General features: G+C 55.2%; 48 protein-coding genes, 1 tRNA gene and 3 pseudogenes (1 of these 52 running past the window's edge). 30 read left to right on the top strand and 22 right to left on the bottom strand.

Annotation, left to right across the window (positions count from 1 at the left end; all coding sequences use genetic code 11):
- The 8 genes from gabP to NNO04_RS01675 all read right to left on the bottom strand — a co-directional run.
- Positions 1-44, bottom strand: partial view of a GABA permease gene (gene gabP / locus NNO04_RS01710; RefSeq protein WP_271443201.1) — the start only. 1,357 nt of this gene lie to the left of the window's left edge; the window shows 44 of its 1,401 coding nt (coding positions 1-44); the start codon lies at positions 42-44; its stop codon lies off the left edge, out of view.
- Between the two features lie 121 nt (positions 45-165).
- Complete coding sequence (gabT, locus tag NNO04_RS01705; protein ID WP_271443200.1) at positions 166-1,449, bottom strand: 4-aminobutyrate--2-oxoglutarate transaminase; 1,284 nt, start codon at positions 1,447-1,449, stop codon at positions 166-168.
- A 35-nt stretch (positions 1,450-1,484) separates the two neighbouring features.
- On the bottom strand, positions 1,485-2,933 hold the full coding sequence (gene gabD, locus NNO04_RS01700) for an NADP-dependent succinate-semialdehyde dehydrogenase (protein ID WP_271443199.1): 1,449 nt from the start codon (positions 2,931-2,933) through the stop codon (positions 1,485-1,487).
- 23 nt (positions 2,934-2,956) lie between these two features.
- A complete protein-coding gene (lhgO, locus tag NNO04_RS01695; protein WP_271443198.1) occupies positions 2,957-4,225 on the bottom strand; it encodes an L-2-hydroxyglutarate oxidase in 1,269 nt (422 codons plus the stop codon).
- A 23-nt stretch (positions 4,226-4,248) separates the two neighbouring features.
- A complete protein-coding gene (gene glaH, locus NNO04_RS01690) occupies positions 4,249-5,226 on the bottom strand; it encodes a glutarate dioxygenase GlaH (RefSeq protein WP_271443197.1) in 978 nt (325 codons plus the stop codon).
- 288 nt (positions 5,227-5,514) lie between these two features.
- A complete protein-coding gene (locus tag NNO04_RS01685) occupies positions 5,515-6,945 on the bottom strand; it encodes a DUF2272 domain-containing protein (protein WP_271443196.1) in 1,431 nt (476 codons plus the stop codon).
- 41 nt (positions 6,946-6,986) lie between these two features.
- Complete coding sequence (locus NNO04_RS01680; RefSeq protein ID WP_271443195.1) at positions 6,987-7,934, bottom strand: hypothetical protein; 948 nt, start codon at positions 7,932-7,934, stop codon at positions 6,987-6,989.
- A 356-nt stretch (positions 7,935-8,290) separates the two neighbouring features.
- Positions 8,291-9,202 (bottom strand): LysR family transcriptional regulator, encoded by a 912-nt coding sequence (locus tag NNO04_RS01675; RefSeq protein WP_271443194.1) that lies wholly within the window; start codon positions 9,200-9,202, stop codon positions 8,291-8,293.
- A gap of 153 nt (positions 9,203-9,355) precedes the next feature.
- Here NNO04_RS01675 and speB point away from each other — a divergent pair, with 153 nt between their 5' ends.
- The 4 genes from speB (at position 9,356) to betA (ending at position 15,310) form a co-directional block, all read left to right on the top strand.
- Positions 9,356-10,333 (top strand): agmatinase, encoded by a 978-nt coding sequence (speB, locus tag NNO04_RS01670; RefSeq protein WP_271443193.1) that lies wholly within the window; start codon positions 9,356-9,358, stop codon positions 10,331-10,333.
- An 87-nt stretch (positions 10,334-10,420) separates the two neighbouring features.
- Positions 10,421-11,932 (top strand): aldehyde dehydrogenase family protein, encoded by a 1,512-nt coding sequence (locus tag NNO04_RS01665; RefSeq protein WP_271443192.1) that lies wholly within the window; start codon positions 10,421-10,423, stop codon positions 11,930-11,932.
- Between the two features lie 142 nt (positions 11,933-12,074).
- Complete coding sequence (locus NNO04_RS01660) at positions 12,075-13,619, top strand: purine-cytosine permease family protein (RefSeq protein WP_271443191.1); 1,545 nt, start codon at positions 12,075-12,077, stop codon at positions 13,617-13,619.
- On the top strand, positions 13,619-15,310 hold the full coding sequence (betA, locus tag NNO04_RS01655) for a choline dehydrogenase (protein WP_271443190.1): 1,692 nt from the start codon (positions 13,619-13,621) through the stop codon (positions 15,308-15,310). Before NNO04_RS01660 ends, betA begins: the two co-directional genes overlap by 1 nt.
- 100 nt (positions 15,311-15,410) lie before the next feature.
- Here the strand turns inward: betA and NNO04_RS01650 are convergent, their stop codons facing one another.
- A complete protein-coding gene (locus NNO04_RS01650; protein ID WP_271443189.1) occupies positions 15,411-16,244 on the bottom strand; it encodes a MurR/RpiR family transcriptional regulator in 834 nt (277 codons plus the stop codon).
- 215 nt (positions 16,245-16,459) lie between these two features.
- On the opposite strand from NNO04_RS01650, the gene NNO04_RS01645 reads away from it, so the two are divergent.
- From NNO04_RS01645 to iolB, 10 genes are all read left to right on the top strand, one after another.
- Positions 16,460-17,965 (top strand): CoA-acylating methylmalonate-semialdehyde dehydrogenase, encoded by a 1,506-nt coding sequence (locus NNO04_RS01645; RefSeq protein WP_271443188.1) that lies wholly within the window; start codon positions 16,460-16,462, stop codon positions 17,963-17,965.
- Between the two features lie 11 nt (positions 17,966-17,976).
- Positions 17,977-19,902 (top strand): 3D-(3,5/4)-trihydroxycyclohexane-1,2-dione acylhydrolase (decyclizing), encoded by a 1,926-nt coding sequence (gene iolD, locus NNO04_RS01640; protein ID WP_271443187.1) that lies wholly within the window; start codon positions 17,977-17,979, stop codon positions 19,900-19,902.
- 260 nt (positions 19,903-20,162) lie between these two features.
- On the top strand, positions 20,163-21,149 hold the full coding sequence (iolG, locus tag NNO04_RS01635; RefSeq protein ID WP_271443186.1) for an inositol 2-dehydrogenase: 987 nt from the start codon (positions 20,163-20,165) through the stop codon (positions 21,147-21,149).
- Positions 21,150-21,190: 41 nt separating this feature from the next.
- On the top strand, positions 21,191-22,123 hold the full coding sequence (locus NNO04_RS01630) for a substrate-binding domain-containing protein (protein ID WP_271443185.1): 933 nt from the start codon (positions 21,191-21,193) through the stop codon (positions 22,121-22,123).
- A gap of 54 nt (positions 22,124-22,177) precedes the next feature.
- Positions 22,178-23,725, top strand: coding sequence for a sugar ABC transporter ATP-binding protein (locus NNO04_RS01625; RefSeq protein ID WP_271443184.1), 1,548 nt, complete (start codon positions 22,178-22,180; stop codon positions 23,723-23,725).
- 11 nt (positions 23,726-23,736) lie between these two features.
- Positions 23,737-24,765 (top strand): ABC transporter permease, encoded by a 1,029-nt coding sequence (locus NNO04_RS01620; RefSeq protein ID WP_192613163.1) that lies wholly within the window; start codon positions 23,737-23,739, stop codon positions 24,763-24,765.
- Between the two features lie 10 nt (positions 24,766-24,775).
- Positions 24,776-25,909: a Gfo/Idh/MocA family protein gene (locus tag NNO04_RS01615; protein WP_271443183.1), complete on the top strand. Its 1,134-nt coding sequence runs from the start codon at positions 24,776-24,778 to the stop codon at positions 25,907-25,909.
- A gap of 12 nt (positions 25,910-25,921) precedes the next feature.
- Positions 25,922-27,826: a bifunctional 5-dehydro-2-deoxygluconokinase/5-dehydro-2-deoxyphosphogluconate aldolase gene (locus NNO04_RS01610; RefSeq protein WP_271443182.1), complete on the top strand. Its 1,905-nt coding sequence runs from the start codon at positions 25,922-25,924 to the stop codon at positions 27,824-27,826.
- A 15-nt stretch (positions 27,827-27,841) separates the two neighbouring features.
- Positions 27,842-28,732, top strand: coding sequence for a myo-inosose-2 dehydratase (gene iolE, locus NNO04_RS01605; protein WP_271443181.1), 891 nt, complete (start codon positions 27,842-27,844; stop codon positions 28,730-28,732).
- A gap of 9 nt (positions 28,733-28,741) precedes the next feature.
- Positions 28,742-29,557, top strand: a complete 816-nt coding sequence (gene iolB, locus NNO04_RS01600) for a 5-deoxy-glucuronate isomerase (protein ID WP_271443180.1) — start codon at positions 28,742-28,744, stop codon at positions 29,555-29,557.
- A gap of 134 nt (positions 29,558-29,691) precedes the next feature.
- Here the strand turns inward: iolB and NNO04_RS01595 are convergent, their stop codons facing one another.
- The gene (locus NNO04_RS01595) at positions 29,692-30,048 is read right to left on the bottom strand and encodes a lipoprotein (protein WP_271443179.1); all 357 of its coding nucleotides are present in this window, start codon (positions 30,046-30,048) and stop codon (positions 29,692-29,694) included.
- A 181-nt stretch (positions 30,049-30,229) separates the two neighbouring features.
- Between NNO04_RS01595 and NNO04_RS01590 the strand changes: the two genes are divergently transcribed.
- On the top strand, positions 30,230-30,586 hold the full coding sequence (locus tag NNO04_RS01590) for a DUF1294 domain-containing protein (RefSeq protein WP_271443178.1): 357 nt from the start codon (positions 30,230-30,232) through the stop codon (positions 30,584-30,586).
- Positions 30,587-30,622: 36 nt separating this feature from the next.
- On the opposite strand, the gene NNO04_RS01585 is transcribed toward NNO04_RS01590, so the two are convergent.
- The 3 genes from NNO04_RS01585 to NNO04_RS01575 all read right to left on the bottom strand — a co-directional run bounded on the left by NNO04_RS01585 (position 30,623) and on the right by NNO04_RS01575 (position 32,591).
- A complete protein-coding gene (locus tag NNO04_RS01585) occupies positions 30,623-31,321 on the bottom strand; it encodes an RluA family pseudouridine synthase (RefSeq protein WP_271443177.1) in 699 nt (232 codons plus the stop codon).
- A gap of 87 nt (positions 31,322-31,408) precedes the next feature.
- Positions 31,409-31,795, bottom strand: coding sequence for a DUF7079 family protein (locus tag NNO04_RS01580; RefSeq protein WP_271443281.1), 387 nt, complete (start codon positions 31,793-31,795; stop codon positions 31,409-31,411).
- A 289-nt stretch (positions 31,796-32,084) separates the two neighbouring features.
- Complete coding sequence (locus NNO04_RS01575) at positions 32,085-32,591, bottom strand: hypothetical protein (RefSeq protein ID WP_271443176.1); 507 nt, start codon at positions 32,589-32,591, stop codon at positions 32,085-32,087.
- Positions 32,592-33,285: 694 nt separating this feature from the next.
- On the opposite strand from NNO04_RS01575, the gene NNO04_RS01570 reads away from it, so the two are divergent.
- A tRNA-OTHER gene (locus NNO04_RS01570) sits at positions 33,286-33,362 on the top strand.
- 431 nt (positions 33,363-33,793) lie between these two features.
- Here NNO04_RS01570 and nhaC read toward each other — a convergent pair.
- The 3 genes from nhaC to NNO04_RS01555 all read right to left on the bottom strand — a co-directional run bounded on the left by nhaC (position 33,794) and on the right by NNO04_RS01555 (position 36,713).
- Positions 33,794-35,233 carry a Na+/H+ antiporter NhaC gene (nhaC, locus tag NNO04_RS01565; protein WP_271443175.1) on the bottom strand — a complete coding sequence of 480 codons (1,440 nt, stop codon included), beginning with the start codon at positions 35,231-35,233 and terminating at the stop codon, positions 33,794-33,796.
- Entirely contained in the window at positions 35,230-36,456 is a 1,227-nt protein-coding gene (locus NNO04_RS01560) for a trans-sulfuration enzyme family protein (RefSeq protein ID WP_271443174.1), read from the bottom strand. Before NNO04_RS01560 ends, nhaC begins: the two co-directional genes overlap by 4 nt.
- Before the next feature lie 116 nt (positions 36,457-36,572).
- Positions 36,573-36,713 (bottom strand): hypothetical protein, encoded by a 141-nt coding sequence (locus NNO04_RS01555; RefSeq protein ID WP_271443173.1) that lies wholly within the window; start codon positions 36,711-36,713, stop codon positions 36,573-36,575.
- Between the two features lie 238 nt (positions 36,714-36,951).
- Between NNO04_RS01555 and NNO04_RS01550 the strand changes: the two genes are divergently transcribed.
- Positions 36,952-37,221, top strand: coding sequence for a helix-turn-helix domain-containing protein (locus tag NNO04_RS01550; RefSeq protein WP_271443172.1), 270 nt, complete (start codon positions 36,952-36,954; stop codon positions 37,219-37,221).
- A 226-nt stretch (positions 37,222-37,447) separates the two neighbouring features.
- On the opposite strand, the gene NNO04_RS01545 is transcribed toward NNO04_RS01550, so the two are convergent.
- The 4 genes from NNO04_RS01545 to NNO04_RS01530 all read right to left on the bottom strand — a co-directional run bounded on the left by NNO04_RS01545 (position 37,448) and on the right by NNO04_RS01530 (position 42,358).
- Positions 37,448-39,130: a DUF1302 domain-containing protein gene (locus NNO04_RS01545; protein ID WP_271443171.1), complete on the bottom strand. Its 1,683-nt coding sequence runs from the start codon at positions 39,128-39,130 to the stop codon at positions 37,448-37,450.
- Positions 39,131-39,463: 333 nt separating this feature from the next.
- Positions 39,464-39,757, bottom strand: a complete 294-nt coding sequence (locus NNO04_RS22845; protein ID WP_442870721.1) for a hypothetical protein — start codon at positions 39,755-39,757, stop codon at positions 39,464-39,466.
- 483 nt (positions 39,758-40,240) lie between these two features.
- Positions 40,241-41,131 carry a siderophore-interacting protein gene (locus NNO04_RS01535; protein WP_271443170.1) on the bottom strand — a complete coding sequence of 297 codons (891 nt, stop codon included), beginning with the start codon at positions 41,129-41,131 and terminating at the stop codon, positions 40,241-40,243.
- Positions 41,132-41,146: 15 nt separating this feature from the next.
- Positions 41,147-42,358: an MFS transporter gene (locus NNO04_RS01530; protein ID WP_271443169.1), complete on the bottom strand. Its 1,212-nt coding sequence runs from the start codon at positions 42,356-42,358 to the stop codon at positions 41,147-41,149.
- A 132-nt stretch (positions 42,359-42,490) separates the two neighbouring features.
- Between NNO04_RS01530 and iucA the strand changes: the two genes are divergently transcribed.
- The 6 genes from iucA (at position 42,491) to NNO04_RS01500 (ending at position 50,795) form a co-directional block, all read left to right on the top strand.
- Positions 42,491-44,215: an aerobactin synthase IucA gene (gene iucA, locus NNO04_RS01525; RefSeq protein WP_271443168.1), complete on the top strand. Its 1,725-nt coding sequence runs from the start codon at positions 42,491-42,493 to the stop codon at positions 44,213-44,215.
- Positions 44,216-45,082: a GNAT family N-acetyltransferase gene (locus NNO04_RS01520; RefSeq protein ID WP_271443167.1), complete on the top strand. Its 867-nt coding sequence runs from the start codon at positions 44,216-44,218 to the stop codon at positions 45,080-45,082.
- The gene (gene iucC, locus NNO04_RS01515) at positions 45,082-46,815 is read left to right on the top strand and encodes an aerobactin synthase IucC (protein WP_271443280.1); all 1,734 of its coding nucleotides are present in this window, start codon (positions 45,082-45,084) and stop codon (positions 46,813-46,815) included. Before NNO04_RS01520 ends, iucC begins: the two co-directional genes overlap by 1 nt.
- A 3-nt stretch (positions 46,816-46,818) precedes the next feature.
- Entirely contained in the window at positions 46,819-48,153 is a 1,335-nt protein-coding gene (gene iucD / locus NNO04_RS01510) for an NADPH-dependent L-lysine N(6)-monooxygenase (protein WP_271443166.1), read from the top strand.
- Positions 48,154-48,181: 28 nt separating this feature from the next.
- The gene (gene iutA / locus NNO04_RS01505; protein ID WP_442870720.1) at positions 48,182-50,380 is read left to right on the top strand and encodes a ferric aerobactin receptor IutA; all 2,199 of its coding nucleotides are present in this window, start codon (positions 48,182-48,184) and stop codon (positions 50,378-50,380) included.
- Between the two features lie 115 nt (positions 50,381-50,495).
- Positions 50,496-50,795 (top strand): putative quinol monooxygenase, encoded by a 300-nt coding sequence (locus NNO04_RS01500; RefSeq protein ID WP_271443165.1) that lies wholly within the window; start codon positions 50,496-50,498, stop codon positions 50,793-50,795.
- 879 nt (positions 50,796-51,674) lie between these two features.
- Here NNO04_RS01500 and NNO04_RS01495 read toward each other — a convergent pair.
- Positions 51,675-52,310 (bottom strand): hypothetical protein, encoded by a 636-nt coding sequence (locus tag NNO04_RS01495; protein ID WP_271443164.1) that lies wholly within the window; start codon positions 52,308-52,310, stop codon positions 51,675-51,677.
- Between the two features lies 1 nt (position 52,311).
- A pseudogene (locus NNO04_RS01490) lies at positions 52,312-53,535 on the bottom strand (integrase domain-containing protein).
- A gap of 172 nt (positions 53,536-53,707) precedes the next feature.
- Between NNO04_RS01490 and NNO04_RS01480 the strand changes: the two are divergent.
- From NNO04_RS01480 to NNO04_RS01450, 7 genes and pseudogenes are all read left to right on the top strand, one after another.
- Positions 53,708-53,800, top strand: a pseudogene (locus tag NNO04_RS01480) (baseplate assembly protein); the annotation flags it as partial.
- The gene (locus NNO04_RS01475; RefSeq protein WP_271443161.1) at positions 53,793-54,398 is read left to right on the top strand and encodes a phage tail protein I; all 606 of its coding nucleotides are present in this window, start codon (positions 53,793-53,795) and stop codon (positions 54,396-54,398) included. The pseudogene NNO04_RS01480 and the gene NNO04_RS01475, both read left to right, overlap by 8 nt.
- A complete protein-coding gene (locus tag NNO04_RS01470) occupies positions 54,395-55,726 on the top strand; it encodes a phage tail protein (protein WP_271443160.1) in 1,332 nt (443 codons plus the stop codon). Before NNO04_RS01475 ends, NNO04_RS01470 begins: the two co-directional genes overlap by 4 nt.
- Entirely contained in the window at positions 55,723-56,139 is a 417-nt protein-coding gene (locus tag NNO04_RS01465; protein ID WP_271443159.1) for a tail fiber assembly protein, read from the top strand. Before NNO04_RS01470 ends, NNO04_RS01465 begins: the two co-directional genes overlap by 4 nt.
- 106 nt (positions 56,140-56,245) lie before the next feature.
- Positions 56,246-57,295 (top strand): acyltransferase, encoded by a 1,050-nt coding sequence (locus NNO04_RS01460; RefSeq protein ID WP_271443158.1) that lies wholly within the window; start codon positions 56,246-56,248, stop codon positions 57,293-57,295.
- 106 nt (positions 57,296-57,401) lie between these two features.
- Positions 57,402-57,494: pseudogene (locus tag NNO04_RS01455) on the top strand (phage tail protein); the annotation flags it as partial.
- A gap of 70 nt (positions 57,495-57,564) precedes the next feature.
- The coding region (locus NNO04_RS01450; RefSeq protein WP_271443278.1) for a transposase at positions 57,565-57,671 on the top strand (107 nt) is incomplete at its 3' end.

The following is a 57,671-nucleotide window of genomic DNA, read 5'->3' as shown; positions in this document are numbered from 1 at the left end:
TTCAGCCCGCCCCCTAAAGCATGTGATTCTGACGCTTGCCCCATCTTCTATCCTCTCGAAAGTGTGTCACTTGGGAGAGCACCCCGACATTTCCCGCGTCGGGGCACGCGTATTATTGTTGTGTTTACTGCATCGTCATCATTCCGTTAGCAACGAGGTATAGCCTTAGCGTTGTTTAGCCTCATCAAAACACTGGGCGATGATCTCCAGCCCCTGGCGGATCTGCGCATCTTCAATGGTCAGCGGTACCAGAATACGCAGCACGTTGTAGTAAGGGCCGCAGGAGAGCAGGATCAAGCCTTTGTCACGCGCGCGGGCGACGATTTCCGCCGTCAGCTTCGCATCGGGTTTACTGTGATCGCCATTTTCAAACAGTTCGATGGCAATCATGGCGCCCAGTCCGCGAACATCACCGATTTCCGGGTGTGTTTCGGCAATGGACAGCAGTCCTTCACGCAGGGTTTTGCCCAATGAGTTGGCTTTTTGCAGCAGATTTTCCTGCTCGAAGATTTTCAGAACCGCCAGCGCGGCGGCGCAGGCAATCGGGTTACCGGCATACGTGCCGCCCAGACCACCCGGAGCAACGGCGTCCATCACTTCGGCACGACCGGTCACGCCCGCCAGCGGGAAACCCCCGGCAATGGATTTGGCAAAGGTCGTAATATCCGGGGCGACGCCCATTTGTTCCATAGCGAACAGTGTGCCGGTACGGCCTGCGCCGCTCTGCACTTCATCGGCAATCAGCATGATGCCGTGCTCGTCGCAAATCGCGCGCAGGCGTTTCATAAAGGCCGGGGAGGCGGCATAAAAACCGCCTTCTCCCTGAACAGGTTCGATGACGATAGCGGCAATGTCTTCCGGCGCGGCATCGTTTTTGAAGATACGCTGAATGCTGGCAATCGCATCGTCATCGCTGATACCGTGCAGCGCGCAAGGGTACAGCGCACGATAAACGTGGCCAGGCATCAGGCCCATCCCGGCGGAGTACGGATTCACTTTCCCGGTCAGCGAGAGCGTGTAGTGGGTACGGCCGTGGTAAGCACCGCTAAACGCAATGGTGCCGCTGCGTTTGGTGGCGGCGCGGGCGATTTTCACCGCATTCTCAACCGCTTCTGAACCGGTGGTCACCAGCAGGGTTTTCTTGGCAAAATCCCCCGGTACTTTCTGGTTCATGATTTCACACAGTTCCAGGTACGGTTCATAGGCCAGCACCTGAAAACAGGTGTGCGACAATTTCTTCAGCTGTTCTTCTACTGCTGAGACGATCCCCGGATGCAGGTGTCCGGTATTCAGCACCGCAATGCCGCCCGCAAAATCAAGAAACTCACGGCCTTCAACATCCCAGACGCGGCAGTTTTCTGCGCGATCGGCAAAGATGGGGTGAATCTGCCCAACGCCGCGAGGAACGGCGTTGCTGCGGCGCTGCATTAATTCTTTATTGGTGCTCATTCATTTTCTCCAGTCTTCAATCAGGTAAGGTTTACTTAAAGGCCGATACACATGTATTTGATTTCTAAATAATCTTCGATACCGTATTTGGAACCTTCACGGCCAAGGCCGGAGGCTTTGATCCCCCCAAAGGGAGCGACTTCGTTAGAGATAATGCCGGTGTTGATCCCCACAATGCCGTACTCCAGCGCTTCGCCGACGCGGAATACGCGGCTCAGATCGCGGGCATAGAAATAGGCGGCCAGACCGAACTCGGTGTCGTTGGCCTGATGAATCACGTCGGCTTCATCTTTAAAGCGGAACAGCGGCGCGAGCGGGCCGAACGTCTCTTCTTTGGCCACTTTCGCATCACGCGGGACATCCGCCAGAATAGTGGGCTGGAAGAAGTTGCCGCCCAGCGCATGCGCCTGACCGCCAGTGATCACGCGCGCGCCTTTTTCGACGGCATCCGCGATGTGTTCTTTCACTTTGGCGACGGCTTTCTCATCGATCAGCGGTCCGGTGGTGACGCCTGCCTGTAAGCCATCGCCGAGATGCAGTTTGTTCACTGCCTGCTGCAGTTTTTCGGCAAATCGCTCGTAGACGCCGTCCTGCACATACAGGCGGTTGGCGCAGACGCAGGTCTGCCCGGCATTACGGAATTTTGAGGCCAGTGCGCCTTCTACCGCTTTATCCAGATCGGCATCGTCAAAAACGATAAACGGCGCGTTGCCGCCAAGTTCCAGAGAGACTTTTTTGATGTCTTTGGCGCACTGTTCCATTAACTGACGGCCAATTTCTGTGGAGCCCGTAAAGGAGAGTTTGCGCACCAGTGGGTTGCCGGTCAGTTCATTGCCGACAGCGCTTGCTGATCCGGTGACGACGTTGAAAACTCCGGCGGGAACTCCGGCGCGATGTGCCAGTTCCGCCAGCGCCAGCGCGGAAAACGGTGTCTGGCTGGCGGGTTTGAGCACCATAGTGCAGCCTGCGGCCAGCGCCGGACCCGCCTTACGGGTGATCATGGCCGATGGGAAGTTCCACGGCGTAATGGCTGCAGTGACGCCAATCGGTTGTTTGATGACGATCAGACGTTTGTCTGCCTGATGGCCCGGAATGGTGTCGCCATAAATACGTTTGCCCTCTTCGGCAAACCATTCAATAAAGGAAGCGGCATAGACTATCTCACCTTTCGCTTCAGCCAGCGGCTTGCCCTGTTCCAGGGTCATCAGACGCGCCAGGTCGTCCTGGTGTTCCATCATCAGATTGAACCAGCGACGCAGTATATTGGCCCGCTCTTTGGCGGTCAGCGCACGCCAGGCGGGAAGGGCGCGGTTCGCGGCTTCAATGGCCTCGCGGGTTTCACTGGCCCCCATTTTGGGGACGCTGCCCAGTTGTTGACCGTTTGCAGGATTGTTCACTGCGATCACATCGCCGCTGTGGGCATCGCGCCACTGGCCGTCAATAAAAGCCTGTTGGCGGAACAAGGTTGGATCGTTAAGTTGCATGATTGCTTCCTGTCTCAAGGTGTTTAACGGGTAAATGCGGCGTGTAAGGTGTCCACGCTACGTGCCGCACGCAGCGTGCGTCCGGAATTGTGTTGGCTCTCCAGTAGCGTCTGTACTTTGCTGACGATATGGGCGCCGATCGGAATCGCCGATGTCGCCGCAGGAGAAGGGGCGTTACAGGTATGGATAGAACGCGGCGTGGTCACAAACAGAAAGTCGTCGATAAGCTTTCCGTCAGGCGAAACCGCCTGCGCCCGTACGCCCGCAGGCCACGGCTGGAGATCTTTTAATGTCAGGCTCGGGCAGTATTTTTGTACCAATCGTAGGTAGCCGCTTTTGCACAGCGAGTTTTTCATTTCACCGAGGCCTGAACGCAGATTGTTTTGCAGCACACGACGGATCCCGGATGACCCGAGGATCTCCAGCGTGTCGCTGAAGGAGAAGTCGCGTTTGCGATAACCTTCGCGTTTAAAAGCGAGTACGGCGTTGGGGCCGACCGTGACGCTGCCGTCGATCATGCGGGTGAGATGTACGCCAAGAAACGGCATCGCCGGATCGGGGATCGGGTAGATCAAATGGTTGACGATGTGATTATGCTCAGGCGCCAGGCGGAAATACTCGCCACGGAACGGGCAGATAATAAAACCGGGATTGACTCCCAGCATTTTGACCAGCCGGTCGGCCATCAGTCCGGAGCAGCTAATCAGCGTCGAGGCTTCAAATTCATGCCCCTGCCGGGTGTGGACAACCACGCCGGTCGCGTGCTCTTTCAGGGCGCTCACCTCGGCGTGATAAACAATCTCGCCGCCTTTTGCCTGGAAGATTTTCGCCATTGCGGCGGTGACTTCGCGATAGCTGACGATCCCGCTGGAAGGCACAAAAATGCCGCCCAGTCCGCTAATGTTCGGCTCGCGTTCGCGCAGCGCTTCGGCACTGAGCCACTCGCGTTCCAGCCCGTTGGCTGCCGTACGATCCCATAACGCCCGCATCCGTTCCATTTCCAGTTCGGAGGTGGCGACCAGCATTTTTCCGCATTCGTCGTAGCGAATGCCGTTTTGATCGCAGAAGGCTTTGGTGGCCTTGTTTCCCGCCAGGCAAAACTGCGCTTTCAGGCTGCCGGGGGTGTAGTAAACCCCGGCATGAATGACACCGCTGTTGTGGCCCGTCTGATGACAGGCCGGTGCGGACTCTTTTTCCAGCACCACAATTTTGGCGTCCGGGTAGACATCAATCAGCTGCATGGCGGTCGACATACCGATGATGCCGCCGCCAATAATCACAAAATCATACATCCGCTCTGTTCCTCGGGTGGCGCTTATTGGTGCGTCTGGTAGCCGTGAGCGGCGTAGGCGAAATAACCGCGCTGGCGCATCAGTTCACGACGTAAATCAGGATGCGCGGTAAAACGATCGCGTCCGTGCAGCCAGAACAGGTTGTTAATCAGCAAGAATTTGCCGACCGGAACCGGAACGGAAAGGATGTTTGTACTGGTTTCCAGCGCGTCGGAAAGATCGCTAAGCCAGGTGCCTTCTTCAAAATCTTTCGGCTGGACGAACTGGTCGATGTAGCGCATGACCGGACGGCCCTGCTGGTCGACGTCGAACACCGGGTGAAAGACATCGTGACTGACGTTTTTGCTCGGCGGCGCTGCCCAGCGCATCGCCCGGCGCGCCAGAGGATGCGAGAAGTACTCTTCCAGATGCTCCCAGTCATCAAGATGCAGCAGCAGCGAATTACCGCCTTCCATGTTCTGCTCATCGATTTTCATCATCAGCACGTAATCGGTTACCTCTTCGACGTAGGTTCCGTCATTGTGCAATTCCAGTACGCGGTGAGGCTGGCGCAGGTAGCTGTCTGAACTGTCAACATTTTTCACCACAAACCGCGCATAGTATTGACCGCTCATCGCGTCAAAATTGGAACGCCCAATCAGATGCGCTACGGCAGTCGCCAGCTTGACCATGTCGTCAGCCTGCGCCACGTTATCGATCCCTTCAGCGCCGATCAGCAGCGCGCCTTCGCCTCGTTCCAGCAACGTTTTGATCAGCAGCGGTTGCAGTTGGTTGTCGCAGAGATCATCGAGGATCTTGCCCACCTTAAAACGTAAAAATGATTTGTATTCCAGCGCCTGCACCGGCCACTGCGCAACCTGCTGTAAGAATTGTTGAGTTGTGTCGGAGGTGAACGTCAGTTCCAGCAGTCGCGGTGATTGTGCAGACGGGGCGACGGTGAAACCGGTGTAGTTCCGGTCTAAATCTCCAGCGTTGGGTTTTACGGCAGTCAGTGCATTCATCGGAATCGATCCTCTCGGTAGATTGTCGTGGGAGACATGGCGATGCTCATTTCGTAGCCATAAATTAAAAATATCTACATTTTCAATAAACGCATATAAAACGGCCAAATTGTTTAATTTTTGTGATCGGTGGCAACAAATATTTAACAATATGAATTGTGTGGATAATGGCGGGAGAGGGACGGTTTTTATATAAATGTCATTTAAAACAGTGTGTTAATGAAAAATGACCGCTGGAGGAACGCTCCAGCGGTGTACTCATAGATACGTCACAGGAAAGGAGGACTCTCAGCCAGCGCGATAACCCATAATGGCGAACAGCGTTTCGCCGCCTTGTGCGCCACTGGCCAGAAAACCTTCGGCAGTGAGCGCTAACGGGCGTCGTGTCACCGAATTACCGACATTGCCGCCGATAATTTCAATTTCATCAGTACCGACGGAAACCACTAAATCTGTATGACTGCTGTAATTGCCCAGATGCTGGTGATCGTAGTCGACGACTTTATCGGGGTCCCGATCCCAGCACACCAAATCGCCCACCTGGGGTTTTCGCTCATTCAGCCTGTAGCCCCAATACAACGCATTGGCGTTACCCTGATTTCTGTCGCGGATAGATTTACTGATGTAGGTAGCATGCGAAGCAGAGTAGGCAAACCGATTCCCGGCTCCCGCCTGGCGCATCACCCATGAGATAAACGCCGCTGACCACGGCCAGTCATGATCCCGCCCGTCTAGATCGTCGCGTCCGATCTTCTCCCAATACAGGCCGACGCGCTGCCACCAGCCATCTTCACCCTCTTTACGCCCGGTATGGATAATGCCGCCGTTGCGGTTGTAACGTTGATCGCCAAAAAATCGCCATTCTTCGGTCGCGATTGACGCCGCACTGGCGCTAAAACCGGTAGCTGAAGGAACCGCTGGTTGGGTGTCCGACGTGGAGGGGATAGTGCCGTTTCCACTAGTCGCTTCACCAAGAAACGGCACTGTGCCTTGCTCCATGAGCGGAATTGCGATCGGAGCTGCCGGTATGTCGGGTGCTGGTCCTACGGGGATACCGTTGGCATTAATCGGCACCTGCGAAAGATCCCAGTTATTGCGTTCAATTTCGCGGCGCAAACATTGGGTGCGGTAAACCGTCGGATGAAGAACCGAATTGCTATGGTTGGCAAGCCATGAATTGCGTACCCGGACATACTCGGAAATCCACGTGCGCTCATTGCCTCCGCTGGCCGGAGGAACCTCACGAAAACGGGAGCGCAGGAATGGCAGGATGCTGCCGCTATGGATAAAAGAGTCATAGATGACCAGCATGGAAAGCGCTTCTTTAAATCCAAACGTTTGTGCCCATTTCAGTGCCGGAGCGAAATAGCGCTCATCAAAAAACTGGTCCTGAACGCGCTTCATTATCGGATCGTCGCTGCCTGCGCGCCGCAACAAGCTTTTGAACTGCTCATGATCCACCAGCGGTGTATTTCCGATCATGGGCACGAAGGGGGCAAGTTCGGCGCTGAATCGCCCGTTTGCATTGACGTATCGGGCAATAAGATCCTTCAGTTTGCCGTATTCGGTGGTTTGCGAACGGCCAAAAGTCACTTGCCGAATCTGATGGGGGCCATCAGGGAATATGGCAATGACGGAATAATTTCCTTCGGCTGAACCGGTTTCAAAAGCATTCAGGACACGTTCACAAAGACTTTTTTGCACGGGTGTGAGTAGCATAAAAACCCTCCTGTTATCGAGAGTGAGTGAATGCACATTGCTTACTTTTTCTTACGCGCGGGCTGGGCTGGATCGGGAGGTTTTGGGCCGGTAGAGCGTAGCTGCATGACGCGCTGAAGCGTGTCGAACCAGAATTGACCGCCGAGAGAAACGGCGAAAATGGTGACCAGCAATCCCGCCACTTTTGCAAGGTATCCAAAAACGTCTTTCGGTAAACCGTGCCATCCGAATGGGAGGCCGGACGTTTCCAGAGCGGATACCGCCTCTGTATATTTTGTTGTGGCTATTTCGACTTGAGCGTTTGCTTTTTCAACGGTGAGATCTGTCGTTTTGTTCTTCGCTTTTTCAGCCTGATTTTCCGCGCTGGTCAGAGCCTGCTGCGCAGTGCTCACTATTTTTTCGCGGGCCGCAGGATTGGTGGACAGTACTGTCGCAATATGGATGGAGTCGACGTTTCCGCTGAGCACCAAAATCGCGGCGACGATAAGCGTAATGGCCTGCGTTTTGCGTTTGTACCAACCGGAGGCGCGATCCATCACGGCATCAAACTGTTTTGCGACCGCTTTGCGAAACTGGCGTGCGTCGTTTTCGGTCTGCATCACGACAGTTTCAAGGATCCCTTTTATGCGGTTACTTTCCGCTGTTCCCGGCAGCGAATTCACCCCTGCGGACAGCGTCGCCATGACGCTTTTTCCCACCACTAACGATTCCACGACCTGTCCGACAATTTCCGGGGGAATATAAGAGGGGAGACCATTTTTGCCTTTGCTGAGGGATTGAATCAAAGGATGCGCATAAAATTGGCTAACAAACTGTTCCTTCGGCGCCAGTTCTCCTGAAAATAACTCTTTCAGCGCCAGGTCAAGATTTTTGCTGCGGATATTGGCCCAGGAAGAAATGGCCTCAACGATCGCGGTACAGGCAATGCCAAACGAAAAGTACACGGTCATAAGCCCAATCAGTACATCGAGCGTCTCGAGTCCAAACATGTTGTTTTCCTCACCATCAGGCGTGTTCGGTCAACCGCTGCCGGAAATCGTGTAGATTTCTCCCTGAAATATGAATCAGATACCCTAAACAATCGTTAATATTTTTGTCGTAATTTGTCGTGCGATATCAATCATTCGTCGCATCCAGTTTGCTTTCCCATTTGGAAAACAAGGATGTTGGTAATACGTCAGTGAAACCGAATAATTTCCGATGGGTGAGAATGATTAGGCGCGCTGAAGGAGGAGAGGCGTGGCCGTGCGCAGTATGATGAACAGAATCCGGACAGCCGCGATAATTATCCGATCTGCCCGGTATTCTGTTATTTCCGGTGGTTCTTTTTACTCAACGTAATCAATCAGGCTGACGCGGAATAAGAATGGCTCATCAGCTCCTCCATAAACAGGCGAAGGATTGCCGGTTGCGTGGCTCCCCGTTTTGTTATCGAAGCAAACGGCCATTTTGAACCAAATTGCTCAGGTGCCAGTTGGCGCATTTGACCAGAGTTGACCCACTGGCGGGCGTAATGACGGGGGAGAAAACCGAGGTACGCGCCGGTCAGAATGAGAATGGCCTGGGCTTCGACATTGTCGACGGTGGCCGCGGCATAGCTTGATTTGAGCAATTGCAGATCGTGTTGTTGCAGAAAGCCGCGCGCGACAATCTGACTCTCACGGATCGCCTCGATGAGGGCATCGCCGCCCGGCGGATTATCGAAAAGCGGGTGATAGCGGCTGCAATACAGACCATCAGGTTCATCGTATAACTGCGTATAACAGAGCCCTGCCACTTCAAACGGGAAATGACCAATGGCGACGTGCAGTCGCCCGTCGAGGACGCGTCCTTCCAGCTCAGCGGGCGTACCAATGTAGATATCCAGTTGCACATCGTGACCGTGGGAGACGAACTTGCGCAACGCACGCGACAAGACGCTGTCGCTGTCGGTGGCGGTATTGTCAATGATGCCCAGATAGAGCTTGCCGGAAATGTGTCGTTTGAGGGCGGAGGTATCCATACAAAACGTATCCACCGCCAGAAATAACCGTTGTGCCGCCTCGTAGGTGGCGGTGCCGTATTCGGTCAGTCGAAACCCACAGCGCCCGCGCTCGCACAATTTGACGCCGAGTCGTGTCTCCAGGCTGGTCATATGTTCGCTAATCGTGGACTGGCTCACATTCAACGCCGCCTGAGCTGCAGAAAAACCGTTACATTTCACTATGGTCATGAAAATTCTGAGTAGCTTTAGGTCAATATTCTGCAGTTGATTCACGTCTCTATCCCCTCATGTGTTACTTCGGAAAAGCCGATATGAATATCTGATGTTTTCTATTTTTAACATGCAAATTGTTGTCCATAGTCATTGTTATGGCAAGTCAACCTGTGCCAGGGCATTTCAGAAAATTCACTGACTGGGGGAGAAAGTATGGGGAACAATAATTACGAGTCCGGACGATTGAATCTACCGTTTGTCGGCCATTGTACTTTTGCGAAAGCGCCGGTATGCCTCAACTGGGAAGAGATTGATGCCGATGTCGCGATCCTTGGCGCGCCCAACGATATGGGGACGCAATGGCGTTCAGGCGCCCGCTTCGGACCCCGCGGCATCCGTGAGGCGTCTACGTTATTTTCGTTTGGTCATGCCGGTGCCTATGATCATGAAGATGATGTGCTGTACCTGACGCAAGATCAGGTACGGATGGTCGATGTGGGCGATGCTGACATCGTACATACCGATATGAACAGCAGTAACGCGAACATTGAACTGGCGGTGCGTAAAATCCTGGCTTCCGGCGCGATGCCGGTGGTGCTGGGCGGCGACCATTCCATTCATGCCCCGGTCATTAAAGCCTATGAAGGGCGCGGGCCGATTCACATCGTCCATTTCGATGCCCACCTCGACTTCGTCGATGAACGCCACGGTGTGCGCTACGGTCATGGCAGCCCGCTGCGCCGCGCGTCAGAAATGAATCACATCGCGGGCATGACGCAACTCGGTATCCGCAACGTCTCCTCATCCAACCGCAGCGACTACGACGCGGCGCGTGCGGCGGGTTCCAATATTCTGTCGGTACGCGATGTGCGCCGTTTAGGCGTTGAAGGCGTGCTGGAGCAGATCCCGCAGGGCTGCAACTACTATCTCACCATTGATATTGACGGTTTTGACCCCTCGATTGCGCCGGGCACCGGTACGCCGAGTCACGGTGGTTTCCAGTACTACGAGGTGCTGGAGATTATTCAGGCGCTGGCGAAACGCAGTGGCGGCAACATTATCGGTATGGATTTGGTCGAAGTGGCACCCGCTTACGATCCCACCGGCGTGACCTCGATTCTGGCGGCCCAACTGCTGATGAACAGCATTGGTTTTATTTTCTACGAGCGTAAGCAATCCCAGAATCGCTAAGCAACATGTGGTGGTATAGCCACCCTCTGAACCCTACCTGCAAAACCCGTGAGTCAAAAATCGGGTGTAAAAAAAGAGGAACATCAAATGGATGCAGCAGTAACGCACTATCTCAATCGTTACGGTATTTTAGACGCGACACGACGCTTTCTGAGCAAACCGCAGAAGATGTTTATCGGCGGAGAGTGGGTTGACGGTAGCGAAGGGGAGGTCAGCGCCGTTATCGAGCCTTCCACCCAGGGCGTGTTGACCACGATCCCGCTGGCAACCGCGTCTGACCTTGATCGCGCCGTGGCGGCGGCTCGCCAACAGTTCGACCACGGTGAGTGGCGTCGTCTGAAACCGCTGGAACGCGAGCGTATGCTGCATCGCCTCGCCGATCTGATTGAAGCCAATGCCGAAGAACTTGCCCAGATCGAATCCATCGATATGGGGAAATCGGTGACGCAGGCGCGCGACGTTGATATCCAGGGCACCATCGACACGTTCCGCTACTTCGCGGGCTGGGCCTCAAAGCTGCATGGCCGCACGGTAGAACCTTCGCTGCCGGGCAATTATCTGGCGTATACCCGCAAGGAGCCGATCGGCGTGGTAGCCGCGATTGTGCCGTGGAACTTCCCTCTGCAAACCATGGCGTGGAAACTGGCGGCGGCGCTGGCGGTGGGCTGTACTGCGGTGATTAAACCCGCAGAACTGACGTCATTGTCGACCCTGCGTTTTGCTGAACTGGTCCAGGAAGCGGGCATTCCGGACGGCGTGGTGAATATCGTCACCGGGTACGGCAGTGTGATTGGCGCGGCGATGACCACCCATCCGGGGATCGACAAAGTGACCTTTACCGGCTCGACGCCTGTCGGACGTGCCGTTGGACAGACTGCCGTTGAAAACATCAAACGCGTGACCCTGGAGTTAGGCGGGAAATCCCCGGTTCTGGTGCTGGAAGATGCAGATATCCCTGCCGCCGCCCAGGCGGTGGCCAACGGGGTGTTTTTTAACTCCGGGCAGGTCTGCGACGCGGGGACCCGCGCCTATATTCACCGCAGTATTTACGACCGTTTCCTGGCGGCGCTCGCCGACTATACCGCCACGCTGAAAATGGCTCCTGGCCTCGATCCGGAATGCTTTATTAGCCCGCTGGTCTCCGCCAAACAGAAGGACACGGTGCTGTCATACATTGACGCTGGCGTGCGCGAAGGGGCGACCGTTTACTATGGCGGACGTTCCCAGGATCGGGAAGGGTTCTTCGTCGAACCGACCATTTTTGCTCACTGTCGCAATGATATGCGCATTGTGCGCGAAGAGATCTTTGGCCCGGTGCTGGTCACCGCGCCATTCGATACCGTTGAAGAAGCGGTGGAACTTGCCAACGACTCGCCGTTTGGGCTGGCGGCCGCGATCTATTCGAACGATTTGGCCCGCGTGCATACCCTCATTCCTCAGCTTCATGCCGGTTCGGTGTACGTGAATGCGCACAGCACTATTGATCCGGCGTTACCGTTCGGCGGTTTCAAGGACTCTGGCTTTGGTAAAGATCTGGGTCCAGAGCAGCTTGACTACCTGATGGAAACCAAAACGGTGTGGATAACCCTGCCTTCATAGTCCGACTTATCGGCCCTTCCGGCGCAGCATCATGCTGCCCGGATGCGGCCCGGTATGGCACAACGCACTGAGCTAACGAGCCGGCAGTCGCCTGGCTTAATGAATTCTTATTGCTTCACCCTTATCTCCCCAGGGGGACCTTATGCAACCAGAATCAACCGCAGTGAAAGGGACAAGCAGTGAACAACAAAGTCCAATAGAAGGACGCTCGATCGACTTTGTGCCAGAACAGGAACGCACCGATAAACTCTCCAGTCAGGGACCCTTCTGGTTTGTCGGCAATTTTACTTTTTTTACCATGACCATCGGCTTTGTTGGGCCAAGCGTCGGACTTGATGCGCTATGGACCACGCTGGCAGGCACTCTGGGCATTATGTTCGGAACCTTGTTCATGGCTTTCCACGGATCGCAGGGACCGCACCTGGGTCTGCCGCAGATGATCCAGTCACGCGCGCAGTTTGGCTATCGCGGCGTGGTGCTGGTGTTGTTAGCCACGCTGTTTGTGTTTGCCGGCTTCAATATTGTCAACCTGGTGCTGATGATGCAGGGGCTGAAAACGCTGTTTAGCTGGAACCCGTTCCAGGTCGCGCTGGCGGTGACGGTACCGGCGACCATTCTGGCTATTCTCGGCCATGACTGGATGCACAAAACCTTCAAATGGTCGCTGTTTTTATCGCTGCCGTTGTACGGTCTGGTGACGCTGGCAGTACTGATGGGCTGGGTTCATGACGCTCCGGTTGTTGAAGGGGCGGCAAAGGCACCGCCTTTGGGCTTCAACTGGACGGGCTTTATTGCGCAGTTTGCGGCGGCCGCCAGTTACAACATCGCTTACGCACCGTATGTCTCCGACTATTCGCGCTATCTGCCGAAAAATACCTCCAGCGGTAAATTGATCACTGCCGTGTTTCTCGGGGCATCGCTGTCGGGGGCCTGGATGATCTCGGTGGGCGGCTGGCTGGCGTCTCATCTACGTGCGACGGATGTGCTGGTGGCGCTCAATATGGTTGGCGCCAACTTTTCTCCTCATCTGGGGACTGCCGTCGTGGCCATCACTATCCTGGCGTTCCTGCCGGTGATTGCGATGAATATCTACAGCGCCAAACTGACCGCCATTACCAGCGTGGACTCCTTCAGGAAGATAGAACCGACGGCCAAAGCACGCATCGTGGCCATTATCTTTGTGGTGTTCCTGCAACTGGGCGTGGCGATGAGCATCTACAACTCCAGCTCGGGGTTATCCGTGCTGAACATCTATCTGGTGGTGATGTTGTACTTCCTGGTGCCCTGGACGGCGGTCAATCTGACGGACTATTTCTTTGTCCGTAGAGGGCGTTACGCCATCCCGCACTTCTTCCAGCCGCACGGCAATATTTATGGCCGTTGGGGGGCGCGTGGTTTGTTGTCCTACCTTGCGGGCTTTCTCGCAATGGTGCCGTTCTTCTGCATCTTCGACGGCGGTCGCGAGGTGTTTGTCGGGCCGATAGCACGTGCGATGGGCAGCGTTGATCTGGCCTGGCTGGTGGGGCTTATCGCCTCCAGTATCGTCTACTACGTCTCCTGCCGTTCACTGAACCTGCATCATGAAGAAGCCGTGATTTCGCATATCGAATTACACATGCCGGAGTACACCACGGGTAATAAAGGTGTACCTGTCGCAATTGTCCAGAACCAAAATGGAGCAAGATAATGATGTCTACTAAACAGTTCGACTACATAATCGTAGGGGCAGGATCGGCAGGTTGCGTACTGGCAAACCGCCTGACCGAAGACGCGCGCGTGAACGTATTGGTTCTCGAGTACGGCGGAAGCGATCGCAACATCATTATCCAGATGCCCAGTGCGTTCTCGATGCCGATGAACACCAAAAAATTTAACTGGCACTACGAAACCGAGCCAGAGCCGTATTTGGACGGTCGTCGTCTGCACTGCCCGCGTGGGAAGGTGTTGGGCGGATCGTCATCGATCAACGGTCTGGTCTATATCCGGGGTCATGCTTACGACTTCGATGAATGGGAGTCGACAGGGGCCAAAAACTGGGGTTATCGCCACTGTCTGCCCTATTTCCGTAAAGCGGAAAACTACAAGTTTGGCGGTGATGATTATCGCGGTTCAGAAGGCCCGCTGAGCACCAACAACGGCAACAATATGCAGAACCCGTTGTATGGCGCCTGGGTTGAAGCTGGCGCGCAGGCGGGCTACATCAAAACGGATGATACCAACGGCTATATGCAGGAAGGCTTTGGCGCGATGCATATGACGGTCAAAAATGGCGTGCGCTGGTCTACCGCAAATGCCTATCTGCGACCCGCCATGACCCGACCTAACCTGACCGTCGTCACCAATGCGATGACGCGTAAGCTGGTGCTGGCAGGTAAACGCGTTGTTGGCGTTGAGTATGAGCAGGGGGGAGAAATTCACACTGTGCGCTGTACGCGAGAGGTGTTGATCTCTTCCGGTCCGATCGGCTCCCCGCACTTGTTGCAACGCTCCGGCATTGGTCCTGCCGAGGTTCTGCGCAAAGCCGGTATCGAGGTGAAACACGATCTCCCAGGCGTCGGGGAAAACTTGCAGGATCACGCCGAGATTTATATCCAGTTCCAGTGCAAAGAACCGGTCTCGTTGAACAGCAAAATGGGGCTGTTTTCGAAAGCGTTAATTGGCCTGCGCTGGTTGCTGTTTAAAGATGGCCTGGGGGCGAGCAACCATTTCGAAGCGGGGGGATTCATCCGCTCAGAGAAGGGGTTGCGCTGGCCGGATATTCAGTTCCATTTTTTACCTGCGGCAATGCGCTACGATGGCGATAAGCCGTTCAAGGGACACGGCTTTATGGTGCTGACCGGTCCTAACAAACCGAAGAGCCGTGGCTATGTGCGGGTGCGTTCTGCCGATCCGTATGAGCATCCGGAAATTCGTTTTAATTACCTGGAGCGCGAAGAGGATCGTGAAGGCTTTCGCCGCTGCGTCCGCCTGACGCGTGAGATCATCGGTCAGCCTGCGATGGACAGCTTTCGTGGCGAGGAGTTGGCCCCCGGCCCGAATGTGAACACGGACGAGGAGATCGATGCATTTGTGCGCGCCAACATGGAAAGCACGATGCATCCGTGTGGATCCTGCCGGATGGGGGAAGATCCGCTGGCGGTGGTTGATTCTGAGCTGCGCGTGCATGGCCTGCAAGGGGTGCGCGTGATCGACTCATCGGTGTTCCCAACGGAACCGAACGGCAACCTGAATGCGCCGACCATCATGCTGGCGGAACGTGCGGCGGATCTGGTTCGGGGTCGCACGATGCTTGCGCCGTCAGAGGTTGAGGTTGGCCTGGCAGATAAGTGGGAAACGCAGCAACGCACCCACGAACCTCGCCGTAAAGTGGCCGTCTGAACACGGTTTTGCTCAGTGTTCGGCGATGTTCCAGGTATGACTGGAACATCGCCAGTGCCACGGACGGCATACGGCCCGCGCGATTGATGCGATCCCGCTGTTATTTGTGACCGTTTCCCTGCCGGTAAGCCAGGGCGACAACCAATGACTGTACCAGGCAAAGGGTGGCGGATTGCGATCGAAAGGCATCCACCTGCGCCTCTTTCACCACAAAACAGAGATCGCTAAAGGTCGCCAGCGGGCTTATCTGGCTGTCGGTGATCACAATCTGTTTTGCCCCCGCTTTGGCCGCAATTTCACTGACCATCAGCGTCTCTTCTGCATAAGGGGAAAAGCTAATGGAGATAACGATATCGCGCGTTTTAATGCGGTTTATTTGTTCACGGAGCATTCCCCCCATACCATCGAGCAGTATGGGCCGGCACTCGACGTGGCTCAGCGCATAGGTCAGATACGCGGCAACGCTAAACGAGCGGCGCAATCCGGCAATATAAATCGTGTCGGCCTCTGCCAGTAACTGAACGGCGCGTTGCAGCATCTCCGGATCGGTACGTGACGCTAATTGCTGTAGCGCCTGCGCATTCGAGCGGGCAAATTCCTGTAGGATTTCCAGCGGCGTTTCCGGTACGGATTCGCTTTCCATCTCCCTGAACAGTCTTGCACGATCGCTGTAGTTGGCCGTCTCTTCCACCAGATTCATACGAAACAGTTGTTTCATTTCATTGAATCCGGTGAAGTCAAATGCGTTAGCAAAGCGGATAAGCGTCGAAGGCGGGACATCCGCCTGCTCGGCGATGACCGCGACGGTATCGAAAGCCACACTGTTCGTATTATCCAGCACGTAGCGGGACACCTGCTGCAACCGTTTACTTAAACTGTCGTAACGGTCGCGAATTTGCTGCTGCAACTCGCTCAGACTGGATGCTGTCGTCATTTTTTTCTCTCTAAACTTAGTTTTCTGATTCTAAACGCAAAATTACACATTTCAAATGCCAGTGTCATACCTGCCATGGTGCGGCAGATCGTTAACATAAAAATCCATCCCTGATCACAATAATCAATATTTGTTTTATTTCAACTTAAAATAGAACGTTTATTTCATATACAGTGGTTGGGAAATAGTCATGTACTCACAGCGAGAGGTTCAGGATGGAGACGGTAGCGAATTTTATTCACGGCGAATGTGTCACTGGTGCTGGCCAGCGCCTTCAGGCGATCTTTAACCCTGCCACGGGCGAGCAAATTCGTCAGGTGGTGATGAGCACGGCGCAGGAAACAGAGAGCGCCATTGCGGTAGCGCAGCAGGCATTTGGCACATGGTCAAAACAATCGCCGCTGAAACGCGCGCGGGTGATGTTCCGGTTTAAAGCGCTGCTGGAACAGAACATGAAAATGCTGGCCAGAATTATCAGCGAAGAACATGGCAAGGTCTACTCCGATGCGGTAGGGGAAGTGACGCGCGGTCTGGAAGTGGTGGAGTTTGCCTGCGGCATTCCGCATTTGCAAAAAGGGGAGCACTCGGCGAATGTCGGCACCGGCGTTGACAGCCACTCACTGATGCAGCCGCTGGGCGTCTGCGTTGGGATCACACCGTTTAACTTCCCGGCGATGGTGCCGATGTGGATGTTCCCGATTGCCCTGGCGACGGGGAATACGTTTGTGCTGAAGCCGTCGGAAAAAGATCCCTCGCTGGCGGTTGCGCTGGCGAAGCTGTTGAAAGAAGCGGGCTTGCCGGATGGCGTATTCAACGTCGTGCAGGGCGATAAAGAAGCGGTGGACGTGCTGTTGACCGACTCGCGCGTACAGGCCGTGAGTTTTGTCGGTTCCACGCCCATTGCCGAATATATCTATCAGACGGCCTCGGCGCACGGTAAACGCTGTCAGGCGCTGGGCGGCGCGAAAAACCACTGTATTCTGATGCCGGATGCCGACATGGAGATGGCGACGAACGCCATTATGGGGGCGGCTTACGGTGCGGCAGGCGAGCGCTGCATGGCGCTCTCTGTGGTGCTGGCGGTCGGAGACCACACGGCGGATGATCTTTGCGCCCGTCTTGAGAAACAAATTGCCGCGCTGCGTGTCGGACCGGGGCTCGATCAGACGCCGGAAAATGAAATGGGGCCGTTAATTTCTGCGGCGCACCGTAGCAAAGTGCTGAGCTATATCGACAGCGGCGAAGAGCAGGGCGCGACGCTGCGTGTGGATGGTCGGGGCTTTAGCGTTAAAGACCACCCGCAGGGCTATTTTGTCGGGCCGACCCTTTTCGATAACGTCACGCCTGAGATGACCATCTATAAAGAGGAAATCTTCGGACCGGTTCTGGCAATCGTGCGGGTGGCGGATTACGCCAGCGCGATTGATCTGATCAACCGCCACGAATACGGTAACGGAACAGCCATCTTTACCCGTGACGGCGGCTGCGCACGGCGCTTCAGTGAAGAGGTTCAGGCGGGAATGGTGGGTATCAATGTGCCGATTCCGGTTCCGATGGCGTTTCATAGCTTCGGCGGCTGGAAGCGTTCCATTTTTGGTCCGCTCAACGTGCATGGCAACGACGGCGTGCGTTTCTATACCCGCATGAAAACCGTCACTGCCCGCTGGCCCGAAATGCAGCAAGACAGCGCCGCCGCCTTCTCCATGCCGACACTGGGCTGACAGGGGGATTTATGAAAACCGAACGTATGACCATGGCGCAGGCCCTGATCAGGTTCCTCAACCAACAGTATGTCTGTGTCGATGGCCAGGAGATGGCCTTTGTCGAAGGCGTCGCCACCATCTTCGGTCACGGCAATGTGCTCGGGATCGGCCAGGCGCTCGAGGAGGATGCCGGGCATCTGCAAGTGCATCAGGGGTGTAATGAGCAGGGGATTGCGCACATGGCGACGGGATTCGCCAAACAGCATCGGCGTCAGCGTATCTACGCGGTGACCTCATCGGTGGGACCGGGCGCGGCAAACATGGTGACCGCCGCCGCGACGGCGACCGCGAACCGTATTCCGCTGCTGCTGCTGCCGGGCGACATTTATGCCAGCCGCCAGCCGGACCCGGTATTGCAGCAAATCGAGCAGTATCACGATCTCAGCATCAGCACCAACGACTGTTTCCGTCCCGTCTCGCGTTACTGGGACCGAATCAATCGCCCGGAACAGTTGATGAGTGCCATGCTGAGCGCCATGCGAGTCCTGACCGATCCGGCGAATACCGGTGCCGTCACGATTTGTCTGCCGCAGGACGTGCAGGGCGAAGCCTGGGATTATCCGCTGAGCTTCTTTGCCCGTCGTGTTCACCATATTGAAAGACGACCGCCCGATCCGCAAAGGCTTGAGCAGGCGCGCGCGCTGATTGCCCGCAAACAACGTCCGCTGGTGGTGTGTGGCGGAGGGGTACGTTACTCCGCCGCTCACGAGGCGTTTCGCCAGTTTGTCGAAACTCTGCAGTTGCCGTTTGCGGAAACCCAGGCCGGAAAAGGGGCGCTGACCAGCGATCACCCACTGAATCTTGGCGGCATTGGGGTGACTGGCGGGCTGGCGGCGAATCGGCTGGCGCCCCAGGCCGATTTGGTGATTGGTATCGGCACCCGTTTGACCGATTTCACCACCGGATCAAAAGCGCTGTTTTCGCATCCGGAGGTGGAATTCCTCCTGCTGAACGTCGCCGAGTTCGATGCGCTGAAACTGGATGCGACGGCGCTGGTGGCCGATGCTCGCGCCGGAATGACGGCGCTGACGGAGCGTCTTCAGGATTACCGCAGCGACTGGGGAAGCGAGGTGGCGCAGGCGAAAGCGGCCTGGCATGAGGAGTGCTCTCGTTTGTGGTCGCGCGAGTGGCAACCGGACGAGGCACCTGAAATTGCCGGGCATCTCGATGCGCAACTGGCGGAGTACAGTCGGGCGCTCAACACGCGTATGACCCAGACGCGGGTGCTCGGGCTTATCAACCAGCATATTGAGGACGACGCCATTATCGTGGGGGCGGCAGGATCGCTACCGGGAGATTTACAGCGTATCTGGCAGGTGAAAACCCCCGACAGTTATCACCTCGAATATGGCTACTCCTGCATGGGGTATGAGATAGCCGCTGCGCTGGGGGCAAAGCTGGCGAAACCCCAGCAGCCGGTCTATGCGATGGTGGGCGACGGTTCGTACATGATGCTACATTCCGAGCTGCAAACCGCGGTACAGGAAGGGGTGAAAATCACCATTCTGCTCTTTGATAATGCCGGGTTCGGCTGTATCAATAATTTGCAGATGGGGCACGGTATGGGCAGTTTTGGCACCGAAAATCGCCAGCGTAACCCGCAAACCGGGCTGCTGGACGGCCCGCTGGTGCAGGTCGATTTTGCGCAAAACGCCGAAAGTTATGGTTGCAAGGCGTGGCGGGTAAATGACGAACAGAGCCTGCTGGCGGCGCTGGAAGCCTCGCGCGCACACCCTGGGCCCACACTGCTGGACATCAAAGTGTTGCCGAAAACCATGACCCATGATTATGCGTCATGGTGGCGAACCGGTGATGCACAGGTGGCAGAGTCGCCGCAGGTGCGTCATGCCGCGGAACAAACGCAGTCACAACTGAAGAACGCCCGTCAGTATTAAGATCGCCATAGCGCCGATGACATGTCGTCAAAGGCGCTATCACTCATCCAATTCCTGGTTCAATGAAATTTTTATTCCATTCCATGCTTCGGTAATCCTGATGAAAATGTTGTGAGACTGATAACAAAACCAGTCTCAAATATCATCAAAGTGTTAACTTGTGCGCAAAAAAACATAATTTTCACTATTCTTGAAAATGAAATAAATGTTTTATTCATGGGGTCGTTAGTTCACAGCATTCACCAACACCGGGAGCCGTTATGTTTAACATTGCTTTACTGGGAGCTGGCCGAATCGGCCAGGTACATGCCGCTAACATCGCAACCCACAAAGAGACCACCCTCTGGTCAGTCGTTGATCCGAATGAAGCATTTGCTACTCGCCTGGCCACACAATATCAGGCGCGTGTGCAAAGCATCGATGAGGCGATGGCCGATCCCAATGTCCACGCTGTCCTGATTGCGTCTGCCACCGATACCCACGCCGATTTAATCGAATTGGCTGCGCGTCACGGCAAAGCCATCTTCTGTGAAAAACCAGTCCACCTTGACCTTGCCCGTGTGCGCGACTGTCTGAAGGTGGTGAGAGAGTACAACGTACCGTTGTTCATCGGTTTCAATCGCCGCTTTGACCCGCAGTTTCGCCGGGTGAAAACCGACGCGCAGGACGGGCGTATCGGCAAGCCGGAATCTCTGCTGATCATTTCCCGCGATCCGTCACCGCCGCCTGCTGAATACGTCCGTGTTTCCGGCGGGATGTTCCGCGATATGACGATCCATGATTTTGATATGGCGCGTTTCGTAATGGGTGAAGAGCCGGTTTCGGTCTACGCCCAGGGCAGCAACCTGGTCGATCCGGCTATTGGCGAGGCGGGCGATATCGACACCGCGTTCATCGTCCTGAAGTATGCCTCCGGCGCGATGGCAACCATCGTCAACAGCCGCCGCTCCTCCTACGGCTACGACCAGCGTCTGGAACTGCACGGTTCTGAAGGGTTGCTGACCGCTGGCAACATCCTCGAAAACCAGGTGCAGCACTTTGGACAGAACGGTTGCGTCAGCGCGCTGCCGGAGCATTTCTTCCTGCAGCGTTACACCGCCGCGTATGCCGCCGAGTGGGAACATTTTGTTGCCGTTCTGCGTGGCGAAACGGTGCCTGAGTGCAGCGGCGATGACGGCGAACGCGCGCTGTACCTGGCCGATAAAGCGCTGGAATCGTTGCACAGCCAACGTGAAGTCTTCCTCTGATTTACCTGATAACAACACACCCTACACAGAGAGACATAACAATGAAAAAGCTGATTCTAGCCGCCCTCATCGCAGTAGCATCCGGGACGGCAATGGCAGAAAACGAACAGATTGTCTTTAGTACCCCAAACCTGGCGATGCCGTTTGAAGTTCATATGCAGCGTACTGCAGTAAAAGCGGCAAAAGAGATGGGCGTCAATCTACAGGTGCTGGATGGCCAGGGAAGTTCGCCAAAACAGGTCGCTGACCTCGAAAACGCCATTACCCGTGGCGCGCAAGGGTTCATCGTCTCCCCGAATGACGTCAACGCCGTTTCCAGCGCCGTGGATGAAATTCAGGATGCAAAACTGCCGATCGTCACCCTCGATCGCTCGGTAGATAGCCAGAAAAAAGTCCCTCACTTCGGTGCCAACAACTACAAAGGCGGCGAGGCGTTGGGTGATTTTGTGAAAAGCAAATTCCCCAACGGGGCGGACATCATTCTGCTGACGGGCCAGCCAGGCTCCTCCTCCAATATCGAACGTACGAAAGGCATTCGCGACAGTCTGAAGGCGGGCGGTGAGAAGTACCGCATCGTGGCCGATCAGACAGGTAACTGGATGCGTTCTGAAGGGATGCGCATTGTCGAAAGCGTACTGCCTTCGCTGCCGAAGCGCCCGCAAGTGATCCTCTCTGCCAACGACGACATGGCGCTGGGGGCGATTGAAGCATTGCAGGCACAGGGCGTGAAACCTGGCGAGATTCTGGTCACCGGCTTTGACGCGGTGCCGGAAGCGCTGGAAAGGGTACGTGATGGCTGGATGGCGGTGACGGCGGATCAGCGTCCAGGATTCGCGGTACAGACGGCGATGAGCCAGCTGGTGGCAAGCGTGCGTGAGAAAAAAGCCATCACCGGCGCGGATTATCCGCCGACGTTGATCACCAAAGAGAACCTGCAACAGGCTGAGCGTATCGGCGAAGCCGGCGGTAACTGATTTACTCCGGGCCGTCGCTGATGCGTCGGCCCGCAATAAAGAAGGAGCAGACTGATGTCGCAACCTTTACTGAATGTTACCGAGCTGACGAAGAGTTTTTCTGGCGTCTGGGCGCTGAGTAACGCGCAACTGGCGGTGGGGCGGGGTGAAATTCATGCGCTGCTCGGTGAGAACGGCGCGGGCAAATCCACGCTGCTCAAAGCACTGGCAGGGGCACAACCACAAACGAGTGGTGAAATCTGGTTTAACGGTGAAACACTGTCGGTGGAGGATTCTCCGGTAGAGCGGCAAAACAAGGGCATTATTACGATTTATCAGGAGTTTAACCTGCTGCCCAACATGACCGTCGCTGAAAATATGTTTCTCGGGCGCGAACCGCGCAAACACAATTTGATCGTCAATGAGAAAGCGGTGAACCAGGAAGCGCAGGTCATTCTGGACTACCTGCAGCTCAATATCGCCCCCTCTACGGCGGTCGCTCGCCTGAGCGTGGCGCAGCAGCAGATGGTGGAGATCGCCCGCGCGCTGACGCTGAATGCAAAGCTTATCATTATGGACGAACCCTCCGCGGCGTTAAGCGACAGCGAAGTGGAAAGCCTGCACCGCGTGGTGCGGGAACTCAAAGGACGAGGGGTGAGCATTATTTATGTTACCCATCGTCTGCACGAAGTGTTTCAGCTCTGCGATCGCTTCACGGTGTTCCAGGATGGCCGCTTTACCGGTACCGGAGCGGTGGCGGAAACCAACGTTGAGCAACTGATCCGCCTGATGGTGGGGCGTGACGTGGCGTTTAATCGTCGTCCGGCCAGTGAAACGCATCATCAGGACAAACCGATTCGGCTGGCCATCAAGGGGTTATGCCGTGAAAAGCCGCCGCTGGACCCGCACGGTATTGCGCTGCATGACATCAGTTTTCACGTGCATTCTGGTGAAGTGTTAGGGATTGCCGGACTGGTCGGCGCCGGGCGCACCGAAGTGGCGCGTTGTCTCTTTGGCGCAGATGCATTCACCTCGGGTTCGTTCGAGCTTGACGGTGAAGTGTACCAGCCACGTGATCCGATGTACGCCCTGGATAAAGGGATTGCGCTGGTGCCGGAAGATCGCAAAAAAGAGGGCGCGGTTCTCGGGCTGTCTATCCGCGACAACCTGTCGCTTTCCAGCCTCTCTTCGCTGCTGAGCTGGCGCTTTTTCGTCAACACCCGCAAAGAGGATGCGTTGATCGAATCCTACCGTCTGGCATTGCAGATAAAGATGGTGAATAGCGAGCAAGAGGTGCGCAAGCTTTCCGGCGGCAACCAGCAAAAAGTGATCCTGGCGCGCTGCATGGCGCTCAATCCCCGCGTGTTGATCGTTGATGAACCGACGCGCGGCATCGATGTTGGCACCAAATCAGAAGTGCATCAGGTGCTGTTTGATATGGCTAAACAAGGTGTGGCGGTGATTGTGATCTCTTCCGATCTGCCCGAGGTAATGGCGGTTTCTGACCGGATCATCACCCTGAGCGAAGGCCGGGTAACCGGTGAAATCCACGGCGACGACGCGACCGAAGAGCGGCTCATGATGATGATGGCCATCAACCACAACGCCCTGAACGCGGCATAACGGAGTTTCTCATGACGCAGATGATTACCAAACCGCAAACCCCAACCAAAGGTGCCGGGCGCATCGATGCGATCGCGTTTTTCGAGCGTTTCGGGGTGCTGATTTTCATGTTCTTGCTGCTGATTTTCTTCCAGACGCAAAACAGTAACTTTCTCTCAGAACGCAATATTTTCAACATCCTGACTGAAGTGTCTATCTACGGAATCATGGCCGTCGGCATGACCTTCGTGATCCTGACGGCCGGTATTGATCTCTCCGTGGGATCGATTCTGGCAGTCTGCGCCATGACAGCCGCCTGGGTCATTAAAGGCGACAACTTCACCACGGTCGATCCCAACGCCTGGGGCGGCATGAGCTGGCTGATTGGCCTCGGCATCTGTCTGGCTATGGGCACCGTGATTGGCTTTCTGCATGGTCTCGGCGTCACCCGCCTGCGCCTGCCACCGTTTATTGTCACCCTCGGCGGGATGACGATCTGGCGTGGCCTGACGCTGGTGATTAACGACGGTGCGCCAATCGCCGGGTTTGACCCAGGCTATCGCTGGTGGGGACGCGGTGAACTGCTCGGCATCTCCATACCGATCTGGATCTTTGCGCTGGTGGCGGTCGGCGGTTATCTGGCGCTGCATAAAACACGCTGGGGACGTTTCGTCTACGCCATCGGCGGCAATCCGGAAGCGGCGCGCCTGGCGGGGGTGAATGTTAAACGGGTCCTGGTGAGCGTGTACGTGCTGATTGGCTGTCTGGCAGGACTGGCGGGCTTCGTGCTTAGCGCCCGTTTAGGCAGTGCGGAAGCCGTGGCGGGGATCACTTTTGAGCTGCGCGTTATCGCGTCGGTGGTGATCGGCGGCACCTCGCTGATGGGCGGTTACGGACGTATCGGCGGCACCATTATCGGCTCGATCATTATGGGCATTCTGATTAATGGTCTGGTGCTGATGAACGTCTCCGCCTACTACCAACAGATTATTACCGGGCTGATTATCGTGCTGGCGGTTGCCTTTGACACTTATGCCAAGAGCCGTCGCGGCGCACTGTGAGGGATTAACAATGAAACAAGTACGAATTGGATTAATTGGTACGGGGTATATCGGCAAAGCGCACGCCATTGCCTATGCCCAGGCGTCGACGGTGTTCAACCTGCGCGGTCAACTGGTGCGCGAAATGGTAGCGGAAGTGACGCCAGAACTGGCGGCAGAGCGGGCGCAGGCGTTTGGTTTCCGGCGCTCGACCGGGGACTGGCGTGCGCTGGTGGCCGACCCGGATATTGATGTAGTGGATATCTGCTCACCCAACCATCTGCATAAAGAGATGGCGCTGGAAGCCATCCGCCACGGCAAGCACGTCTATTCGGAAAAGCCGCTGGCGCTGAACGCCCGTGACGCCCACGAAATGGTGGAGGCCGCAAAATTGGCCGGCGTGAAAACGCTGGTGGGGTTCAACTATATGAAGAACCCGACAGCGGCGCTGGCGAAGGAGATCATCGCACGCGGAGAAATTGGCGACGTTATCCATTTTTACGGTACCCACAACGAAGACTACATGGCGGACCCGCTGGCCCCCATTCACTGGCACTGCTTTAAGGAAACGGCGGGGCTGGGGGCGCTGGGCGATCTGGCGGCGCATATCGTCAATATGGCGCACTTCCTGGTGGGGGATATCCGCGAGGTGTGCGGCGACCTGAAGATCGTGGTGCCGGAGCGCCCGGCGCATACCGGTTCATCGCAAATGGTCACGGTGGAGAACGAAGATCAGGCGCATGCGATGGTGCGGTTTGCCAGCGGCGCGCAGGGCGTGATTGAAACCTCCCGCGTTGCCTGTGGACGCAAGATGGGACTGTCGTACGTGATAACCGGCACCAAAGGGGCGATCAGTTTTACCCAGGAGCGAATGGCGGAGTTGAAACTGTATCTGCATGACGATCCGGTCAATCGCCAGGGATTCCGTACGCTGCTGGTGGGGCCTTCACATCCGGACTACGCCGCGTTTTGTATGGGGGCGGGTCATGGCATCGGCTTTAACGATCAAAAGACGGTGGAGGTCCGCGATCTGGTCGATGGGATAGCCGCCGATGTGCCGATGTGGCCGGACTTTGAAGAGGGCTGGAAAGTGTCGCGCGTGTTGGATGCCATTGCACTTTCGCATCAGGAAGGCCGCTGGCTGAATGTGAACGATATTGTCTGACGAGGTATCAACGTGGAAAAGCAGTTTGATGTGATATGCATGGGCCGAGTGGCGGTTGATCTCTACAGTCAGCAAATTGGTGCCCGGCTGGAGGATGTTTCAAGTTTTGCCAAATACCTCGGCGGTTCCTCAGGGAACGTAGCTTATGGCACTGCGCGTCAGGGGCTACGCTCTTCGATGCTGGCGCGGGTGGGCGATGAGCACATGGGGCGCTTTCTGCGCGAAGAACTCAACGAGGTCGGCTGCGATACCAGCCATCTGATCACCGATAAAGAGCGTCTGACCGCGCTGGTGTTACTCGGCATTAAAGACCGGGACACCTTTCCTCTGATTTTTTATCGCGATAATTGCGCGGACATGGCGATTACCGCCAGCGATGTTGATGAGCAGTACATTGCCTCATCCCGTTGCCTTGCCATCACCGGGACGCATCTTTCTCATCCGCATACCCGTGAAGCGGTACTGACGGCGCTGAACTACGCACGTTGTCACGGGGTGCGTACGGTGCTGGATATCGACTATCGCCCGGTTTTGTGGGGACTGACCGCACTGGGCGACGGTGAAACGCGCTTTATCGCCGCAGAACAGGTGACCCGCGAACTGCAGGCGGTGCTCCATTTGTTCGACGTGATTGTCGGTACTGAAGAGGAGTTTCATATTGCGGGCGGCAGCACCGACACGCTACAGGCATTAGCGCAGGTGCGGGAAGTAAGCGCGGCAACGCTGGTTTGTAAGCGCGGAGCGCTGGGTTGCTCGGTTTATACCGATGCCATTCCGCCTTCGCTTGACGATGGCCTGACGGTTACCGGCGTGCGTGTGGACGTGCTGAACGTGCTGGGCGCGGGCGATGCGTTTATGTCCGGGTTGCTGCGTGGGTATCTCAATGACGAAGGGTGGGAGCAGGCCTGCCGTTACGCCAACGCCTGCGGTGCGCTGGTGGTTTCGCGCCACGGCTGTGCGCCAGCCATGCCGAGCAAAATCGAACTGGATGATTACCTCTCACGCGCAGAACAAGTACCGCGCCCGGATCTTGATCCGCGCCTTAACCATCTGCACCGCGTCACCACTCGCCGCCGTGAGTGGCCGGAACTGTGTGTGATGGCCTTCGATCATCGTAGCCAGCTTGAAGAGATGGCGATGCAGTGCGGCGCGTCCTTAAAGCGTATTCCGACACTGAAGACGTTGATTCTGCAAGCCAGCCGCGAGGCGGCGAACAGCGCAGGGCTGGAAGGTAAAGCGGGGCTGCTGTGTGACGGCACGTTCGGGCAGGACGCACTGAATGCCATCACTGGTGAAGGCTGGTGGATTGGTCGCCCGATTGAATTGCCAGGCTCAAGACCGCTGGAGATGGAACACGGCAATATTGGCACTCAGCTCATCAGCTGGCCGCAAGAACACGTGGTGAAGTGCCTGGTCTTTTTCCATCCGGAAGATGCGCACGGGCTGCGTCTGGAGCAGGAGCAGAAAATCGCCGAGGTGTATCACGCCTGCTGCCAGTCCGGGCATGAATTGCTGCTGGAAGTGATCCTGCCGGTGGGGATGCCGCGTAGCGACGAGTTGTATCTGCGCGCCATTTCCCGCTTCTACAATCTCGGCATTTATCCCGACTGGTGGAAGTTGCCACCGCTCTCCGCTGAAGGCTGGACAGCGCTCGGCGAAATTATTGAACGACGCGATCCGCACTGTCGCGGCGTGGTGATCCTCGGACTGGACGCCCCCGCAGAACAACTGCGGGCGGACTTTAAAGCCGCCGTTGGGCAGCCGCTGGTAAAAGGGTTCGCTGTCGGGCGGACGCTGTTTGGCGAAGCCTCCCGCGCGTGGTTGAAACATGACATTGACGATGCGCAGCTGGTGGCGCGCATTCGGGATAACTACCTGCAGCTGATCGCCTGGTGGCGTGAGCGCGGGCAGGCATAACCTAAGGAGAATACGATGGCTGTGCAATTAGGTATTAACCCACTGACATGGACCAATGATGATTTACCTTCACTGGGTGCGGAAACGCCGCTTGAGACGTGCCTGAGCGAAGGGAAAGAGGCTGGGTTCGAAGGCTTTGAGCTGGGTAACAAATTCCCGCGTGAAGCCGGGGTGTTGGGGCCGATTCTCAACCAACACGATCTGAAACTGGTGTCTGGCTGGTATTCCGGTCGCCTGCTGGAGCGGAGCGTTGAAGAGGAGATCGCCGCCGTTCAGCCGCACCTGACGCTACTGCGTGAACTGGGCGCAAAGGTGATGGTTTTCGCTGAGGTGAGCAGTTGTATTCATGGCGAACAGCAGACGCCGGTGCATCTGCGTCCGCGCTTCCCACAGGATCGTTGGGCGGAGTATGGCGAGAAGCTGACCGAGTTCGCCCGCTATACCCAACAGCAGGGAGTGCAGATTGCCTACCATCACCATATGGGAACGGTGATTGAGTCGGCGGAAGATGTGGACAATCTGATGACCCACACTGGCGATGAAGTCGGCCTGTTACTGGATACAGGGCACCTGACGTTTGCAGGCGAAAACCCGCTGGCGGTCGCGCAGCGTTGGGCGGCGCGTATCAACCATGTCCACTGCAAAGACGTGCGCGCCGACGTTTTGGCGGATGTGAAAAACCGCAAAACCAGCTTCCTGGATGCGGTGCTGAGCGGCGTCTTCACGGTACCGGGCGACGGCAGTGTCGACTATGCGCCGATTATGCAACTGCTAAAACAGCACAACTACCAGGGATGGCTGGTGGTAGAGGCAGAACAGGACCCGGCGGTTGCGCATCCGCTGACCTACGCACGGCTGGGATATAACAATCTGAGTCGTCTGGCGCGGGATGCCGGGCTGCTCTGAGGAGGCGAAATGTCACGTTTACTATCGCGCTGGCAAACACCGGACGCGCAGGGGCGAACGCAGTCAGTCACCCCTGAACGGGCGGGCTGGGGGTACGTCGGTTTCGAAGCCTTTGAACTGGAGGCGGGACAGGAACTGAACCTGCCCGCTGTGGCTGAGGAGCGCTGCCTGGTACTGGTGGCTGGACGCGCCAGCATCGGTACGCCAACCGCACTGTTTTCCGATATCGGCGAGCGGATGAGTCCCTTTGAGCGCATCAAGCCCTGGGCGGTTTATGTTAAGCCAGGGGAGACAGTGCGGGTACAAGCGCTGACGAAACTGGAGCTGGCCGTCTGCGCCGCACCGGGTCAGGGCAACTGGCCGACGCGACTGATTGCTCCGCAGGATATCGACGCGCAGGAGCGCGGCAAAGGGAATAACCAGCGTTATGTCCATAATATCCTGCCGGAAGATAAGTTTGCGGACAGCCTGCTGGTGGTGGAGGTGTGGACTAACGAAGGGTGTACCAGTTCATACCCGAGCCATAAGCACGATACGGATAATCCGCCGCAGGAAACGTACCTTGAGGAGACCTATTACCATCGGCTCAATCCGGAACAGGGATTTTGCATGCAGCGGGTTTATACCGACGATCGGTCGCTCGATGAATGTATGGCAGTCTACAACCGCGATGTGGTGATGGTGCCAAAAGGCTACCATCCGGTCGCCACTATGGCGGGGTATGACAGCTATTACCTGAACGTGATGGCCGGTCCGGTGCGCAAATGGTGCTTTACCTGGGAAGATGACCACGCGTGGATTAACAACACGTATCCCGTCCGCTAAACGGGGGAGTGGCGGCAGTGATTAGGGGCACTGCCGCCCGTTTTTGTTTACCCTTGTCTGGAGCGTCAACAACGACCATCACTTGCCCGGTTTGTGGGCGTGAGTCATCCTCGTACGTAGGCTGGGTTAATCTATTAGCTGGCGTTTTCGCAACCGGGTAAACTGCGGTCAATAATCAGATTACCCTCGACGCGTAAGCCGATTTTGCCGAACAGAAATGCGTGATTTAATTGAGTGACGACCACATCGGTTAAACCAACAGCGCACTTGTCTTTCTCAATAGCGCGATCTGCTGCTGTTTTAACGTTCGGGATCCCTGTCGGGAATATGATAACCGGATAGCTATCTTCCGCAGTTACCCGCTTCCCTTTGTAGAAATGCCCACCGTTCAGGTTGTAATTCTTGGTGCTTGCGACAGTGAGATCCGCAACGCGCACCGTACAGCCTGACAATAAAAGCGCTCCCAGCGCTATCGCGATGATTTTTTTCATGTTTTGCTTCCATTGGTTATATCCGGCGGCATTTTATCATGGGGATCCCCCTCATCAACCGGTTGATTGCTGTTGCCAGGGTGATTAGGCGTATTCTGATGAAGGGAGATTAACGGGTGAAATGTGGTTCATTCCTGGATTATGCTTCGTAGCGGATTTATGGATACTGAAGACCATCAAGATGAGAATTAATCAACTTTGTTATAGCGTACTGGCACTCTCGTTGATCGCCAGCTATTACGTTTTTCATTCGTTCTGGGCGTGGTTATTGCTGGTTAATACAATAACTTTTCTGATCTATGGCGCAGATAAATATGCTGCTCGTAGCGGCTGGCAACGTGTGCCGGAAAAAACGCTTCTGATCTTTGGCCTTGTCGGTGGGTGGCCTGGTGGTGTGATCGCACAGCAGTTGTTCCGGCATAAAACCCAGAAACAACCGTTCAAAACCTGGTTTATGGTGAGTGTTATTGCGAATTTAGTCGTGTTGTTAGGTCTGGTATATCAACGCGAATTTCTTGAACAAATAACAACACTGTAAGACGGGCACCTATTTCGCGCTCAGAGATATCCGCGGTCAGAACGGGCTGGCATGGTGAGCTGTGATCTTTTCCTGATTAATGGGATGAACAAAATGCAACTCACTGGCATGCAGCATCAATCGTGGCGTCTGCCCGGTGCCTGGCAACAGGCGTCCACCATACAGGTCGCAGCCCAAAATAGGGTGACCCAATTGCTGGCAGTGGATGCGCAGTTGATGGGTACGCCCGGTCTCCGGGGTTAGCTCTACCCGCGTCACTGGCAGTAACGTCTGATCTTCCTGTTCGTGATTTAAGCGCTCAATAACCCGATAGCGGGAGCGGGCGGGCTTGCCGTGGATTGCGCAAATCGACATCAGCGGGAACAGCGCGGGGTCTTTGGCAATCGCCGCGTCGATGACACCTTCATTGTCGGCCAGATGTCCGCATAGCAGTGCGCTGTACACTTTGGTTACTGTACGCTGACTAAACTGTTGGCAGAGTGCGGCATTGATCGCCTTATTGCGGGCAATCACCATCAGGCCGGACGTGCCGAAATCAAGGCGGTGGACGAGGGTGCAACCGGGGAATATTTGTACCAGCCGATGATGTACCGAATCGATATTTTGCGGATTTTTCCCCGAGAGACTGAGCAATCCTGTGGGTTTATTGATAAGGACCAGGTGTTCGTCCTGATAGAGTATTTCTATCTTGTCATGGCACAGCGGGGCAATAAAGGTATCGAAAATCGTAGACATCAGGCTGCCCGGATGGAGAGTGAAGGCGGATAATAACGAATTTTCAGCCGACAGGCGAATCTTCAGTTTGCTGGAATATCGGTTTTTTTATGTGTGTTTATCCAGCTCAGCAGTGAGCTTTATGATTTCATCCTGAATGTATTTTCGCCGCTGTTTACGTAAAAAGTGGGAAGGAATAACCCTCTCAATAATGGTCGGTTTTCTGCTGACATAACGTAAGACGAGCTCTTTGACATCGTCCTCTGACCAGCAATCGATAACAGGAGTGGGGTTATATAGGAGGTTTGTCTGCAAGGCAGGAGCGACTTCCTCATCCAGAATAGTAAAGATCTTTTCCCGACTTAGCCCGGACTCCTTCAGCACCTGCGCCATCCATCGGTAGTCATAGTCCTGGAGATCACGCCAGGTGAAAAGTTCCGATAACGCATACCAGACAGGGGCGCGCTTAATCAGTTCGGCTTCGCTAAGTTGCATAGAGAGTTTTCCCATCCTGTTCCGGGACTTGTTGCCTGCGACTCACTGTAGTTTGTTGTGAAACATTTAAAAAAAAACAGTTAGTTAGGTTTACCTTCTCGCGTCGTCAGTCTGTCGAACGGCGATACAAGGCAGTTTACTGTATCACCGTGTTGTTATGTATGCTTTAAACCGTGCGATATAAGGCCTGGACGAAATAAAAACCCGCCTCCGGGCGGGTTGTTACTGCAATATATCAGGCGTGCGCAGCCGCATATCGATAGCTCAGGGAGAATAACCAGAGTTCGAATTACAGTTCGATTTTGCAGGCCTTAATGAATTTATTTACAGATTTTTTGGCAAACGAGACGGAACCAGAACCTGATGAGAGCTGATTCCCTTTGCTATCCATAACGCCAATTAAAAAGTCCTGTCTGGAGTTTTGAGCCTGTACCTGCCGCAGAAGCGTCATAATTTTATCTTTCTCAGTGCTGGTAAGAGCGATAGACTCCGGGCTTCTTCTTATCAATGTCGTATTCAATGCGACAGGCTGATTTTCATCAATTTTGATGAGAGTCTGATAACTCCCTTTTCCTGTAACAACCGTGTTTCTATCTGCTTCAACCTGACTGATAGCTAACTTTCCTTCAGAGCAATCAAATACAACCGACTGATTTTCATTCGATATTTCTCCGATGAGTTCAGCTTTTTTGCCAGAAGAGAATATATCGTTCTCGACAACCGTTTTCCATGATGCCTGTGCAACGGGTAAGTATGTAATTGAAAATAAACTTATCAGCACTATCTTTTTTAACATTTAAGACGCCTTTTTTTGGTTGTCTGGCGGTTCGTGTAACATGTTTCCGCAATAGAGTAGAGAGTATTTCGGGTATTGAGATCTGAATACCGTGGCCATTTTAATCAATATATTGAACATTATTTTGCTTTTAAGTGGCTTACCGAAGCGGTTACTACCCAACACCGTTAGACCAACGATAAACACCGGGTTATAACGCGGTTGGTTATGACAACGCCTGGTATCTGTGGGGCGGTTTGAGTGTGTGGTACGACGTCAGGATCTGTTAATCATTAAACCAGCATCCATTGACCAACTCCATGTTGATGGGGTGCGCTATCGCCACTTTTTAAATATTAAAAATTAAAAGGTATTATTTTGTGTATTATTGGATCTGAATGTGTAAATTAAATTCATGACGAATGGGTTTAAATTTTAAAAAATTACAGGATGGAACGTTTTTTCAGATTATTCGTGTGAATTAAGGCTTGATAATTCAGGATGGAAGGGTTGACAGCACGCATCGCTAATAAGTCCGGCTGCGGAGTGATTATTATCCGCCCGACCTGATTGGTCGTTCTCTTTCAGGTAACGGGCAAGCAAAATAGTGGTATAGCATCATTATTTCGTTTTTGCGGGCTTCTTTATCCTTAAGTTGCCTGGCGTATTTGATTTAGAGTACCTGACCACGGATTTGCGGCAGGGAAATGTTATACCGCCACTAGCTCAGTGGGTCAGAGCCGGTAACAGATAAGTTGCTGGTGCGGGGTTCGAGGCCCCGGTGGCGGACCAACATCTATTGCAACCCGAAATCTGCAGTTCATCACTGAGCATTTTAGCTTCCATTGTTCAATAATGTGTTTAGATTCTTCCATTCAGGTTTGCTTTGAATCACGTTGGTCATCTGTTTAATCGAAACAATAAACGAAAAAAAGGCTTTTAACTCACAAGCCTTGTTTTTTATAAAGGATGGGCAATTTATTATTGCCCATTAATTTGACTGGATTATTGCCTCTTGCTTCTTTGGTCTCCGTGTCAGGAGAAATTGTGCTCGCTGCATCTCTCCTGGTACAGTATTGCGTACTGGGTGCGGTTGAAAATGAATATCTCAATCTGCTCACCAGAATCTCCGGGGAGATTCTGGAAATAGCCGTCGTACCTTAAGCGCTCTCTTATCGAGAAGGCTGCGGACATGGCGATATTCTCCTGTTAGCCGAAGCAGATTACGCTGAAGCGCTTACATACCGAGTGCCAAAACCCGTCCAGCGGGGAATGATGGCAAAGATAATGGCTATCACCAGGCATGACAGGTTAAACAACACATACGGCGCGTAATCCAACGTCGCTACACCGAGGGTTTTCGCCATAAACATCCCGGATATCGTCCACGGAAATAGCCCTTCCAGCAGCGTGGCCCCGGACTCCATGGCGCGTGACATATTGACCATATGGAGATTTTTCTCCTTGTAGCAGGGGTCATACATACTTTTGACGATAAAGAAGCTGATCACCGCGTTGCCGGTACAGGCCACCAGTAGCGAACTGGTACAGATGGTGGCCAGGACCGTTCGTGTGACAGTGTTGAGCTTCTTTACCAGCTTTCTGAGAATGACGGCCAGTGCGCCTGAGACGTCCAGCGCCGAAGCGAACATAAATGCGCACAGCATCACCACAATCGGGCCGGTCATCGAGTACATTCCGCCCCGGTTCAGCAGCACATTAATATTCCTTGCTGTAGCCTCATCCAGCGTGATCGCCTGTAATCCGGGCAACATATCCGATTTAAAGCCGTTGATGGCCGCGCTAATAATGTCAGTGAGCGTGATGTCCTGAAACAACACCGCCAGCACGATGCTGGACAGGGCCGAGGCAACCAGCACAATCACCGAGTCCCATTTTTTGATGGCTCCGACAAAGACCAGCAGCGCCGGGCTGAGCAGCAGCGGATTCAGCCAGAACAACTGCGACAGCGCCGATTTCATCACGGCGATCGCCGCCATTTGTGCGCCAGTGCCGCCGTGGAGATGGCTGCCCAGGGCATAAAACCCGCAGCAGGCGATGACAAAGGCGGGCAGGGCGGTATAGAGCATATTGCGGATACTCTGGTACAGATCAGCCCCGGCGGCAATGGCGGCCATATTGGTGGTGTCGGAAAGCGGCGAGAGCTTGTCGCCAAAATAGGCCCCCGATATCACAGCTCCGGCGGTAACCGGCAGCGACACGTCCATCGCCGAAGCGACGGCCATTAGCGCCACGCCGATGGTGCCCGCCGTTCCCCATGAAGTGCCGGTAAACGTGGAAATACAGACGGTGACCAGAAACGCGGTCAGATACAGGTACGCCGGATTGATGGCGGCCAGCCCGTAATACACCATCAGTGGAATGGTGCCGGAGACCATCCAGCAACCAATCAGCATTCCGATGGACAACAAGATCAGGATAGCAGGCACCGCATCCTTGATTTTTCCGACCAGCGATTTCATGACGTCTGCCCAGCTTCCACCGTAGTAACCAGCGTAGAAACAGGTGACGATAGTGATGCAGATTAACGTGAATTCGACCGGGTAATTCAGCAGGCCGATACCGGTGGCAAAGATAAAAAATATCACTGCCAACAGGCCGAGCGCGGAACCGAATGACGGCTCTTTAATGGCATCCATCATTCCTCTCCTTTAGACATGTTCGCGATGGCGGCGAACGCCGCGTCCAGGTCGGCAATCAGCAGTGCCGGGCTTTCCTGGCCGATGGACAGACGAATCAGGCCGGAGGCGATGTTGTCGGCAGCGAGCGCCGACGCGTTGTAGCCCCGGTTGGGGGAAATAATCAGACTTTCGTACCCGCCCCAGCTACAGCCGACTTTAAACACCTGGCAGGCGTCGATAAACTGCTTCACCGTTTCGAAATTCCCGCCGCGGATCTCAAAAGAGAAGAGACCGGAGAAGCCGTACATCTGCCGCCGGATAATGACCTGCTGCTCCGGCGTTGCCATGCTGGGATGGCGGATATTCTCCACTTCCGGGCGGTTTTTCAGGTACTCAATCACCTGCTGCGTATTTTCCTGATGGCGCGACATCCGTACTGGCAGAGTGCGTAGCCCGCGTAACAGCAACCAGGCGGCGAAGGGCGACAGTACCGCGCCCAGCAACTGATGGGAGAAGTCACGGATCGCGGTCATTCGTTGGCGAGAGGTAATCACCGCCCCGGCGATTAAATCGCTGTGACCACCGAGATACTTGGTACAGGAGTGAATAACGATATCGAAGCCGAGCGTCAACGGCTTCTGGAACAGCGGCGTGGCCCAGGTGTTATCGATAACGGTGGTGATGTTATGCGCTCTGGCAAGTGTAGCGATGGCCGTCAGGTCGACAATGTTCATCGTCATGGTGCCGGGCGATTCGGTGTAAATCATCCGGGTGTCGGGGGTAATTTTACTGGCAATGCTCTCCAGCGTGCCATCCAGCACAATATCGTATTTCACGCCGAATTTTTCTGCCATCTGCCGGACTAACGCCTGGGTCGGGCCGTAGACGTTGTTGACCAGAATGATGTGATCATGGCAATTGAGGTTTGCCATCAACACCGCGCTGATGGCGCCCATTCCCGAAGCAAAGCAGCGGCAGGTTTCGCCGCGTTCGAGCTTTGCCAGCTTATCCTCCACCATTTGTACCGTCGGATTTAATCCGCGCGAGTAAATATAGCGCTCGGCTTCATGCTGCATATCGTCGCAGTAGGCCTGGTAGTTTTTCTGCACAAACAAACTGGTCTGGATAATGGGCGCGCTGACGGCACCAAAGTAGCGCTCATGCGGTTCATCCAACCCGGAACAGGCCAGATTATCGTCAGTAGCAAAATCATCGTTTCTGAGAAGCATTTTACTGATTTCCATCGTTAATTCCCTTATGTGTGACGGATGGCAAGCCGGACGACGCGAAAGAGTGCTCGCAAGCGTCGTTGAGCCTGTTAATTTTTGGGGCGTTATAAATAGGTGAAGCGCTTAAACCGTTATTGGCCTTTGCGCGCGGGATGCGGCGGCCCGGTTTTTACGGTGAGGATGAAATGCATAAGAGATGCGGCAGGGACGATTTTCAGCAGATGCTCTCCTGCTGCCATTGGGGAGACGGGGATATGTAATTCACCAGGCATAAACAACTCTCCATGTCGGGTATTGCGGTAATGTGTTCGATCACTCACGACGCGGGGCGTCATGCCCCGGAGTTACGATGTCGCTTTTGCCCATCATGATGCGGTTTTTAAATCTTAAAAACTGTTACTGAGTTCATATAAATTCAAGTATCCATTGAATTAGCATGGTTAAACTTGAAGAACGACCTGACCGGGAGAGCGATAATTCTGGTTTCTAAACAGAGGCTGGGTCAACGCCGTGCTGGGTAAACGATTAAAGATCGCCAGAATTAATGCAGGTCTGAAGCAGGCAGAACTCGGCGTGCGTGCTGGGCTGGATGAAGAATCGGCAAGTGCTCGTATAAGTTCATATGAGAACGAAGTACATGCGCCTGATTTTCGGCTGGTGCGTAAAATTGCGGTGGTGCTCGATGTGCCAGAGGCCTATTTTTATGCGGTGGAGGATGGGCTGGCTGAGGTGATTTTACAGTACCATCGGCATCGGAAGATGTACCGCGCAGTGGAGTAGGTGATGGTAGGGGAATTGATGAGCATCGACGGGTTCACCCTGAGTCGATTTTATGGCTGCAAACATGGATTGCGACGCTGGAAACCGAATGGCCACGCTCAACAACCTGTTTTACCGCTCATCGGCACCTCTTTTTTAAGTCATCTTAAATGACTCTGAGGTGTCTGTTAAACCTGTGGCGATTCAGTTCGGGAGGCAATACGTCAGCTTGGGTCAAGTCTGTCGTTTAGAACTTGATCCTGGAGGTTAGCCACAGGGTCTCACGATCACTAAGTAAGCTCGTCAGGCCAGCATACGAGGAGATCGTCCCGCCCGGTGTCGTCTCAAATGGGCCGAAGAAATCGGTGTATTTCAATTCAATCTGATACCTGGACTGCACCATCGCGCTAAGACCAATAGAATAATTGCCCGTGTGTGCATTGCCCCCTAGTGGGACGGCAGATTCGCCTTTGAGGCCGACTGCATATGTCAATGGCATTGACAGGTCAATCCCAGGGTACACCTGGTCCCAGGTTGGCATAAAGTTCAGGTTCAAACCAAAGAAATCACGCGTAGACTTATCGATGCCGGTGTACGCAGGATTACCACGATATTGCGCATATCCCTCGGTCACCGATAGTACGCGGTCCCAGGCCAGTTCGGCCACTACCGTAGCGCTATCGAAGAAAGGCGTTTTTCCGATTCCACTCACCCCGTTCAACACGGTATGAAAGGTGTTGCCAATCGCCCCACCGGTTTGACCATCCTGTGGCATCGCGCCGATGAAACCAGGCGTGCCTGCTTTAACTGGCGACACCGTGAGGACTTGCTGGCTATTCAGAGGCATGTTTCGGCGGTAGCTCAAATCCAGACCGATTTTCACTCCGGCAATGTCTTTGGACAGGCTAAAGCCGTAGATGTCGATATCGCCCGCATAGGTAATGGCGTATTGATTGGTTTTCTGGTTGAACACTACCGTATCCGGCAACTGATCTGCGGTGCGGCGGAAGAACAGCCCCATCGTACCTCCGAGCCAATCAGGGCTCCACTTCACATTCAAACCAAAGTCTCCGACCTTATTTGGTGTCACATCATCGCCATGCGTAGCGAGCTTACCGTTGGGCAGATATACTGTTTCACCGCCGTCTAACGCAAGGTCATACATGCCCATGTACGAACCGGACTCAGGAAAGCGTGCGTGCTGCCAGTCAAGGAAATATTCTGCGCCGAACGACCAGGTGGGGGAGACCACGTAATCAGCAGTCACCTGGTTACGTGGGAGAAGTATTTCAGTACGCTCGCTGAGTGGTGAACCAAACATCATTCCGAGATCAATCGGAAACTGGCCGTAGTTGATACCATGCAGCGGAGCAAACAAGCTATTCCCCCATGACTGCAGGCTTTTACCCACACTGAGAGTGAGTTTCTGCTGGCCGAACTCGAAAGTACGATAGGCGTAAGCTTCCAGCAACTGACCAGATGGGCCTTCCGCAAAGCGTTTAGTGTACGGGCTGAGAGCGCCGGCAGTCGGCTTACCGTCCACCAAAGTGTTCGGAGTATTATTATTACTCTCCAGATTGCTGTAGGCCGGGTCGTACCAGGCCGAACCGCTGACGCGAAACCCCATCTTCTTTTGGTAATCCAACTGGAGTTCGCTTAATAGATTAAGGCGCTCGGTAACCATAGCACCCTTGCCGAAGTTTAGATCTCCATCGTTGCTGTTGGGGGAATGCGTGATAGCCTGATCTTGCTCGCCTATTCGATAACCCAAATTGAGCCTTACGGTGTTGTTCCAGTGGACGTTCAGATCCGGGTTGTCGATATTGAAGTCGAATGCCAGTGCAGACATCGAGAACAGAGCCGTCGCCACGGCGATGGTCACTTCAGGCAGATGCTTCTTGCAGTGCAAAGTGTCGTTTTTCTCTTGCATGGTTTTTCTCCTGCCTGGATGTAGCTAATCGCATTTGAAATCCCGCAAAATCGCATTTACCCTGTCCGAATTGCATTCCATTGCTCTGGAGTCACAATAACGGCATGCCCATCACAAGCATTCTGTCTCGCAACTCTGCAATTTTGGCGATTGGTAATTGACATTCTCCCCGGCCTAAAAAAGCCCACCCCAGCGAAACCTCACTCTGATTCCCGCCCCCGTATACTCCCGTCGCCAGGCAGCCAGCGACATGCCGTACTGGTTGATGAACCAGCGGCATTGTTGCAAGTTTTACAATGAGGTAGAGCTATGTGTTATTGAAGGCCTTATATTTCAAAGACTCTGCTTACCAGACATCTCTTCCAGGGGATTACCATAAGAAAACGGCGAGGTCTGGCCTCTGCACAGTGCATGCATCACCTCAATACCTTTGATTGTGCTGTAGCAGCCGCTGGCCGACTTTTTCAACGGGCTCACCACCTGAGTGATGGGGACATGCTGCTCAGGGTGCTCCAGCATGGGTAGGCTCAGACCCACCCGGGTGAGCGGTTGCTGGGGATTCAGGCCGAGGTGGCGGGCCTTCTCCAGGTAGTTGGTCAGGGCCGCAATACGAACCATTGGGGTCATGCCGATCGCCTTCTTGTTTTTGTGGCTGAGTCGCACCGGGGGTCCTGTCACGAAATGACAGCTGCCGAACCTCATCAGAGCGAGTTTGGTTTGTTCGATGACGATAGATATTATCGGAAGATTCAGTAAAGCGCGTTCGCGCTTTTATATGTCACCCAGAGGCGTTGGATGCCACCAAGAGGCTCTAGCCCGCGTGGTGCGCGGGATCTGGCTGCGGAACCGCATGTCGGATGACGTTTGCACTGTCATCAGTTGAAAAGTTTTTGACGTTCAATGTGTAGTGTAAATTGACCCTGGCCCAGGGTCAGAAAGACGAAGATCTCTGATTTAGCACTGCACTGATTCTGGGCCAGGGTCAATCTGGCCGGGATCTCAAAAAGTGAGTGGAGCTAAAACGGGTCTATTTTTCAGTCAGCAGGCAAACTGCTTCAGAACGTTAATTTGTCCTGATGTTTGCCTGCCGTATCCCTGCACAGCGTGCACTCAGCGATCCCGTCCTTTTGCCCAGTACGCCATAAAGTTAATCGCCTCGTGCGCCACGCCGCGTTCGCCCACCAGATGGCGTCGCAGCAGCTTCACCACCGTGGACTCCGCCGCCACCCAGCCATAAAACGCGGCGCTATTGCTGGTCGCTTTATCCCACAGCAGTTCACCATCCCCTTCTTCCTGCACCTGAACGTGATGCGCGCTTTCCGGCACGCGGGCAGTGCGTTTCACCGCGTCAATCAGGCACTCGCCGTGGTTTGCGCCATGAGGATTGCGCGGCAGCCAGGTAATCTGCGCAAAGGAGAATGTGCTTAAATCAACGCAGTCGTCCGCTTCCGGCACTTCGAAAAACGCCTGTACGCGCGGCGGGTTCGCCTGCGTTGCCAGACGTTCAAGGATCCCGCGCGCGGCGGGCAGCGCCGTTTCATCAGCAACAATCAGCGCATTGCGTAACCCCGGCGGCGGCGTCCATTCATAGCCGCCGCTGTCCGCCTCATGGGCGGCGTTCGGCGCGACAATTTGAATCGCGTCGCCCGGCGCGGCGTTGATTGCCCACGCCGACGCGGGCCCCTCCACGCCGTGGCGGACAAACTCAACGGTCACTTCCTGGCTCGCCGGGTCGACGTGGCGCAGCGTGTAGGTGCGAACCACCGGTCGCCTGGCTTTTTCCATGCTCTGCACCGCCTGATACCACTGCGCGTCTTCCGACAGCGACGGAGGCGTGCCGTCTTCGGATGGAAACAGCATTTTGATTCGCTGATCGGGCGAATCCGATTTCATCTGCGCCACCTCCGGCCCGCTGAACACCAGGCTTAGCAGAGACGGTGAGATTTCGGTTTTACGCGCCAGCTGCACGTTGAAGAGGCGATAACCCTGAACTCCAGCCATAACTTTTCCTTACCCTTAGATTGCGGAAGACGGTGAATGGCGGCGGCTGCGCCAGATAAAGCCAGACACCCCGGTGAAGAGAGCGGCGGCGACAAAAGCCGTGACCAGCAGCGCCACGCTGCTGCCGGTTTGCGAGACCAGCGGCACGAGCATGGCGCAAAGCCCGTAGCCCAGCGTGTGGCTGGTGGCGACCCAGCCTGCACCCGCGCCGTCGGCAAGCTTGTCGTTTAGCAGAAGCTGATAGGCGGGCGTCGCCAGCGCAGCCCCGAAGGAGAGCAGCGCGCAGCCGGGATAAAACAGCCACAGCGGCACGGCTATCATCAACGCCAGACCGCATAGCATGAGCGTTCCGGCGCTTAACAGCAGCGCCATCGGCGTCAGGCGCTGGGGGCGCAGCACGGCAAACTGGGCGATCAGCGATGCCACCGCCGCCACGCTGAGCAGCCACGCCACCTGATGGCTAATCGCGGCGGTATCCGTGGCGAACTGGCGGGCGAGGGCGGGAGAGAGGCCAAGCTGCATCAGGCTGACGGTCGCCGACAGCAGCAGCGCGCAGAGGAGATACGGCAGGCAGGCAGGTGCGAGGCGCACGCTTTTGCGATCGGCTGCAGGCTGCGGCGGCGTGCCCGGTAAACGCAGCAGCATAATCAGCGCCAGCAGCGGCGCGACCATCAACAGCGCCATCGGCGCAAGCGGATGCAGCGTCAGCATCGCCGCGGCGCACAGCGGCCCGAACAGCCGACCGCAGCTTAATCCCGAACTGATGGTCGCCAGCGCCGCCATTCGTTTCCCTTCCCCCGCGCGCTGTAAGGCCCAGACCTGACAGGCCGGAACCATCGCCGACACGGTAAGCCCGTAAATAATCCGCGCGATAATTAACAACCCGATGCCCGCCCCCGGAGGAATGACGTGAGTCGCCAGCAGCGCGCTGCCCAGGCCAAGCAGAACAAAGCTCGCGCCGTATCCCCCCAGCGCCCAGAGCACCACCGGTTTGCTGCCCCGGCGCGCAATCTGTTTCCCCCACCACGGTGACGACGGCAGAAACAGCATTGATCCAAGCGTCAACAGTGCCGCCCAAATCGACAGGCTGAGGTTTGTCTGAATTACCAGAACCGGGATCGCTACCAGCAGGCCATTCTGCCCTACGCCAAGCAGCCCTGCGCTGAACGCCAGCGGCCAACAGGACAAGGATTTTTGCGGCGCGTCCGCTGTCTCAAGAGAAGTCATGATGTTGCAAATCCATGTATATATTGTGTTTATTTGTAAAAATATTTATATGGATTCTAACAATTGTTATTGATAATGAGAAATCTTATCGGCAGAATTCTCATTATCACAACATGTGGGATCGGTTTGATTATGACTTTGCCAAAGAAAACTCCGGACTGGGACGTCGCTGCGCAATGCTTCCTGAACGCGCTTATTCGTGAAACCAAAACCTGGCGACTGAGCGAAAGCCAGCCTGCTGAACTGATTATCCCCCTCGACGATCGTCAGGCGCTGCACTTCACGGTGGACTACTTCTCACCGACTCAGCATCACCGTTTCGCCTTCCCGGCTCAGTTAGTGAGCACTTCGGGTCGCGAGCCTGTCGATTTCCCGACATTTTCCCGTCTTATTGTTGATACGCTCCGGCATACGCTGTCGCTGCCCGCGTCTCACGCCGACGCGTTTTACCAGCGCGTCACCCAAAGCCATATGCATACGCAGCAGGCCATCGACGCCCGTCACGACTGGGCCGCCCTGCGCGAGCACGCGTTGAACTTTGGCGAAGCGGAACAGGCGCTGCTGGTTGGCCACGCGTTCCATCCGGCACCAAAATCGCATGAACCCTTTACCCGGCAGGAGGCGGAGCGCTACCTGCCGGACTTCGCGCCTCACTTCTCGCTGCGCTGGTTTGCAGTTGATAAAGCGCATATCGCGGGCGACAGCCTGCATCTGAATCTGCAACAGCGCCTGACGCGCTTTGCCGCCGAAAACGCCCCGCAGCTGCTCGGTGAACTGAGCGATAGCCAGTGGCTTTTCCCGCTGCATCCGTGGCAGGCCGCGTATCTACTGGAGCAGCCATGGTGCCAGCAACTGGCGGAACAGGGCCTGCTGCGGGATCTGGGCGAGGCCGGTACGCCGTGGCTGCCGACCACCTCTTCCCGTTCGCTTTACTGCGCCACCAGCCGCGACATGATCAAGTTTTCGCTCAGCGTGCGCCTGACCAACTCCGTGCGCACCCTGTCGGTGAAAGAAGTGGCGCGCGGCATGCGCCTGGCGCGTCTTGCGCAAACGGAACGCTGGCAGACGCTACAAACCCGTTTTCCGACGTTCCAGGTGATGCAGGAGGACGGCTGGAGCGGGCTGCGCGATCTGCACGGCAATATCATGGCGGAAAGCCTGTTTGCTCTGCGTGAAAACCTGCTGGTCGATCGGCCACACAGCCAGACCAACGTCCTGGTGTCTCTGACGCAGGCCGCACCGGATGGCGGCGATTCGCTGCTGGTCGCGGCGGTCAAACGCCTGAGCGCTCGTCTGGGGATCACGCCGCAGCAGGCCGCCCACGCGTGGGTTGACGCCTACTGCCAGCAGGTACTGAAGCCGCTGTTCACCGCCGAAGCGGATTACGGCCTGGTCCTGCTGGCGCATCAGCAAAATATTCTGGTGAAGATGCAGCAGGACCTCCCCGTTGGGCTTATCTACCGCGACTGCCAGGGCAGCGCGTTTATGCCACATGCGGCGGGCTGGCTCGACGTTATCGGCGAAACGCAGGCTGAAAACATCTTCACCCGCGAGCAATTACTGCGCTACTTCCCATACTACCTGCTGGTGAACTCCACCTTCGCTGTTACCGCTGCGCTGGGCGTCGCCGGGCTGGACAGCGAAGTTAACCTGATGGCGAGAGTACGTATGCAGCTTTGCGCGGTGCGCGAACAGGTGACGCACAAGACCTGTCTCGACTACGTGCTGGAAAGTCCATTCTGGAACGTGAAAGGCAACTTCTTCTGTTACCTGAACGATCACAACGAAAACACCATCGTCGACCCATCGGTTATCTATTTCGATTTCACCAACCCGCTGCTGGCGCAGGAGTCCTGAATGTCTATGGCCAATATCGTTCACAGCGGCCACGGCCTGCGCTGTGAAAAACTCGACGCACAACTGACTCTCAGTTGGGGCCTGGATAACAGCGCGGTGCTGCGCTGGCCGGGTCTGCTGCCGGAAGGCTGGCTGCGCGACGCGCTGGACCAGATTTTCATCGCCGCGCCGCAGATCTCCGCGCTGATTTTGCCTTACGCCGACTGGCGCGAGGAGCCGCAGGCGCAGGCGCTTTTTGCGCAGACGCACAGCGATATTATTCATCGCGCCGCGTTCTGGCAGCTCCCACTCTGGTTGAGCACGCCGTCAAAACAGGCCTCCGGCGAAATGATCTTTGACGCAGAACGGGAAATCTACTTTCCTGCCCGTCCGGCGCGCCCGGAGGGTGAGGTTTATCGCCGCTACGATCCGCGCGTGGAATATTTTTGGGAGCAGGGCGGTTCCCTTGAGCTCCAAACCGCCTATCTCGAACGCCAGCTCACCGGAAAACACGCGTTCCCGTTGATTGGCTGTTTTGACGATCGGCCATTCAGCTACTTTGAAATTTATTGGGCAGCGGAAGACCGTATCGGCCGCCACTATACCTGGCAGCCCTACGATCGCGGCCTGCACCTGCTGGTCGGCGAACAGGCCTGGCGCGGCGCGCACTACGTTCAAAGCTGGCTGCGCGGGCTGACGCACTATTTGTTGTTGGATGAACCGCGCACGCAGCGCACGGTGCTGGAGCCGCGCGCTGACAACCAGCGCCTGTTCCGCCACTTCGATCCGGCGGGCTACCGCACGCTGAAAGAGTTCGACTTCCCGCATAAACGTTCTCGCCTGGTGATGACAGATCGCACTCGCTTCTTTACGGAGGTCGGCCTGTGATGAACCGTACGGACTGGGAAATTGTTAACCGCCAGCTGGTGGCGAAAATGCTGGCTGAACTGGAATACGAACAGGTCTTTCACGCCGGGTCGCTGGGGGATGACCGTTACGCGATTAATCTACCGGGCGCGGAGTGGCACTTCAGCGCACATCGCGGTATCTGGGGCTGGCTGTGGATCGACCCTGAAACGCTGCGCTGCGCCGATGAGCCCGTTGTTGCACAGACGCTGCTGATGCAGCTAAAGCCGGTGCTGTCGATGAGCGATGCCACCGTCGCCGAGCATATGCAGGATCTCTACGCCACCCTGCTGGGCGACCTGCAACTGCGCAACGCGCGTCGCGGCCTGAGCGCAGAAGACCTTATCGCGCTGGACGCCGATCGGTTGCAGTGCCTGCTCAGCGGTCATCCAAAATTCGCTTTCAATAAGGGCCGCCGTGGCTGGGGACAGGACGCGCTGACGCGCTATGCCCCGGAGTACTCCAATACCTTCCAACTTCACTGGCTGGCGGTGAAACGCGACAACATGGTCTGGCGCTGCGACAGTGCGCTGGACAGTGAGCAACTGTTGACGGCGGCGATGGACCCGCAGGAGCTGGCCCGTTTCCATCTGGCCTGGCAGGCGTGCGGGCTGGACGAGAGCTGGCACGCGTTGCCGGTGCATCCGTGGCAGTGGCAGCAAAAAATCGCCCTCGATTTCGTCACCGATCTGGCGGAGGGACGCATGGTGTCGCTGGGTGAATTTGGCGATCGCTGGCTCGCCCAGCAGTCGCTGCGCACTCTGACCAACGCCAGCCGCCAGGCCGGGCTGGATATCAAACTGCCGCTGACGATTTACAATACCTCCTGCTATCGCGGCATTCCGGGCAAATATATTGCCGCCGGGCCGCTGGCCTCGCGCTGGCTTCAGCAGGTGTTTGCCGCTGACCCGACGCTGCAACAAAGCGGCGCGATGATCCTCGGCGAACCGGCGGCGGGCTATGTTTCCCACGAGGGCTACGCCGCGCTGGCGCAGGCCCCGTACCGTTATCAGGAGATGCTCGGCGTTATCTGGCGCGAGAACCCGTACCGCTGGCTGAAGCCCGATGAAGCCCCGATTCTGATGGCGACCCTGATGGAGTGCGACGAGCACAACCGGCCGCTGATTGGCGCGTATATCGCCCAGTCCGGGATGGACGCGGAGGCCTGGCTGTCGCAGATGTTCCGCGTGGTGGTGGTGCCGCTTTACCATCTGCTGTGCCGCTACGGCGTCGCGCTGATCGCTCACGGGCAAAATATTACCCTCGCCATGAAAAATGGCGTGCCGCAGCGCGTTCTGTTGAAAGATTTTCAGGGCGACATGCGGCTGGTGAAGGATGAGTTCCCGGAGATGGACTCCCTGCCTCAGGAAGTGCGGGATGTAACCGCCCGCCTGAGCGCCGACTATCTGATTCATGACTTGCAAACCGGCCACTTTGTGACGGTGCTGCGCTTTGTTTCGCCGCTTATGGCCCGCCTCGGCGTGCCGGAGAGACGTTTTTATCAACTGCTGGCGGCAGTGTTGAGTGATTACATGCAGGAACACCCACAACTGTCGGCGCGTTTCGCGCTTTTCTCACTCTTCAAGCCACAAATCATTCGCGTCGTGCTGAACCCGGTAAAACTGACCTTCCCTGACCAGGACGGCGGCAGCCGCATGCTGCCAAATTACCTCGAGGATCTGCAAAACCCGCTGTGGCTGGCGACAAAGGATTAAATCATGACAAACACTGTAGATTTCATTGGTGTAGGCATCGGTCCGTTTAACCTGAGCATCGCGGCGCTAGCCCATGAAGCGGAAGGCTTTAGCAGCCGCTTCTTCGACGGCCGCACACAGTTTGCCTGGCATCCGGGGATGCTGGTGCCGGACTGCCATATGCAGACCATGTTCCTGAAAGATCTGGTGAGCGCCGTCGCGCCGACCAGCCCGTACAGCTTTGTGAACTATCTGGTGAAGCGCAAGAAATTCTATCGCTTCCTGACCACCGAGCTGCGCACCGTTTCCCGCGATGAGTTCTCCGACTACCTGCGCTGGGCCGCCGAAGGGATGGGTAACCTGCGTTTCAACAATACGGTGGAGCGCATCGCGTTTGACGAGCGCCGCCAGCTTTTCGCCGTGCAAACCAGCCAGGGTGAAACCTTCGCCCGCCACGTCTGCCTGGGCATTGGCAAGCAGCCGCACCTGCCGGCCTGCGTGAAAAGCGCCTCGCCAACCTGCTTCCACGCCAGCGAAATGAGCCTGCGCCAGCCCAACCTGAGCGGTAAGCGGGTGACGGTGGTCGGCGGCGGGCAAAGCGGCGCGGACCTGTTCCTCAACGCCCTGCGCGGGGAATGGGGCGACGTTGCAGAGATTAGCTGGGTGTCGCGTCGCAATAACTTTAACGCGCTGGATGAAGCGGCGTTTGCCAATGAGTATTTCACTCCGGAGTACGTGTCCGGCTTCGTCGGGCTGAATCACGCCGCGCGCCAGAAGATGCTCGACGAGCAGAAAATGACCTCTGACGGTATTACTGCCGAGTCGCTGCTGACGATTTATCGCGAGCTGTACCACCGCTTCGAGGTGCTCGGCCTGCCGCGTAACGCCCGTCTGATGCCGAGCCGGTCGGTCACCGGTCTTGAAAGTCGCGGCCAGGGCTGGCAACTGCTGCTGGAGCATCATCTGGATAAAGGCTACGACACGCTGGAGAGCGACATGGTGATTTTCGCTACCGGCTACCGCCCTGCGCTGCCGCAGATGCTGTCGCCGCTGATGCCGCGTATTGCTTTGCGCGACGAATGCAGCTTCAACGTGCGGGACGATTTCACCGTCGAGTGGGACGGCCCGAAGGGGAATCACCTGTTCGCCGTTAACGCCAGCATGCAGACCCACGGTATTGCCGAGCCGCAGCTTAGCCTGATGGCGTGGCGCGCCGCCCGTATTCTGAATCGCGCGATGGAGCGTGATTTGTTCGATCTCAGTACGCCGCCCGCGCTGATTCAGTGGCGCAGCGGCAGCCGGGAAAAACCGCAGCCGGAGGCTGCTCTTCTAACTCGCTACACAGCATCTTCGGGCTGATATTTTCCGCCCGTGTGAAGGAATGACAATGATAACCAAAAAGCATACGCTCTGGGCTCTTAACCCGCTTCTGCTCGCCATGATGGCGCCCGCGGTCGCGCAGCAGAGCAGCGACGACACGTTAGTGGTTTCCGCCAACCGCACCAACCGTACGGTGGCGGAAATGGCGCAAACCACGTGGGTGATTGAAAAAGCCGAACTGGAGCAGCAGATCCAGGGCGGTAAAGAGCTGAAAGACGCGCTGGCCCAGCTGATCCCCGGGCTTGACGTCAGCAGCCAGAGCCGTACCAACTACGGAATGAACGTGCGTGGCCGTCCGCTGGTTGTGCTGGTGGACGGTGTGCGTCTGAACTCGTCGCGCACCGACAGCCGCCAGCTCGATTCCATCGACCCGTTCAATATCGACCACGTTGAAGTGATCTCCGGGGCCACCGCGCTGTACGGCGGCGGAAGCACAGGCGGCCTGATCAATATTGTGACGAAAAAAGGCCAGCCGGATACCCAGGTGGAATTTGAGACGGGGATCAAGAGCGGTTTCAACAGCAGCAAAGATCACGACGAGCGCGTTGCCAGCGCCATCTCCGGCGGCAACGACCATATCTCCGGGCGCGCATCGGTGGCGTACCAGAAGTTCGGCGGCTGGTTTGACGGTAACGGCGATGCGACGCTGCTCGATAACACCCAGACCGGCCTACAGTATTCCGACCGTCTGGACGTGATGGGCACCGGGACGCTGAATATCGACGATACCCAACAGCTTCAACTGGTGACCCAATATTATAAAAGCCAGGGTGACGACGATTACGGGTTGAACCTCGGGAAAGATTTTTCGGCAATCAGCGGCGCGACCAAGCCATACGTTAGCAGCGGCCTGAATTCAGACCGTATTCCGGGCACCGAGCGCCATCTCATCAGCCTGCAATACTCGAATAGCGATTTCCTCGGTCAGGAGCTGGTAGGTCAGGTCTATTACCGCGATGAATCGCTGCTGTTTTATCCGTTCCCGACCGTCAACGCGAACAAGCAGGCCACCGCGTTCTCCTCCTCCCAGCAGGACACGGACCAGTATGGCGCGAAGCTGACTCTCAACAGCAAACCGCTGGACGGCTTGCAGCTGACCTACGGGCTGGATGCGGATCACGAGCGCTTTACCTCTAACCAGATGTTCTTCGATCTGGCTAAGGCAAACGCCTCCGGCGGGATGAATAACCATCAGATTTACACCACCGGGCGCTATCCGGGGTACGACATCACTAACCTGGCGGCCTTCCTGCAGTCCAGCTATGACATCAACGATATCTTTACCCTAAGCGGCGGCGTGCGCTATCAGTACACCGAGAACAAGATTGATGATTTCATTGGCTACGCGCAGCAACAGCAGATTGCCGCCGGAAAGGTGCAGTCCGCCGATGCGATCCCTGGCGGGTCGGTCGATTACGACAACGTCTTGTTTAACGCCGGTCTGCTGGTTCACCTGACCGAACGCCAGCAGGCGTGGTTCAACTTCTCCCAGGGCGTGGAGCTGCCGGATCCGGGTAAATACTACGGGCGCGGCACCTATGGCGCAGCGGTGAATGGGCACCTTCCGCTCACCAACAGCGTGAACGTGAACGACAGCCAACTGGAAGGTGTGAAGGTCGACTCTTACGAACTGGGCTGGCGCTACTCCGGCGATAACCTACGTACGCAAATCGCGGCCTACTACTCGATTTCCGATAAGAGCGTGCAGGCGAATAAAGACCTGACCATCAGCGTGGTCGATGACAAGCGCCGCATCTACGGCGTGGAAGGCGCAGTGGACTACTTTATCCCGGACACCTACTGGAGCACCGGCGCGAACTTCAACGTGCTGAAAACCGAGTCTAAAGTGAACGGCAGCTGGGAAAAGTATGATGTGAAGGTGGCGAGCCCGTCGAAAGCGACGGCCTACATAGGCTGGGCGCCGGATCCGTGGAGCCTGCGCGTACAGAGCACCACGTCCTTCGATGTCAGCGACGCTCAGGGCTACAAAATCGATGGTTACACCACGGTTGATCTGCTCGGTAGCTATGAACTGCCGGTGGGTAAACTCAGCTTCAGCGTGGAAAACGTTTTCGATCGCGACTACACCACCGTCTGGGGCCAGCGCGCGCCGCTGTACTACAGCCCGGGCTATGGTCCTGAGTCGCTGTACAACTACAAAGGGCGTGGTCGCACCTTTGGTCTGAACTACTCCCTGCTGTTCTAAGTTATACCCTGCTCTGCCCGGCGTCTGCCGGGCATGCGGCAGACGCTGAAACATAAACGAAAGCGCTGATTATCACCATGCCGGTATGCCTACCTGTTTAAATAAAGGAGTTCGCATGCTTAAGGTCATCGCCGAGGATTTTATCAAACCCGAGTACGTTGACACCGTTCTCCCTTTCTACCGCGAACTCGTCGCGGCAACGAAGAAAGAGCCCCTGTGTATTGCTTATGATTTATATCGGGATGAAAAGGATCCAGGGCATTTTATTTTCATTGAAGAGTGGCCCGATCGGGCAGCACTTGATGCGCACTGCGCCAGCGAGCATTTTACTCGGCTTATGCCTTTGATTGATCGGTACGCGCGTAAAGCGGCGCAGTACATCCTGATAGATGCTCGGGTGGATCCGCAGGAATAAAGCCCGTTTCTGGTTCGCAGCGGTCGAGCTAATGGTCCGCTGTGAGCGAAGAGCAGACGGGATAACGACGTTTAAGATCCGTTCTGAACGCCAAGCGGACATCGTGACTCGAACAGGATTCCTGCTAAGATAAGGCATTGATGAAAAAGCATTCAATTGCCAGAAGTTGGCGAAGATAATGGAAGAGAGGAATAATGTTTACCCCGGAGTTTATAAATGAAGACCGCGGCGAGTTTCTCCTTGTGGCCAACCACAGCCTGGCATCACCGGAATCGATAAGACTCAGTATTGCATACAATATTGCCAGAATAGGCTGGGGACTATCGCAGCTTCCACCGCACATTCACACTTGCCGGGTCGTCTATGACATCAGAGGGCAATCCATCCCTGAGCAGGTTCAGGCCCAGGTCAGGCAAGCGCTTGAGCAAGTAGCCATTGTGGAGTTTAAAAGCTGATGGGGCTTCAGTTAATTATCAAAGCAGAACGTAGCAAGATAGAAAAAGCATTGGGATCGCTGACGTCAGAATGTGAAATATTCCCGGTCGCTGAAGGCCTTTTCGGTATTTCCATTTCGGAGCGAAGTCTCTCATCAGTGGGTGAAGCTGCTATTCTAAAAAAACTTGAACCACTCACACGTTTTGACCTGTGGCAGGGGGCCTGGCAAGAGCCCAGGAGACGTTGGCTTTGGTGAGTTTCAGAGCTGAACGAGGTATGGAAGTCGCATTGCGTGTTGGGCACAGATCGCCTGTTCTCATTAGCAAAGCGGTTTAAGGCTCTCAATACTAAGATATGAATGTCCGCTTTTGGCACGAAGCCGACTATACGCCTAAGGTTTCAGAGCTTAATCGGTTCGCTACACCCGACACTGGGAGCGACTACCTAAGTTCGCCCCATCTTCAACACCTCATAAAATGTTCCTCTCCCAAGCCCATCTGATGGCGCGTCCCGCTCTTGAGCCAACTCTTTCAGCTTTCGAAGTATCCGTTCCGAAGCCAGTTTATCAGACGTCCCATAACGCCCGTCAGTCTCCTCAACCAGAAGCTGAACCAGCAGCCAGCAGAGTCGGGCAGTATTCTCCCGCGCCTTATCGCGCTTATGCATTCCACGCAGGGAAGGTTGTGCTGAAGCAGTGAGGTCCGGTAGCGCTTCATCACCGAGCGTTTTCAGCCACTTGCGTCCACGGCTGTTACGCGACAGTTTCATCACCGCCTTCAGGCTGCGAGCCTTAATTTCTGGCGGCGTGAGTTCGTCATCAATAAGCCGCCAGGCCAGCGCGAACATTTCATCGGCATAGAACATGCGTTTATTCGCCGGGGCACTGACCATGCCAGTGGCTTTGATGGTGCGGCTGATGGCGTCGTGCAGGATACGATAATTCTCTTGATGTTCTTCCGGCAGGGCGTTTGCTGGTTGGGAAGCATCGAGGCCGAGAAGCAGAAGCGCGAGATGCCGCGCTTCCAGCAGCGGCATATCACATTCTCGTTCAAAAAGATTCTGACGAATGGGACTGGTCACATTATTCTCCTTCCACGATTTGCAGCGGTTCTTCTGCACCGAGCAGCGCCTGCCGTCTGGCAGCATCAACGTAGTTTCCCCACCACTGCATCAGCGGTCGCCTTTGTTCCAGGTAGTCGCTGCGGTTGTAGGCCGCTTCGATTTCGTCTTCTTTCTGGTGCGCCAGCGCAGATTCCAGAACTTCACGGGGAAAATGACCTGCGCCTGCCGTGGGCGACCAACTCACCACCAAACCCCATACGGATAAGCGCGGCGTTCGCGGTCTGCTGGTGCATATGCTCCAGTGGTTTGCGGATGCTGGGAATACCCACGGACGATGGCGGCTGACGGGCTCCATTATCTGAAGAACGCGCAGCGCCTGTTTGCTGAGTGGCACCGTGTGCGAACGGTTCATCTTCATAAAGGTGTCGGGGATGCGCCATTCCGCTTTTTTCATGTCGATGTCGCACCAGCGGGCGCTGACGGCCTCGCCGGGGCGAACCCAGGTCAGTAGCTCCCATTCGATCAGACAGCGCGTTTCCTTTCGGATAGAGGCGTTCTGTAGCGCCAGCATTAGCCTGCCCAGTTCGCTGGGGTGAAGGGCGGGCATGTTCTGCTTTTTCGGTTTCTTGAAGCGGGCGACCAGGTTGTCAGCCGGATTGAACTCAATGAGCTCTTCGGAGATGGCGAAGCGGAAGATTTCATTAAGCCGTGAGATCACCCGCCGCAGTGTTTCCAGTATGCCCTGTTCTTCCAGTGGAGTGAGGTATTCCTTGAGCATCTTCGGGCGGATCTCGGTGACGGGCGTACTGCCCAGAGAGGGGAAGACGTGCATCTCCAGCGAGCGCCAGACATCTTTGGCGTGATCTTCGCTAAGATCGCTGGTCCGTTTTTTCTCTTTGAGCCACTGTTCCGCAACTTTTTCCAGCGTGCATTAATTCTGGAGTCGTTGCTCCTCTGCAACCTACTTCAGATGGGCCTGCGGGTCGATGCCCTGCACAAGTAAACGCCGGTGTTGCAACCTGAAATCTCGCGCCATGGCGAGGGTGACGACCGGGTAGGGGCCAATGCTGATTTTGGTCCGTTTTTTCAGTGCCGGGGGAGTGTATTCGAAGTACCAGATCTTTCTGCCGGATGGCTTAATCAACAACGCCACTCCGTCGCCATCGCGCAGCATATACTCGGTCATCTGCGGCTTGGCGGCAGCGATCTCGGTATTGGTTAGGGATTTCAATGCTTTAGGCATGTTTTTGCACCTTGTTTTTTTAGCGTTCAGGCAACGCGGTGCAAAACAAGATGCATAATGCTCAATATTTATACAGAGATCATGACCGCACATGCAATAAAGAAAATCCTGCAACTCATTGAAGTTACAAGCTTTTTTAAGGTTCATAATGCATCATGAATGAATGTTTGGGCTGGTGTCCCCACTCAATGATGTGGTGCTGGATAAGACGCAGGCGGCGTCCTGTACGCAGTGGAGCGTCACCAATGGGGGCACGGATGAATAGCCTGCTGCCGCCCGGTTCGTCGCCGCTTGAGCGCCGACTGGCGCAGGCCTGCAGCGGGATTTCCGATCTGCAAGTGCCGCTGCGTGATTTGTGGAACCCGGCAACGTGTCCGGTCATTTTTCTGCCGTATCTGGCGTGGGCGTTTTCCGTTGACCGATGGGACGAAATCTGGACCGAAAGTGTGAAGCGCCGGGTGGTGCAGGATGCTTTCTATATCCATCAGCACAAGGGGACAACCAGCGCCGTGCGGCGCGTGGTGGAGCCGTTCGGTTTCCTGATCCGCATCATTGAGTGGCGGCAGACCGGTGAAACACCGGGGACTTTCCGTCTGGATATTGGCGTACAGGACCTAGGCATCACAGAAGAAACCTATCTGGAGCTGGAGCGCCTGATCGGTGACGCCAAGCCGTGTAGCCGCCATCTGATCGGCATGTCCATCAATCTGCAGACCAGCGGTCCGCACTTTGTGGGTGCAGCCACCTATACAGGTGAAGAAATCACGATCTATCCGTATATCAACGACACCATTATTTCTGGCGGCATCGCTTATGAGGGCGGGGCTGTCCATGTTATTGACACGATGAGAGTGAATCCATGAGCGAAAAATTTTATACCCTGCTGACAGATATCGGCGCGGCGAAACTGGCCAGCGCCGCCATGCTCGGTGTGCCACTGAAAATTACCCAGATGGCGGTGGGAGACGGCGGCGGAGTGCTGCCGACTCCAAGTGCGCAGCAGACAGCGCTGGTCGCTGAAAAGCGTCGCGCCGACCTCAATATGCTGTATATCGATCCGCAGAACAGCAGCCAGATTATTGCCGAACAGGTGATCCCTGAAAACGAGGGCGGTTGGTGGATTCGTGAGGTTGGTCTGTTTGATGACACCGGCGCGCTGATTGCCGTGGGCAACTGCCCGGAGAGCTACAAGCCGCAACTGGCTGAGGGGAGCGGGCGCACGCAGACCGTGCGCATGGTGCTGATTACCAGCAGTACCGATAATATCACCCTGAAAATTGACCCCTCTGTGGTACTGGCAACCCGCAAGTATGTGGATGACAAGGTGCTGGAGCTGAAGGTGTATGTGGATGACCAGATGGCGAAGCACCTTGCTGCTGCAGATCCTCATACGCAGTATGCGACAAAAGAAAGTCCAGTACTGACGGGAACACCGAAAGCCCCAACCGCACCGGCGGGGACCAATACAACCCAGATTGCCAGCACGGCATTTGTGCAGGCGGTGGTCACTGCGCTAAATAACGCACTGGCTCTGAAAGCACCGCTGGCAAATCCGGCACTGACCGGAACGCCGACGGCACCGACCGCAGCACAGACGGTGAATAATACGCAGATTGCCACCACGGCCTTTGTGAAAGCGGCAGTTGCCGGGCTGGTTGGTTCATCGCCGGAGGCGCTGGATACGCTGAATGAGCTGGCGACTGCGCTGGGTAACGATCCGAACTTTGCCACCACCATGACAAACGCGCTTGCCGGAAAGCAGCCGATGGACGGCACGCTGACAGACCTTTCTGGAAAGACTGTGAGTGCTTTGCAGCAGTATTTGGGATTAAAGAGCGCAGCACTTCGGGATATTGGGACTTCCAGTGGACAGATCCCTGATATGAGTGCTTTTAGTTCAGGAGGTAGTAGTAACGCTAAATTCACCAGGCTGCCTGATGGCACAGTTATCCAGAGAGGGAATGCATCAGTACCCTACGGCGGTGCGACAATCACGCTTCCGACAGCTATGCCGTCAGCAAACTATGTAGTGCTGGGAATGGATGTGGATGGAACTGTTGGTAGTGGTGGAATGATTGCGGGTGGGCCGCTCACAGCAACCACACTGCATCTCCATGGGATTAACTGGAATGGGGGAACGACAAACGACGGTTCTCCTGGGGCGATGTGCTGGATGGCAATTTCATTATGAATAAATACTATTTTTCTGCAGAAAACGTGGGCTTTTATGTCGCAGGCGCGTCCGTCGTGCCTGCTGAGGCGGTTGAAGTTTCTGAGGATGTATACAGTTTATTCATCGGTGTGCCCTGGCCTGATGGAAAGCAGTTAGGCGCTGATGAACATGGCGATCCTGTGTGGGTGGATTCACCACCGCCGACGATGGAAGAACTCGTTAGCGAGGCTGAACAGCATAAACAGCGCTTACTTTCCGTTGCTGACGATCACACGTCAGACTGGAAGGTGGAATTGATGCTTGGAACTATCAATGACGCCGATAAAGCTACCCTGACAGAATGGATGGCCTACAAAAAAGAAGTGAAAGCTGTAGATACCTCCAGCCCAGGCGAGATTGTCTGGCCGCAAGCACCAGAACAGGGTGCATAGAGAACTAACACTCAAGTGATGCTTGTTAAATGAATGCCGCCCCTTGTTCTGTAGGCGGTACTATTGCCTTGTGTTAGCATTCAGAAAAAAACAACAGAGAGAAAAAATGAATCGACGTGTTTATTGGTTGGATGCTGCACGAGCAATAGCTATTTTGCTCGTTGTTTTTACACATTGTCACGAACAGGCGCAGGTTACTGATCCATTATGGGGCGGTATATTTTACTCCATTGACCGTCTTGGCGTTCCAGTTTTCTTTATGCTTTCCGGTGGGTTGATTCTTGATAAAGTAAAGGATATACCTATTCTTGATTTTTATAAGCGAAGGATTGTTCAGTTTATTGTTGTTTTGTGTGTCTATTCCATCGTTACAAATACAATTCAGCTTTATCTTGATTCTGGTGATTTCCTCTTTTCTTTGGGTAAGTCAGTTGTTAGCTATAATGCCATCATGAATCCTATAGAATTTAATGGGATTTATGGGTATGCAAGACAACTCTGGTATATGTATGCAATCATTCAGCTATATTTGGTTGCGCCGTTTGTTTCCCGGCTAGTAACCGCGTCATCAACGAAACATCTCATTGTCTTTCTGATTCTCTGTGCAGTGTTTAATCAGGTAAGAATGACGGGGGAGTTTTTTTGGGGGCGTTGGGATCTTCTTTATCGTTTAGGCAGTGATTTCACTGGTTCTTACCTGTTTTACTTTGTTCTGGGTTATGTCCTTATAGCCAGAAATGGTTTGGATGTAATGGCCGAAAGATTCCAATGGCCATTGTCAATTTTACTGATCACTGTTCCATCCATCTTACTGGTTAAGGCTGATGTAAATGCAGGGAAGTTGATTGGTGAAATGCACTGGTACACTGCTTCTCTGTTTATATTAGTTTCAAGCATAGGTTTGATGATGCTGCTTAAATTGATGTTTTCCAAACACCGCATAGTTGCCCTGGAAAAATTAAGCTTATGTTCGTTTGGGATTTTTCTTTCTCACTATGCGTTTATTTATGTTGCTAAGTACCTGCAACAAGTTTATTCAATTACAGATAATCAGTATGAAAATACTGTGATGTACTTTGCTTTTGCGCTGACAGCAAGCCTGATATTCACGTTGGTGATGCTAAAAACCAAAGTAACCCGTTATCTCGTCGCCTGATTTATCGATGCTAAATTGTGCCATTGGTGGCACAATTCAGTGCATGTGCTTTTCCCTTCAATCTCAAAGAGCATAAGCAGACCCCATCATTTGGAGAGACTGCCTTATGGCTCAGGATTACCACCACGGGGTGCGCGTTGTTGAAATCAACGAAGGCACCCGATCCATTACCACGGTGAGCACTGCCATCGTGGGCATTGACCTGCTCCCCGTTGATTAATACACCGCGATGTTAGTAATGTCTTCATTAGCCACATGAGGACATCCCCATGAAGAAGCGTTTTTCCGAAGAACAGATCATCAATATCCTCCGCGAGGCTGAAGCCGGGGTTTCTGCCCGTGAGCTCTGCCGTAAGCACGCCATTTCCGACGCCAC

This window comes from Citrobacter sp. Awk 4 (genome assembly GCF_028069725.1).
Lineage (GTDB): Bacteria > Pseudomonadota > Gammaproteobacteria > Enterobacterales > Enterobacteriaceae > Citrobacter_D.
Note: the sequence above shows the minus strand (reverse complement) of the source record. Positions and strands in the feature narration are given on the sequence as shown.

Coding starts and splice junctions, on each gene's coding strand:
- gabT (WP_271443200.1), bottom strand. CDS start 1,449: ATGAGCACCAATAAAGAATTAATGCAGCGCCGCAGCAACGCCGTTCCT.
- gabD (WP_271443199.1), bottom strand. CDS start 2,933: ATGCAACTTAACGATCCAACCTTGTTCCGCCAACAGGCTTTTATTGAC.
- lhgO (WP_271443198.1), bottom strand. CDS start 4,225: ATGTATGATTTTGTGATTATTGGCGGCGGCATCATCGGTATGTCGACC.
- glaH (WP_271443197.1), bottom strand. CDS start 5,226: ATGAATGCACTGACTGCCGTAAAACCCAACGCTGGAGATTTAGACCGG.
- NNO04_RS01685 (WP_271443196.1), bottom strand. CDS start 6,945: ATGCTACTCACACCCGTGCAAAAAAGTCTTTGTGAACGTGTCCTGAAT.
- NNO04_RS01680 (WP_271443195.1), bottom strand. CDS start 7,934: ATGTTTGGACTCGAGACGCTCGATGTACTGATTGGGCTTATGACCGTG.
- speB (WP_271443193.1), top strand. CDS start 9,356: ATGGGGAACAATAATTACGAGTCCGGACGATTGAATCTACCGTTTGTC.
- NNO04_RS01665 (WP_271443192.1), top strand. CDS start 10,421: ATGGATGCAGCAGTAACGCACTATCTCAATCGTTACGGTATTTTAGAC.
- NNO04_RS01660 (WP_271443191.1), top strand. CDS start 12,075: ATGCAACCAGAATCAACCGCAGTGAAAGGGACAAGCAGTGAACAACAA.
- betA (WP_271443190.1), top strand. CDS start 13,619: ATGATGTCTACTAAACAGTTCGACTACATAATCGTAGGGGCAGGATCG.
- NNO04_RS01650 (WP_271443189.1), bottom strand. CDS start 16,244: ATGACGACAGCATCCAGTCTGAGCGAGTTGCAGCAGCAAATTCGCGAC.
- NNO04_RS01645 (WP_271443188.1), top strand. CDS start 16,460: ATGGAGACGGTAGCGAATTTTATTCACGGCGAATGTGTCACTGGTGCT.
- iolD (WP_271443187.1), top strand. CDS start 17,977: ATGAAAACCGAACGTATGACCATGGCGCAGGCCCTGATCAGGTTCCTC.
- iolG (WP_271443186.1), top strand. CDS start 20,163: ATGTTTAACATTGCTTTACTGGGAGCTGGCCGAATCGGCCAGGTACAT.
- NNO04_RS01630 (WP_271443185.1), top strand. CDS start 21,191: ATGAAAAAGCTGATTCTAGCCGCCCTCATCGCAGTAGCATCCGGGACG.
- NNO04_RS01625 (WP_271443184.1), top strand. CDS start 22,178: ATGTCGCAACCTTTACTGAATGTTACCGAGCTGACGAAGAGTTTTTCT.
- NNO04_RS01620 (WP_192613163.1), top strand. CDS start 23,737: ATGACGCAGATGATTACCAAACCGCAAACCCCAACCAAAGGTGCCGGG.
- NNO04_RS01615 (WP_271443183.1), top strand. CDS start 24,776: ATGAAACAAGTACGAATTGGATTAATTGGTACGGGGTATATCGGCAAA.
- iolE (WP_271443181.1), top strand. CDS start 27,842: ATGGCTGTGCAATTAGGTATTAACCCACTGACATGGACCAATGATGAT.
- iolB (WP_271443180.1), top strand. CDS start 28,742: ATGTCACGTTTACTATCGCGCTGGCAAACACCGGACGCGCAGGGGCGA.
- NNO04_RS01595 (WP_271443179.1), bottom strand. CDS start 30,048: ATGAAAAAAATCATCGCGATAGCGCTGGGAGCGCTTTTATTGTCAGGC.
- NNO04_RS01590 (WP_271443178.1), top strand. CDS start 30,230: ATGAGAATTAATCAACTTTGTTATAGCGTACTGGCACTCTCGTTGATC.
- NNO04_RS01585 (WP_271443177.1), bottom strand. CDS start 31,321: ATGTCTACGATTTTCGATACCTTTATTGCCCCGCTGTGCCATGACAAG.
- NNO04_RS01580 (WP_271443281.1), bottom strand. CDS start 31,795: ATGCAACTTAGCGAAGCCGAACTGATTAAGCGCGCCCCTGTCTGGTAT.
- NNO04_RS01575 (WP_271443176.1), bottom strand. CDS start 32,591: ATGTTAAAAAAGATAGTGCTGATAAGTTTATTTTCAATTACATACTTA.
- nhaC (WP_271443175.1), bottom strand. CDS start 35,233: ATGATGGATGCCATTAAAGAGCCGTCATTCGGTTCCGCGCTCGGCCTG.
- NNO04_RS01560 (WP_271443174.1), bottom strand. CDS start 36,456: ATGGAAATCAGTAAAATGCTTCTCAGAAACGATGATTTTGCTACTGAC.
- NNO04_RS01555 (WP_271443173.1), bottom strand. CDS start 36,713: ATGCCTGGTGAATTACATATCCCCGTCTCCCCAATGGCAGCAGGAGAG.
- NNO04_RS01545 (WP_271443171.1), bottom strand. CDS start 39,130: ATGCAAGAGAAAAACGACACTTTGCACTGCAAGAAGCATCTGCCTGAA.
- NNO04_RS22845 (WP_442870721.1), bottom strand. CDS start 39,757: ATGACCCCAATGGTTCGTATTGCGGCCCTGACCAACTACCTGGAGAAG.
- NNO04_RS01535 (WP_271443170.1), bottom strand. CDS start 41,131: ATGGCTGGAGTTCAGGGTTATCGCCTCTTCAACGTGCAGCTGGCGCGT.
- NNO04_RS01530 (WP_271443169.1), bottom strand. CDS start 42,358: ATGACTTCTCTTGAGACAGCGGACGCGCCGCAAAAATCCTTGTCCTGT.
- iucA (WP_271443168.1), top strand. CDS start 42,491: ATGACTTTGCCAAAGAAAACTCCGGACTGGGACGTCGCTGCGCAATGC.
- NNO04_RS01520 (WP_271443167.1), top strand. CDS start 44,216: ATGTCTATGGCCAATATCGTTCACAGCGGCCACGGCCTGCGCTGTGAA.
- iucC (WP_271443280.1), top strand. CDS start 45,082: ATGAACCGTACGGACTGGGAAATTGTTAACCGCCAGCTGGTGGCGAAA.
- iucD (WP_271443166.1), top strand. CDS start 46,819: ATGACAAACACTGTAGATTTCATTGGTGTAGGCATCGGTCCGTTTAAC.
- iutA (WP_442870720.1), top strand. CDS start 48,182: ATGATAACCAAAAAGCATACGCTCTGGGCTCTTAACCCGCTTCTGCTC.
- NNO04_RS01500 (WP_271443165.1), top strand. CDS start 50,496: ATGCTTAAGGTCATCGCCGAGGATTTTATCAAACCCGAGTACGTTGAC.
- NNO04_RS01475 (WP_271443161.1), top strand. CDS start 53,793: ATGAATAGCCTGCTGCCGCCCGGTTCGTCGCCGCTTGAGCGCCGACTG.
- NNO04_RS01470 (WP_271443160.1), top strand. CDS start 54,395: ATGAGCGAAAAATTTTATACCCTGCTGACAGATATCGGCGCGGCGAAA.
- NNO04_RS01465 (WP_271443159.1), top strand. CDS start 55,723: ATGAATAAATACTATTTTTCTGCAGAAAACGTGGGCTTTTATGTCGCA.
- NNO04_RS01460 (WP_271443158.1), top strand. CDS start 56,246: ATGAATCGACGTGTTTATTGGTTGGATGCTGCACGAGCAATAGCTATT.